Origin of the sequence: Marinobacter zhejiangensis, from assembly GCF_900114775.1 — a bacterium.
Classification (GTDB): Bacteria; Pseudomonadota; Gammaproteobacteria; order Pseudomonadales; family Oleiphilaceae; genus Marinobacter; species Marinobacter zhejiangensis.
Map to the genome: position 1 here is coordinate 1 of NZ_FOUE01000008.1, position 54904 is coordinate 54904.

Sequence of the window (54904 nt, forward strand, 5' to 3'; positions counted from 1 at the left end):
AACATTGACGAGAGAGCAGGTGCTGGCGCTGGCTGAGCACGTTGAAAACGCCGAACTGCAGGCGCACGACATCACCAAGGTCACCAACGACTTTCCGGACATGACCTTTGAGGATGCCTACGATGTCCAGTGGGAAATCCGCCGTCGCAAGGAAGCCCGCGGCAACAAGATTGTCGGCATGAAAATGGGTCTGACCTCCTGGGCCAAGATGGCCCAAATGGGCGTCGAAACCCCCATCTATGGCTTCCTGGCGGATTACTTCAGCGTGCCGGACGGCGGTGTGGTCAACACCAAGGAGCTGATCCACCCCAAGATCGAAGCCGAGATTGCCTTCGTCACCAAGGCGCCCCTAAAAGGTCCAGGCTGCCATATTGGCCAGGTGCTGGCCGCGACGGACTTCGTGATTCCGGCGGTGGAAGTGATCGACTCCCGCTACGAGAACTTCAAGTTTGATCTGGTCAGTGTGGTGGCGGACAACGCTTCATCCACCCGCTTTATCACCGGTGGCCAGATGGCCGACGTGGCCGATGTGGACCTGAAAACCCTGGGTGTGGTGGTCGAGAAAAACGGCGAAGTGGTGGATGTGGGCGCCGGTGCCGCCGTGCTGGGGCACCCGGCCTCTAGTGTCGCCATGTTGGCCAACCTGTTGGCCGAGCGTGGCGAACACATCCCGGCGGGCACCTTCATCATGACCGGCGGTATTACCGCGGCCATCACGGTGGAACCCGGTGACAACATCACCGTTCGTTATCAGGGCCTGGGCACGGTTTCAGCCAAATTTGAGTGAGGAGGTCCCATGCCAGTCGCACAGTTAAATATTCTGGAAGGCAGGAGTGACGAGCAGAAGGAAGCGCTCATCCGGGAAGTATCGGAGGCCATTTGCCGCTCGCTGGACGCGCCATTGGAGAGTGTCCGGGTGATCATCAATGAAATGCCCAAACAACACTTCGGTATTGCGGGGCAGTCGGCGAAAAAGCTGGGGCGTTAACGCCCCGGTACGCCTCACACGTATCGGGAGTTCCGGTGAACAGGTTACCTGTCATGTATGTGCGGGGTCAGGGTGAAGACCTGACCTCGTCCCGAGGACAAACGAGCCTTCGCAGGTTTGTGGAGGGCTGCAGCCCCAAGGGCATTGTGTTTATCACCTTGGACGATGCTACACCGTCGCCCCAACTGCTGCTGTACCAGGGACGGGTGGAGCTGGTTCATCGCATGGAGGCCCTGCTGGCCGAAAAAACGGTGGATATCAGCGCAGTGGTGGCGTCATCGGGCGACCTGCTGGTGTCTGCCAATGGCTTGCTGCCCGGGCTTCATCCCGAAGTGATCGAGCTGAGGTTGCCGGGCGGGCTGGTGCAGGAGAGCTACTGCCAAATCGGAATCGGCCTTAACGAGCTGCGTGAAGAGGGAATTCTCGTTATATGCCTGGACCGGGCAATGCCGGAATCGGGCACGCCCGGGCAATCGCAATGGCAGGACCTGCAGATTCGTCAGCTGCTTGGGCGGTGGGAGGATGAGTATCAATGGATAAAAGCCCTGGCACGAGGTGGCCAATTGGAAAATACTGGCGCAGACAATTGCCCGTCGCTCAGCGACACGACAGTCTGTATGCTCAATACCGCGTTCGGGCTGGGGGGACTCAAGGCGCCCCAACGGATTTTCCAGACCGCCCTTAACGACCGGGGGAGGTCGGTGTTCGGCTACGGCTGGATGCACTGATGTTCTTGGTTTGAATAAGGGACCGGTATGTTGAAGTTACTCATCATTGGTGCGGGTGGCATTGGTGGCTACTACGCGGCCAAACTGTCGGCAGCGGGGCATCAACTGGTGCTGACGGCACGTGGGAAACACCTGGCTGCCATGCAGGCGTCTGGGCTGGAGGTTCATTCCCAGGACCAGCGCTTTCATTGCCAGGTGCCGGCCTATGACCATGGGGAGTTGGTCCGCCGTTACCAGCCGGATGACTTCGACCTGATCATGGTTTGCCTCAAATCCACCGCCACCCTGCCATTACTTGATGAGTTGGGCGACTGGCTCATGCAGGGGACCGTGCCGGTATTGTCGTTGCAGAACGGGGTGGACAATGAGCCGCTGTTTGCCCATGCCCTGGGCGAATCCCGGGTTTTGGGTGGCCTCGCGGTTCGCATTGGTGGGCACATCATCAAGCCCGGTGTGGTTTCTGCGCAAGGCGAAGCGCGGATCGTCATGGGCATCTGGCCAACAGCAGGCGAACAGGCTGATCCCCGGCATCGCCTGCTGGATCAGCTGAAAGCGGCGTTCGAGGACGCCGGTATTCCGGTGAACGTCTCGGAGGCGATCCGTTACGAGCTCTGGCGAAAGCTGGTGATTAACAATGGCGTGAATCCACTGTCGGCATTGACGGGCCTGGACACCGGCACGCTGACCCATGACCCGCAACTCAAGCGGATTGTGTACGGCATGATGGCGGAAACGGTTGAGGCCTCAAAAGCCGATGGGGTAAATCTCAGTCAGCAGGACCTGGACGACATGTTCCAGTTGATCAGCGAGTTCGACCCCATCAAGACCTCCATGCTGGTGGATAAGGAAAAGGGCCGGCCGCTGGAGCTGGACAGCATTGCCGGGGCAGTGATACGTCGTTGCCAGCAGCAGGGGCGGGAGGCTCCGTTCACCGAAACGGTGGTGGCGCTGCTCGCCCACGCCAACTGACGGATCAGGCCGCGACGGCACCTGAGCCGTCAGGCCGTGGTTTTGACGTTACGCCGCCGCCATTGCCAGCCCGCAATCAACGAACCACCCACGATGGCCAGGCTGGCGATCAGTAGGGTCCAGCTGGCCTCGGCCTCGCCAGCCAGCACCAGCAGCACCACCGAAATCAGCGGCGCGCTGTAAGCGAGGGTACCCAGCAGCTGAAGGTTGCCGTGCTTGATGCCGTAGTCCCAGGTAAAGAATGCGACCCCCACCGGCCCCAGGCCAAGACCAATCACCCCAAGCCACTGGGTCAGCGATTGTGGCCAGACAGTTTCTTCCAGTTGCCAGTGACAGGCCAGCGCCAGTAGTGCCGTAACCAGACAGAACCAACCAACGGCATCAGTCGGTACCGAACGGACCAGGCGGCTGAGTACGGAATAGCTGGACCAGATCAGTGCGCATCCGAGGGCAACCAGGTAGCCCGTCAGGTACTGATCCTGGAAGCCGGCGCTGTCCCACCCGATCAGCATCCAGCACCCAAGTACCGAGAGGATGGCACCCACAATGTGCTGGTGCCTCAGGGTTTCACCGGGCAGCAACGACGACAGCAACACGATAAGCAGGGGCCACAGGTACGCGAGCAGGCTGACCTCCACCGCGGGTGCCAGGGTCATCGCCTTGAAATAGCAGAAGTGATAACCAAACAGGCCGCCAACACCAATAAGCCAGGCGAACGGAGACTGTTTCAGGTACCGGACGCCAGTCTCACTCCGCCGCAGCCATCGCAGCGCCATCAACAGGAAGGCGATGGCAAAGGTCATGGCCATCAGCTGGAACTCCGGGATTTTCCCGCCGGTGAAACGGGTCAGCAGGGCCAGGGTTCCCCACAGGAATATGGCAGTGCTTCCAATCAGTGTTGCGTTGGTTCGGGTCATGATGAGTGCCGGTTTTCATCCTTATTTCAAAACCGAAGTGTAGGCCGGGGTGGCGCCTTTCGTCTTTCGCAAGTTGGCAGGAATGTTTGCCGGTCTGGCGGAGTGCCGGGCGGGTCAGTGTCGTTTGCTGAGTTGGCGGAAGTGAGCTGGAGCGTGGCCAACATGTTTGCGGAAGCGATCGCTGAAGGCGGCCACACTTGTGTAGCCGACGTTCTCTGCAACCGCCTGCACACTGAGCGATGTCGACACCAGCAAGTGCCGGGCCTGTTGCATGCGGCACTCAATGAGGTAGTGCTGTGGGGTCATGCCCAACTGCCGTTTGAATAGCTCGGTCAGTTGCCGGGGACTCAGGTGTGATAGTTGCGCTAACCGCGCGAGCGATACCTGCTGCTGGTAATGCTCATCCAGATAGGCCCTGGCCACTGCCACCCGGCGGTCGGTGCGGATGGTCTCGCGATGGCGCTCTTCCATCAGCTGAAGCAGCAGCATCATCATCTGGCGATGGGTGTTGGTGCCTCCTTCAGCGCTTGAGGCCTGGTGCTGAAGGAACCGCACATAATGGGTCAGGCCCGCATCCAGATCAAAAAACGCCGGTAGCCGATCCAGGGTGGGCGCGAGGGCTTCCGGGATGTCTGCCACCAGGAACTGGTTGGGACCGGAGGCCGAAAAATTGTGGTCGGTGCCTGCCGGAATAACCGCAGCAAGGGCATCAGATACCGCCCCGCCGCGCCCGTCGATCGACAGCGCCAGGGTTCCGGCCACCGGGAGCACCAGTTGATGGTGGTCATGGCTATGGGTTTTGGCTTCAACGGCGTAACTGCGCAGTGTCAGGGCCAGGTCTGTCATTGTTGTGGGCTGGCCTCGCGGGCGCCTGGAATCTCGATCCCTGCAAGCGCTTCGTTGAAAATGGCCAGCCAGCGCCGCCCCGCTTCGGTGTTCTCGAAGGCCACATGCAGGGTTTGGGTAGCCAGTGTTTTCGGGTTCATCTGTAGCTGGTCGCTGATGGCCCTGACCCGGGGGTTATGGTCACACAGGTACGCCAGTACCTCCGGATCAATCACCACAAGGTCGACGCGGCCGGCCGCCAGTTTGAGCAGGTTCTGGCTATCGGTGATGGCTTCGGACACCTGGATGGAACCTGCGGCTATTCTTGCATCCAGGTCGGGGGTGTTGGCGTAGTCCTGGACAACGCCAACAGTCACCATACTCAGGTCGTCCAGATTATCCCAGTGAACCGGGGCGCTCCTGCGTTCGGCAAAACCGACGGTACTGATGCCAATGGGCGCCGACATCACGAAGACGTCGGTGTCGAACTTATATTCGGGCAGGTAGCCAATATGGTTTTCGCTGGTTTGGACGGTTGCGATGGTCCGGGACCAGGGGAAAAAGTCGACGAGCAGGGTGTGGCCCGCTGCCTGGAAAGCTGCACGGGCAACCTCAATGGCGGTTCCCTGGTTTGGCAGTTCTTCACCGGAATAGGGTGGCCACTCCAGGCTGGTGAGCATAACCGTTTCGGCACGGCCCTGAGGGCTCGACACAATGGTGAGGGCGAGGATTAACTGCAATAGCTTGCGCATGTTCAACGTAGGAACCGGCCGTAAAAAAGGAGCAAGACCCATTGTAAACATTCCTGAGCATTTCGCACGATGTCGTTGGACTGCGCGTCGTTGTTGGTCTGAAAGGTGATAGTCCTTCACAAACCTGTCATAACCCAGCGGTTTAATGACGCTTCGTGAAAGTGAGTTCGCGCACCATGGGCCCTCGGTTCAGAGATGCCCTGGGCAGCAACATCAGGTTTGCTGCCTCCCCGCCTCAGGAAGAGTACATACGAGAAAGGGTAACGTTGTTGCCCAGCGGTTTTTACGTTTGTGCTGGAGTTAGTATGTTCGCCAATGACACCGACCATACCGGGAGTGATTCCGTTTACACCGTAATGTCGAAGGACTGCCTGGAGGTTCTGGCCCGTGGCCGTTGGAACCGCCACGGATTATTCAGCGTTGCCGAGTACGAAGTGCAGCTGTCCGACGGTGAAACCCTCTACCGGTCCAGCTGCTTTGAAGCCGTGCAGCACTTCATCGTCATGCTGACGGAACCCTGCAAAGTCGCCTTTCCCGGTTGACCTGAAAAAGCCGCCGGAGGGATCGCTCCCTGCCGGCGGAAAAGGCGTGAACAAAGGGGTGAGAAGAAGGTACGCCTGAGGGTCAGGCGAGGGTGGGTTCGGCCTTGGCCTCGGACAACGCCTGGTCTTTCAGAACCCGGCGCAGGATCTTGCCAACGTTCGATTTTGGCAGCTGATCGCAGAAAATTACTTCTTTGGGGACCTTGTAGGGGGTCAGGCTTTTGCGGCAGTGTTCCAGAACTTCGGCCTGGCTCAGCTCCGCATCTTCCGGCACCACATACAGGCGAACCCGCTCGCCAGTCCTGGCATCGTCCATACCAATAACCGCGCACTCACGCACTTTGGCATGCAGGGAAACCACGTCTTCAATTTCATTCGGGAAGACGTTGAAGCCGGAGACGATGATCATTTCTTTTTTCCGGTCGACGATCCGGGTCAAACCGTCGTCCTGAATCATGGCCATATCCCCGGTGCGGAACCAGCCGCCGGGCAGGAACACCTTGGCGCTCTCGTGGGGGCGCTTCCAGTAACCTTTCATCACCTGGGGACCTTTCACACACAACTCGCCAATCTCACCATTGGGGAGCGGTTGGCCGTTGTCATCAATGACCTGGATCTCGGTGTCCGCGACGGTGACGCCAATGGTGCCGACCCGTGGGTCAGAGGGGCGGTTGAGGCACACTGCGGGGGCGGTTTCACTGAGCCCGTAGCCTTCGGAAATGGTTACCCCGGTCACCTGGCGCCACAGCTCGGCCGCGGCGCGGGTGAGTGCCATCCCACCGGACGAGGTCAGTTTCAGGGAGCTGAAGTCCAGGTTCCGGAAAGCGTCATTCGAGCACAGTGCGACAAACAGCGTGTTGATGCCGGCAAAGCCGGTGAAGGGCCAGCGGCTCGCGGCGGTGATCAGGCTGTCCAGGTCACTCGGGTTGGGAATCAGTACGCTGTGGGCACCGCGTTCGAACAGGGCCAGCAGATGGAAGGTGAACGCATAGATGTGATAGAGCGGCAGCGGTGCGATATAGATTTCCTGCCCGGGTACCAGGTAATCGCCCAGCAGCGCAGTGATCTGCAGCTGGTTGGCAACCAGGTTGCTGTGGGTCAGCATCGAGCCTTTGGCAACACCGGTGGTGCCGCCGGTGTATTGCAGTACCGCCAGGCTGGTGGGCGTGGCATCCGCCGGAGTGGGGGTGTGTCCCAGACCAAGCGCCAATGTGGTCTGCAGGGGGATGATCTGTTGCAGTGGCGAGCGTTCAACCATGCGCCCGCTCACCAGGGTCTGCATGTCGTTCAGGCTGGTGTGGATCAGCAGTTCAATGGGGGTTTCCGCCAACAGCTCGTCCGCCAGGTCGAGGCGGCTGTCCAGCAGCACCAGCGCCCGGGCCCCGGAATCGCTGAGCTGATGTTTCATCTCCCGGGGGGTATAGAGCGGATTGGTATTGACGACCACCAGCCCGGCACGGATGGCGCCAAAGGCGGCCACCGGGTACTGCAGGATGTTGGGCAACTGGATGGCGATGCGGTCACCGGGGCGGAGGCCGGCCTCGTTCTGGAGGTAGACCGCAAAAGCCCGGGACAGGTGATCCAGTTCGGAAAAGGTCAGGGTGACATCAAGGCAGGAGAAGGCAATGTTGTCTGGGTATTGCTCGAAAGCGCGGTCGAGGAGATCTGAAATGGTTTGAAAACCGAAAGGGTTCAGGTGATCGCTGATGAGTTCCGGTACCCGGTCGAAATCTGCAGACTGCATCGGTGTTTCCTCCCTGCCTGTGGCAGTGGTTTGGCGGTGGCATAGCCGCAGCGGAGGTCCGCCAAGTGCTGTACTAACCCGCCTCATTGTTGTTAGGTCAAACTCAATTCCTGAACCACACTAACCGAGCCGATGTCAGTCAGCTGTATCATTAGGCGCCAGTTAGTATCAGTTTGCGCCACAATCGGCCGGGGGCTATCATGCGCCCGGTCACTTCACCCAAACGGTAATCGAGCATGCTGCTCCGGCTGTCATCCGCGCTGATCGGCTTTTCTGAGCTGGCCCAACAGTTGGGGGCGAACCCGGCGGAGCTGTGCGCCCGAGCAGGGCTGGACCCCGGCTACCTGCACACCACCAACCAGTTCATCCGTTGTGAAGCGTTTAACCGACTGCTGGAGGTGGCTGCGCAAGCCTCCGGGCGGGAAGACTTTGGCTTGCTGCTGGGGCGCGAGATCAACCTGGCGGTGATGGGCCCCACGGGGTTTATTATCCAGCACGCAGGTAGCGTGATGGAGGCTCTCAACGGACTCCGGCGCTACAACCACCTGCATGACCAGGGCACGCTGGTGCAGCTGACAACGGATCATGGCAAGGCGTATTTTTCCTCGCGGAATCTTGCCGCGTCGGATGAGGCTTTCCAGGTGACCGACCGGGCGGCGGGCCTTGGCATGGCAGTCATGCGGATGTTGGGTGGTCCGGATTGGAGCCCTGACAAGGTGCTCTTCCGCCATCGGGCACCCGCCGATACGGGGTTGTACCAGAAAGTGTTCGGATGCCCGGTGCTGTTCGGCCAGGAAGAAAACGCCTTGGTGTTTGATGCCGACTTCCTGGATGCCCCGATGACCCAGGAATCGAACAGCTACACCAACCAGATTGTTCAGGACTACATCCGCCGCCTGGAAGGCCAGGCTCCCCGTGACCTCATATCCAAGGTCCGGCTGCTGATCCAGCAGCTGTTGGGTACCAACGGCTGTTCACTGGTTAAAATCGCCGACTCGTTACGGGTCAGCAAACGCTCACTGCAGCGCCACCTCAACCAGCAAGGCACGTCGTTCAGTGAACTTGTTGAAAGTGTCCGCATCGACATGGCCCAGCAGTACCTGACGGAAACCAGCATGTCGCTCACCCAGCTGGCTGAATTGCTGGGCTATACGGAAACCAGTAACTTCTCCCGGGCCTTCAAACGCCGGGTTGGTCTTGCACCGTTGGCGTGGAAGAAAGCCGCGTCTGCCGGGGAGGTGTCTGGCCGTTGAGCATAAGAAATTATTTTTAATTCCGGATCGGTATATCTTTTTGATATATTTTGTATATACTTTGTCTATCTTCAGAGGTTAGATGCTCTATGGCTGCAGACGCAGAAAGCGATAAGGCTGTTAAACGTGGAAAAGGAAAGGCCGGGAAGAAAGATGCCCAGCTCCTTATCCGCATCAGCAGCACTGAGCGCGATGAATTTATTGCTTTGTGTGACGAGCTGGACACCAGTGCAGCCCGGGAAATCCGAAAGTTTATCCGAGGCTTCATCCAGGATAACAAGAGCGACTGAAGATACGACAGACGCAAACAGTCAATAGCAGAATCAGGAGCAGAGATAATGGCCAAGAAAGCTACCAAGAAAGTCACCAGCCTGAAAAAAGAAATCAAAGCTCGTAAGGCAAAGATTGCCAAGCAAGAAGGCAAACTGAAAAGCCTGAAGAAAAAGCTGAAAAAAGCTGCCTGATATTAGTCTGAGCGGGTGTGATAAACGCCCCTCGACATCAGGTAGGCGGGCTTTCTGAGGAAAGCCGCCGTCGAAAGCCCCGCATCTTGTGGGGCTTTTTTGTGTGCGGTGTATCCCTCAGCTAACGGCGTGGGCTAGTATCGGTAAAAATAGCGCACTCACCCGTCAATGGAGCTGACCATGAAAGACCTGGATCAACATAAGAAAATTGCGGTCTTGATCGATGCGGATAATGCCCAGCTTTCCAAGCTCCCACTGATACTCGAAGAGTTGTCATCCCATGGCCATGTGGTCACCAAGCGGGCTTACGGTGACTGGTCTGTCGATTCACTGAAAAACTGGAAAACGGTGCTGAATGAGCTGGCGATACAGCCGATCCAGCAGTTTGCGTATACCAAGGGAAAGAATGCGACAGATGCGTCGATGATTATTGATGCGATGGACCTGCTTTATTCCCAGAAATTTGATGCCTTTGCCCTGGTGTCGAGTGACAGTGATTTTACCAAGCTGGCGTCTCGTCTTCGCGAGGACGAAATCTACGTATTTGGCTTTGGCGAGCACAAAACGCCAACGTCTTTCAGAAGTGCCTGCGACGACTTCCTGCTAACGGAAAACCTCTCCGTCGAGCAGGTCGAGGAGCCTGAACCAGAGTCCCTGCCGGTTAGATCGTCAAAGCACTCCAGGAAAGTGCCGGAGATTGTGAGGCTGCTGAGGCGGGCATGGGATCACGTCCAGGATGACCAGGGTTGGGCAAACCTTGGCGCCGCAGGCTCCTTCCTGAAACGCGCAAAATCCGACTTTGACCCCCGCAGTTACGGTGCCAAGAAGTTATCGGACCTGTTTGCTGATCTGGGAGACTATTTTGAGGTTCGAAAGGGGGCCGGAGGGGCCGGTATCCGCGCCTATCGCCCGATCGGGGATAATCGGACATAGGTATTGAGAATTCGACATGGTGCCCGGACGCGGAATCGAGCCACGGACAGGGAATTTTTAATCCGTTGAACTGACACTTCGTTGACACCTTGCCTAAGCTGGAATCAATCCATGCAAAGGAGTGATTCCAGTGTGCGGCCGCTACAACATCATAGACAGCCCCGAAGTCGGAAACCTGATGGACATTCTGGGCCTCACCCTCTACCCCGAAACCCGCTACAACATCGCCCCAGGGTCACAAGGCCAGATTGTCTATCAGGTCGGTGATGAACGTTACCTCGACGATGCCTACTGGTCACTGTTAATGGAGCCAAAGCCAGACGGCACCGGCTACCGGCCATCCCCAGACTACAGCACCTTCAACGCCCGATCGGGCAGCCTGGGAAGTAGCCCGCTGTGGAAACCACGGTTCCATTCGCAGCGGGCCATCATACCTGCCAGTGGTTTCCATGAATGGACAGGAGAGAAAGGGCATAAACAGTGCTACAACATCCGGGCAGAGAGTGGGGCAATCGCATTCGCTGGCTTGTACGAAATCTGGGACTTTGAAGGGGAGCGCGTACCCGCCTTCACCATCGTCACCCTGCCACCACACCCCAGGTTCAGCCGCATCCACCCGAAAAGCATACCGCTCATGCTGCGGCCTGATGATTTCGACATGTGGCTAGATCCCTACCTCACAAACACCGATCCACTACAGCACCTGCTGAAAAGCCAGATCCGGCAGCCGATCATCGTGGAGCCGGTAAGGTCACCGGAGCGGCTGGAACCGGTAGGGGAGGCCGAACATCTGCAGGCTGACGCTTAGCAAAGCGTGAGACTTTAACCTTCTTCTCAAAAGCCCTTGGGAAATGACGACTAACACCCCGCCCCTAAATCCGTAGACTGGCCCCGAATCATCCGGCCAGGACTTACCGCTGGCATGGATGCTTGGCCAACGCGACACTTGCAGAGTGGTGTGACTGGTTAGGGAGAGGTCTGGCACCATTCCTTCTCCCTCCTAAAAATAGATTTGTCCCAGTTTTCTTCGGTTTTCTTGCGCCGCGTTTAGTGGGGCTTTTGTTTTTGGTGAGTATCCATCACGTAATGGTCTGAGCTATTATCCGGGGGAATAAATAACGTACTCACCCGTCAATGGAGCTGACAATGGGGTTTCTGAAAACACTAGCCAAAGTATTCCTGGCGAATGTTCTTATTATTGCTTTAGCGGTAGTTCTGTATGTCGCTTTTGTTGGTCGCGTTGAAGTAAAGTTGGTTCAACAACCAGGCTCTGAAAGGCCTGCAGTCGTGGTTACGTTCGGAGAGATCAACGAGCGTCTCGCACCTGCCATCCAGGTGACCCAGCAGCAAAATGTATCCCTTGTTGCCAGCAGTACTGCTCAGTCCTCGCAAACTCAACCAAGACAACTGTCATCTACACGCTCGTCTGACGGAGCCAGCGCTTCGGCCATCAGAAGCTCTGCCCATATGTGTCAATTCTGGGCGAGGATGTATGCCAATGATCAAGAAACCCAAAGCCGGATTCACCGGGAAAGTGCTTGTTCTCGTTATGAGCTCCTTAGTGGCAATAGTAGAACGGCCATCGTTAGCCGATCTGTGCTAAATGGAGCTGATACTTCGGTGCAGAGGCAGCAATTTCTACAGAGACAGACTCTCGCAGAGAGGCGCCAGAATTTAGCGGAGCAACTGCGGGAACAGCGCGAGTTGCAAGCTCGCTGTGATAGTTATAACGAGCAGCTGGATGATATTCAGGCTGAGCTGAGGTCAGGGTATAGCGTTTCCAGGGGAAACCACCTGCGTTCTTTACGGCGGGAGGTCAGTGAGAAGTATTCAAGAGAATGTATTTTGGGGCGGTGAGGATATGTTTGCCCTAAATTTTTTGGAGGTGATCGATGGCTAGGAAAGGTCGCCAGAGACGACGTGCGTTCATCCCTGCATACGAATCGTACTATATCCCTCCGTTTCAGGATTTCTGTGAATTGCTTAGGGTGCCAACAGGACCTATTGAATTGGTGAATGCTTTGTCTCGGCTCACTGGACTAGAACCAAAAGTTGGGCGTTCGACGGTAGCAAAGCTTACGACAGTGGGGGTTAGTGAGAAATCGTTTGGCTTGCTTTCAAATTACTTCAAAGCTGCGGCGCCAGGAGTTGATTTTTCTCCGGGGTTTGTTCGTAAAGTTCTGATATATAAAGGATTGAGATCCAATTATGCAAGTTGGTGTGGTCCAATTGAGGGGGTTAAGCAGTCTCTGTCGCAAGAGCGCTGCTCTAGGCTTTACCCAATGATTTCTTTTGTGGAGGAGCGGGCTAGGCACCAGCGAGGTATGCGTCTAAAACTTGTTGCTCTGCGCAAGCTGGCTAAACAGGGTATGGAGGGCCAAGCGGTGGAAGGCGTTCGATCGCTTGAGGCTGAGCTTTACCGTAAATATACCTTAGTGCCTTCTAGCGTAATTGACTCCGCAGTTTCTATATTATCTTTATCTATTCCAAGTAGTGAGTTTTCCGTAGAGAAGAAAGAGGTGCTTGCTCGTTACTGCTTATATCAATACTGGGATTTTTACCTTTCTGCTTTAGCTCTTTTTGAGGCGTTATCGAAGTACTCCTACCAAGGCGAAGAGGGCTTGTTAACGACTCCGACAGCCTTTATGCGTGTGCTTGGCAAAATTGTGTCATCGGATTGCCGATCTCCTAGAAATGTATTTGAAGCCCTTCTCGATGATTGGCGAAGCCACTTCTCTAAAGGAAGGCGTCACATGACCTGGGCGGACTTGGCAAAGGGAATCCAGCTTGATCCAGAAACAACGGTTGCTGGTACTACCCTTAAAGAGCGCCAGAAAAAACAGCTAAGGGATTGGCGTCTCGGGAAGAGTTACCCTAGTGAGGAAAAGTTGAAGCAGTTTCTGTTGCATCAACCTTCGGGTCCGACTGACTTGATTGATCTCATGGTCTTTCATGGGGTGATAGCGCGGGCTTTGGATAGACTAATTAATGTATCGATCCAAGGGCAGAAGATTAGTGGGGTCAGCAAAGAACTGAGCTGGGCAATTCTGCGAGAAATATTTGCAAACTATTCTCGGCACTATCACAAAGCCCTGGAGTTCGCGCCCTACCTTGAATGGAAGAAGGCGGGAAGTTGACCGCCTTACAGGCGGTCGTATGAAAGTAACGGCGTTTCCTAGTCTTGACTATCCTGATAGGCAACACGATCTTCCCAATCTTCAGGGCGCTCATCCTCGCCACGACTCTGCCAATAGGCATCGTGCTCAGGGTTCAGTTGGCAAGAGCGGTTGTCGTCGTCATGTTGGGCCATTGGTTAGGTCTCCTGGTTCTTGGTTGCTGCTCGCTGGGCTCGGGCTTTGAAGGGGCGCTGTTTTGTTTTGTTCTCACCTTGCTTGTCTTCATTGCTTTGGATTCGAGAAGCATCTTCCTTGGTCATGCGCTGTTTCTTAGCCATGAGTGGTCTCCCAAAAGGATTTGTTTGCCGGGTTCCCCGGGTGCAAGGCCATCATGATCTAGACGAGCATATGAAAGGAGGGGGGGGGCGAGTCCAATTAATTCAGCATTTGTCTGACTTCTCAGGTTTAGTCTCGTTTCCATGTGAGGCGGGAAGATCGCTTTCCTCGGAATAAGCTAGAGCAATGCTGCCCTCAGCAGCTTTTGATTGTCTTGCTTAGATTAATGACTGGCCTGGCGCGGTAGGGTGAAGAACGCTGTTCAGTAAGCTATCCCTTGAGTACCTGCGAGCTTTAGGGAGTTAGAAGGTTGCTGGTTGAAGAGGGCAACCTCCATCCGACAATGTAGGAAGAGTGCATCAACGAAATTATTCTTTATTAATCGAAGCCGGTTTTTGCTGTCTATACAGTTGGTACGGCTGTTCGGTTATTAAGGCTGCGGTGTCAGTATCATGCTTGATTCTATGTGCCCAAGAAATGCTGTTTGCCATACGTTTCTATGGCTGCCGTTTTCCTTATTATCGCGACGTAAATATCGCAATTTGATTTATATCGAGTCTCGAGTTCTCTCGTGAGAAGTGTGGGAGAGTTTTTAAAAGCAGTAAGGGGGTCTTGTTGTGTGATTGAAGGGGAGTGATAAATGGCCTTGGGAACAGCTGGGGTGGATTTATTTTCTAGTGATTTTCTATGTATGGCTCAATCCGAGCCCGATTATAAAGACCACTGATATTGTAATTAATGCTACGTACGAAAGGGGAAGGGAGAAACGAAAAAAGCCGCTCAAGAAGCGGCTTTTTTGCGGAATTCAAAATGGTGCCCGGACGCGGAATCGAACCACGGACACGGGGATTTTCAATCCCCTGCTCTACCAACTGAGCTATCCGGGCATGTTGCGGTAGTGCTCTGCAACGGGGCGCTATTAAACCGGTTTAGCGGTAGTGAGTCAAGGCTGTGGATGAAAAAAATATGAAACAGTTTTCCACCTGCACAAAGCTTGATCAAAACTGGGTTATTTCTCCGGTGGTACGTAGCCTTCAGCCTTGTCGAAGGGCTGGTTGTCGAGGAAGTTTTCCATCTGGGCCTGCAGGTATTTGCGGGTATTCGGGTCCATCAGGCTCAGGTGCTTCTCGTTGATCAGCATGGTCTGCTGGGCCTGCCATTCCTGCCAGGCTTTCTTGGAGACGGTTTCAAACAGCTCCTGGCCTTTCTGGCCCGGCATGGGCGGGAAGTCGAGGCCTTCGAGTTCTTCATTGTATTTGCGGCAATGGACGGTACGGCTCATGTTGGCTCCTATGTCGGTGCTGCCGGTGGCTCTGGCGTGGATGATACCAGATCACAACAGGGCGGTTTGGCCCGGGTCTGTGAGCAGGGTGCGGATCGGGGCGGGCAGGCCGAGGGCGAGGGCTTCGTCCCGGTATAGCCAGCGGCGGTCGTTATCGTCTGCCACACGGGCCTGGGGCCTGGCCGCGATAAGGGCCGGGCGGATGTGCAGGTGGTAGTGGCTGAAGGTATGGCGGAAACCGGCCTGGATGGTGACGTCTTGGCAGCTGAGGCCCAGGCTGCGTTCGCAGGCTTCCGCCAGTTCATCAGACTCCAGCGCCGGGTCCAGTTCCGGCAGGCTCCACAAGCCTCCCCAGATGCCACTGGCGGGACGTTTCTCCAGCAACACCCGGCCATCGGGGTCTTCGAGGATCACCATCCAGGTGGACTTTTCCGGCTTTTCTTTCTTGGGCTTGCTACCGGGGTAGCGGGTGGCTTCGTCCGCGGCATAGGCCGCGCAGCTGCTGCTTAACGGGCAGGTGTCGCAGCCCGGTCGGCTGCGGGTACACACCATGGCACCGAGATCCATGATCGCCTGGGTGTAGTCGCGCACCCGTTCGGTGGGGGTGTGGCTTTCGGCGTGATCCCACAGCTGGTTCAGCACCCGGGTCTGGCCTGGCCAGCCGTCAACGGCATGGTGGCGGGCCAGAACCCGCTTCACGTTGCCGTCCAGGATCGTAGCCCGTTGCTGGAATGCCTGGGCGAGGATGGCGGCAGCGGTGGAGCGGCCAATACCCGGCAGTGACTCCAGCTGGGCCTGGTCGGCGGGGAAGTCGCCACCAAACTCGGTCACCACCTGCTGGGCCGCTTTCTGCAGGTTGCGGGCGCGGGCGTAATAGCCCAGCCCTGACCAGTGTCCCAGCACGTCGTCCACCGGGGCTTCTGCCAGCGCATGCACCGATGGAAAACGGGCCATAAAGGCTTCGTAGTAGGGGATCACCGTGGCTACTTGGGTCTGCTGGAGCATGATCTCCGAGACCCAGACCCGATAGGCGTTGCGGTCATGGTGCCACGGCAGCGCTTTGCGGCCGTGGCGGTCGTACCAATCCAGCAGGCGCTGGGCGAAGCTGTCACTCATTGGCCGAACAGGCCTCTCAGGGCGTCGCGGACCTGATCGGCGCTTTCGCTATCCAGGTGCCGCTCCAGCTCTTCGGTGACCTTTTCTTCTGCACGCTCACGGGCACGGTCAATCTCTTCCTCGGCCTTGGCGCGGGCGGCATTCGCGGCGATGTCCTTGAGGGTGTCGCGGAAACGGGAACCATCAAAGGAACAAAGGCCGGCGGGGTCTTCGTCAAAGCTGCCCCGGCATTCCAGCGGGATAACCACGTTCTCGACATACTCGGTGACGCGGCAAGCCGGATCGCGATGGATTTCGCCAACAATGCGCAGGCCTGCCTCGTAGTCCAGCTCGCTTGCGCTGAGGTCAACCGTGCCGTCACCTTCCAGTTTCATGCCGGCAAGGGCAGCAACCAGGTCGGTGTTGGTCAGGGTGTTGCCGTCAATCTTGAGCACGGCGTGGAGGTCGTTGAATTCGGTGGTGGTGCCCCAGCCTTCAGCGGCCAGGGATTCCTGGTTGGCCAAGGCGATGCCCTGGCACGCCATGCGCGTCAGGTTCATGCGGGTGAACTGCCCTTCGGCAAGGCTAACCTTGATTTCACCACCGGCATTGTTGCGAAGCGCCGACATCCGGTTGCCCATTGTGGTGATGTTGAGGTCCAGGTTGGCACCGCCGGTGAGCATGTCCACCTCGGCCAGATTCATTAGCAGTGGCTGAACCTGGATACCGGCAACATCAGAAGTCAGTGCCCACTTCGGGTTGTTGGTGCGGGCATCCAACGTTGCTGTTGCATCAAACTCGCCCTGGTACATCTTGCCGCTGAGATCGTCGAGTTTCAGCAATCCGTTGTTGGCGGAGATGGCGGTGTTCAGTTCGGTGATGGTCAGGTTACTGGCGACCAGCTCTTCCAGGCCCAGCTGGATATTCAGCGCGAGGGTGCGCAGGGCATCCAGCGGCAGCAGGTCGGACTCGGCGGTGTTTGCGCCGGCCGGATCAGCAGGGGCGGCCGGTTCAGCGGCATCGGCGGCTGTGGTGTCGCCTTCTTCAGCCGGGGGCAGGTAACGGTCCACGTTCAGGGCAGTGCCCTGAAGGGTGAGCGCCACGGCGCCGTTATCCAGGGTGTAGCTGCCGTTACCGGAGAAGTTGGTGTCGTCCAGCTGAAGGGTGATGTTGTCCAGGGACACCTTGCCGGCGGGGCCGTTAATAGCGGTGGCGAAGGCGATGGCCTGGAGCACGTCCGGGTCGCTGGTTTCGATCGGCTGCTGGCCCAGTGCGGCCAGCAGCTTCTTCAGGGAGAAGGCGTCAATGCGCAGGTTGCCGCTCAGCTGAGGGGCATCGCCGAAGCCCTTGACGTTGAGGTTACTGCTCAGCTTCAGGTCAGCCAGACTGAGTTCGAGGTTTTCCAGGTTGGCACTTTCATTCTCGAGGTCGGCCGCAGCGGAGCCGGACACCTGTGCCAGTACGTTTTTGCCGCCAAACGGCTCACCGCCCATGTCAAAGCGCCCGTTGATGTCCTGAAGCGCAAACTGGTTGAGGGCCTCGTTGGCCATGACGTTGGCACGCAGGGAACCGTCCACGGAGAACTGTGGCTTGGCAGTCGCTACCCGGAAGGCCAGTTCGAACGGGAACGTCTGGCCGAGGGTAATGTCGCTGGCATTGAGGGTAACCCCTTCCAGAACAATGGACTGACCGCTGGACTGGTCATCGTAATGGATCTGGGCGTTGCTGATCTGAACGTGCTCGACATTGAAGTTCAGGGGAGAGGGCGCTTCGCCTTCTTCAGTGGCGACGGTTTCCGGGGCCGTGGCCGGGGCTTCTGTCGCGGGGGCGGCCTCCGATTCCTGGGCTTTCTCGCCTTGCGGTACGATCCGGTCCCAGTTGGCGTTGCCGTCAGCGTCCACTACCAGACGGGCATCGAGGCCATCAAGAACGAAGGTGTCCACCTGCGGCGACATGCGGATCAGCGACAACAGGCCAACCTGGGCTACCAGCTGGTCCAGTTTGACAAAGCGTTCGCCATCCAGAGTGGCTTCGACACTGTTCAGCTCAAGACCAAGGGGAATGAATGACCAGCCGATATCGCCATCAAGCACCAGGTCGAGGTTGGTGGCGTCTTCAACGGCTTTTTCAATCTGAGGCTTGTAGTGATTGGGGTCAATCACCGCAACAGCGATGGCAATTGCAACGGCGATAAGTACGATCACCGCAACCATGGCGATAACCAGGTATCGAACTGCTTTCATGGCATCCGCATCCTTCCGAAAAAAGTCCAATGGAGAGTAATAGAGAGTCAGGCAAATTACTGCAAGGATAGCGCACGTGGGCCAAGATCTATATGACAACGCATGACCAATAAGACAGAATACGGGCTCTCAAACCTATTCTGATAAAAACCACCCGTATTGCGATGGTTAGTCCCTAAAAATAATGTGACAAATACGAGGAGAGGCTTGTGGCCATTACTGTAGCCATTGAGTTAAGCCGGGATTTTGAAATTCCTGGTGCGTACAACGATGTTTTTGAGCTGCTGGCGGATGTACCCCGGTCAGCGAGCCATTTCCCCAAGGTAGACCAGTTGGTGGATCTCGGCGGCAATGCCTTCCGCTGGGAAATGGAAAAAATCGGTATCGACAAGCATGCCATCCAGAGTATCTACGCGTGTACCTACAGCGCCGATGCAGACTCGGGAAGCATCACCTGGGTGCCGGTAAAAGGTGAGGGGAACGGTGTAGTCAGCGGTTCCTGGGCCCTGACGGCCAATGGTGACAATGCCACCACCGCCAAGTTCCGCACTAAGGCGGAGTTGACGCTGCCCCTGCCGGGTCTGCTGAAACTTGCCATCAGCCCGGTGATCAAGCACGAATTCAACAGTCTGGTAGATACTTATATCTCTAATCTCCAGAAAGCGTTCTGATTACAGGACTGACCCGAAACCGGCGGTGCATGCCAGAAACTGCGGAACGTGATCCGGAGTCTGGCAGGCCGCCGGTTTTGTTTGTCTGCTGCTGAACCATTGCCTGCCGCTATCGGCGGGATTGAAACCGTGGTGGGACGGCGGCTTGCATAATAGGTATAATCCGCATTCGATTGATGACAGGCATTGTGCCGACTGATTGCTACTGGAGTCCCCATGGCCGAACGCAAGGCGCGGGTAGAGCGAAATACCCTTGAAACCCAGATCACCGCTGAGATCAATCTCGACGGTACCGGTAAAGCCAATTTTGAAACCGGAGTTCCTTTCCTGGACCACATGATGGATCAGATTGCCCGCCATGGCCTGGTGGACCTGGACATCGTTGCCAAGGGTGACCTGCACATTGATGACCACCACACGGTGGAGGACATCGGCATTACCCTGGGGCAGGCCTTCAAACAGGCCGTGGGCGACAAGAAAGGCATCCGCCGTTACGGCCACGCCTATGTCCCCCTCGACGAGGCGTTGTCACGGGTGGTTATTGATCTGTCCGGTCGCCCGGGCCTGATCATGGACGTACCCTATACCCGCGGTTCGGTGGGTGGTTTTGATGTGGACCTGTTCGAGGAGTTTTTCCACGGCTTCGTCAACCACTCCATGGTGACCCTGCACATCGATAACCTGCGTGGCAAGAATACCCACCACCAGATCGAAACGGTGTTTAAGGCCTTCGGACGTGCGTTGCGCATGGCTATCGAAACCGATGAGCGCATGGCTGGTATCACCCCGTCCACCAAAGGCACCCTGTAAGGCCGGAGACTCGTTTAGATGAAGACCGTTGCCATCATTGATTACGGTATGGGTAACCTCCATTCCGTAAGCAAGGCTGTTGAACACGTCGCGCCGGATACCCGCGTGCTGGTGACCAGCGATGCCGCCCAGGTTCGCGAGGCAGACCACGTTATCCTGCCCGGGGTGGGGGCTATCCGCGACTGCATGGCGGAAATCCACCGCCTGGGTGTGGATGAGCTGGTCCGGGAAGTGTCTGCTGACCGCCCGTTGCTGGGGATCTGTGTCGGTATGCAGGCGCTGATGTCCCACAGCGAGGAGAATGGCGGAGTAGACTGCATCGACCTGTTTCCGGCGAAAGTGCGCTACTTCGGCGACAACCTGAAAGAAAACGGCGAACGTCTTAAAGTGCCGCACATGGGCTGGAATGAGGTCTACCAGGCCACCGACCACCCGGTCTGGCACAACATTCCCGATGGCGAGCGTTTCTATTTCGTCCACAGTTATTATGTGGAAGCGGAACATAACCCTGACCTCGCCGGTCGTACCCATTACGGTGTCGACCTGGCGGCAGCGGTGGCCCGGGGCAACATCTTTGCCGCCCAGTTCCATCCCGAGAAGAGCCACAACGCTGGTTTGCAACTACTGAAAAACTTCGTAGCCTGGACCGGGGCGTAAGCCCGGTCCGGACTCTACCGACAGACTGATACGGATTCCCCTATGCTGATTATCCCTGCCATCGACCTCAAAGACGGTAAATGCGTGCGCCTGCGTCAGGGCCGTATGGATGACTCCACCGTTTTCTCCGATGACCCCGTTGATATGGCCGCCCGTTGGGTGGATGCCGGCGCCCGCCGCCTGCACCTGGTCGACCTGAACGGCGCGTTTGCCGGTGAGCCGGTTAACGGTGAAATCGTCCAGGCGATCGCCAAGCGTTTTCCGGACCTGCCGATCCAGATTGGTGGTGGTATCCGTTCGGCGGAAACCATCGAGGCCTATCTGAAAGCTGGCGTACAGTGGGTCATCATTGGCACCAAGGCAGTGAAAGAGCCTGAGTTCGTGACAGAGATGTGCAAGCGTTTTCCTGGCCACATTATCGTGGGCCTGGATGCCAAGGATGGTCGCGTGGCCACCGACGGCTGGGCGGAAGTGTCTGAGGTGATGGCAACCGATCTGGCCAAGCGTTTTGCCAGCGATGGTGTTGACTCCATTGTCTACACCGACATTGCCCGTGACGGCATGATGCAGGGTGTTAACGTTGAGGCAACGGCTGCCCTGGCAGAAGCCGGTGGTATCCCGGTTATCGCCTCCGGCGGTGTGACCAATATGGACGACCTCAAGCGTCTGGCAACAGTGGCGGACAAGGGTATCCTCGGAGCCATCACTGGTCGCGCCATCTATGAAGGAACGCTGGACGTGGCAGAGGCCCAGGCCTTCTGCGACAGCCTGTAAGCTGGCCTCTCACTATTAGCGGAGTACGCATTATGTCTTTGGCCAAGCGCATCATTCCCTGCCTCGACGTTGATAAGGGGCGGGTCGTCAAGGGCGTCAATTTCGTCGATATCCGGGACGCCGGTGATCCGGTCGAGGTGGCCCGGAAATACAACGAACAGGGCGCCGACGAGATTACCTTCCTCGATATTACGGCCAGCCACGAAAGCCGTGACACGACGTATGAAACCGTAGAGCGCATGGCGGCGGAAGTCTTTATCCCGCTGACCGTGGGTGGTGGCGTACGGACCGTGGATGATATCCGCAAGCTCCTGAACGCGGGTGCCGATAAGGTCTCCATCAACACCGCTGCGGTGTTTAACCCGGAGTTTGTGCGCGAAGCCGCCGAGCGTTTCGGCAGCCAGTGCATTGTGGTGGCGATCGACGCCAAGAAGGTGAGTGGTGACGGCGAGCCGGACCGTTGGGAAATCTTCACCCACGGTGGTCGCAAGCCGACCGGGCTTGATGCCGTTGAGTGGGCAAGGAAGATGACCGAGCTGGGTGCCGGGGAGTTGTTGCTGACCTCAATGGACCGGGACGGTACCAAGATTGGTTTTGACCTGGGCCTGACCCGGGCGGTCAGTGATGCGGTGTCGGTGCCTGTTATTGCCTCCGGCGGTGTTGGCGAGCTTCAGCACCTGGCCGATGGTGTAACCAAAGGCGGTGCGGATGCGGTTCTTGCTGCATCCATTTTCCACTTTGGTCAGCACACCATCCCCGAAGCCAAGGAAGCCATGCGTGAACAGGGCATTGAAGTCCGCCTCTGATTGATCGTGCGGTGAGCACGTCTCGCATGAGACCCGCCCTGATCGAGTATGGTCAGGGCGGTCAGTCTGATGTCACTCCCATCCCCTGTATGTCCCCAGTAATGAGTCCCAAGGGCAATGTTGCCTGATGCTTTCCTGATCGCTTTTGGCCGCTAAAAGCGCGGCGTTGTCGAGCACTTGAAGCCCGGTCTGCCAACATGCCTGCATTTTTGTAATATTAGCATGTAAACTTTGTTTCCCCGCTTGCGCTCGTCAGCTGTCTCCAATATTATTTACCGGTCAGTACATAATTTGTACTAACACCTTTCAGGATGTATTCGGCACGGATCGCCAGCCCTGAATTGCAGCGCCGCTGCAATAAGTCATCCCTTATGCACACCCAGTTTCTGGTAAGTGCGACCTGAGTGGCTATAGGCAACGACGCCAGGGGAACGCCTGATTGGGCCGGGCCTGATCACGGTAGCTCCTTCACTCTCGAACTCTTTCTGCTGAAAAGACATGTCATTCTGGCCCGCTATCTGCTGGCGCCATGGTGATCGAGGAAGCTACATGGAAAGTAACGACCCGCACTCCATCACGGACTTCGTTCAGGCTTGCCATACTGTCTCCAGCCTTCCTGATTTTCGGAGCACAATCTATGACCAGCTGCAGCGTTTGATCCCCCATGCCATGTTCGCGTTTGGCACCGTTTGTCTCTCCAACCTGATCCTGAAACAATCCCTCAACATCAACTTTCCGAACGAATATCTGGGCCCCAACGTTTCCCAAACGTGTCCGGAAATTCGTCAGTGGGTCCGGGAAGAACGGCCACTCTATGTTGCCCAGGGCCAGGGACATTCAAACACTGCCGCAGCCTCGTCGCTGGCCCGTTACAAGATCCGCAACCTGGCGGTGCATGGGGTAACAGAGCTGAACCGGAGGCAGGCCTGCCTGTTTTTGTTCGGGGGGGTGGATGTTTTCCGTGACGAAGTCGAAAACAAACTGCAGCTACTGATTCCTCATCTCTATTTTGCGCTGGCAAAGATTGGCGACTTCGACCGCGCGCCCGGCCGAGGTCTGCTGACCAAGCGCGAGGCCGAGATCCTGGAGTGGATCTGTATCGGGAAGTCGAATTCGGAAATCGGGATGATTCTGGGCATCAGCCCATGGACGGTGAAAGTCCATGTGAGTAAAACCATCGAAAAGCTCAATGCGTCCAATCGTTGTCACGCGATTGCGATTGCCATGCACCAGGGGTTGATCGAGGTGTGAGCGGTTACCGGAGCTGTGGGCCCCGGTAACCTGAGGCGAGGGCTAGAGATCAAGCACCAGCTCTGCGCTTTTTGAGCGGGAGCAGCAGGGCATCATCTGATTGCCAGCGGCCTTTTCCTGTTCACTGAAAAAACAGTCCCTATGGTCAGGCTCACCGCGGATGACATTGGTAATGCAGGTACCACAGACTCCTTCCTCACAGGACATGGGGATATGGACACCATGGCTTGCCAGCACCTCGGTAATGCTCTTGTCTTTGGGGACGACAAACCGATTTCCGGAGCGGGCCAGCATGACTTCAAAGCTACCGCCCGTCTTGTCTGTGGTTTCAGGAGGGCTGAACAGTTCGTAGTGAATGTTTTCCTCTGCAACACCCAGGCTCGCAGCTATGGCGCGCGCTGATTCGATAAAACCATGGGGGCCACAGAGGTAGACCTCGGTCTGGTCGCCGGCTTTCAGGCTTGCAAAGGCCGCCGCAAGGTTCGGGCTGGCCAGTGCAGATTCATCATCAAAATGCACAAAGGCATTGGCCTCATAGGGCGCCTGCGCTATCCAGTCGAGAAAGCCTGCCTGGGATTGTGACCTGGCGAAGTAATGCAGCTCGAACGGGGTTTGGCTCCACGCCAGGGCTTCCGCCATGGACAACAGTGGGGTTATGCCGATTCCGCCGGCGAGCAGCAGGCTCTTCCTGTCAGGGCGCAGGGGGAAATGATTCCGGGGCGTACTGATGGTGAGCTGGGCGCCCTCAATAACCTCATCGTGGAGGGCTCGGGAGCCGCCCCTGGAGTTGGTCGCCCGGAGAATACCAACGACATAGCGATGGGTCTCCCTGGCGTTGTTGCACAAGGAATACGGCCTTACCACGCCGCCTGGCGCCTTGATGTCGATGTGCGAGCCGGGGCTGAACGGCGGCAGCAAGCCGCCGTCTGCAGACCGTAGCTCAAGGCGGACGATATCGTCCGTTTCGACGATGCGCCGGGCAACCTTGACCAGCATGGTCCCGTTCATCCTTCCGCCTCTTCTGGCTGTGGCGCTGGTGTCCTGTCCTGCAGTGTCGCCAAAACCTCGCCGAGCGCGTTTACGAGGGCGTCAGTCTGCTCTTTCCGGCGAACGACATTGCGCAGGTAGAACTCCGTTGACCCCACCTTGTTGCTGCATTCACGAACCACCAGCCCGTAGTGGTCAAGTAGCAGGTCGCGGACATGCTTTCCGGAAACACCGCGGGGAAGCTCGCTGAACAGGAAGTTGCACTTCGATGGGTAGGTGACTAGCCCCGGTATGGTCTGGAGCTGCTCGAACATGTAGTCCCGGTCCTGGGCGACCTTCGCGAAACTGGACTGGTACTCATCCTTGAAGCGCCACATGTTCTTGAGCACGAAGCCGGCAAGCCCGTTGATGTTCCAGTAAGGCACTTTCCGCCGGAGCGCCTCGGCCAGCTCGGTATTGGCGACGGCATAACCCAGGCGAATGCCATGCCAGCCGAGCGACTTGCCCATGCTCTTGACGACGATGATATTGGGGGAGTCCATCGCCAGGCGCTCGGCGCTTTCGAGGTCCGAGAACTCGATAAAGGACTCATCAATCAGAATGTGGTCGACGTCGCTGAGGGCATCCGCAATTGCGCGAATGTCGTCGCCCTCAAACCAGGCACCGGTCGGGTTGTTGGGGTTGCTGATGACCACGGTGGATGCCGCGGTTTCCCTGGCAGCTTGAATGACCTCGTCTGCGCTCAGCTGGAAGGCGTTCTCCTTCTTTCGCTGAAGGTAGTGAACCGGAATGTCGAAGTCCGGGGGGATGTCCGTCCAGCGGCCGAAGGTGGGAACTGAGGTCAGAATCGGTCCACGGCTTTCACGACACAGGATTGTGATGACTTCGGTGATGCCGTTGGCAGCCACGATATTCTCGGCCGGGGAGCCGCACAGGTCGGAAATGCACTCCTGATAGACCTGTGAGTAATCCGGGTAGTACTTGAGAATGTCCTGCATGTTTCGCTCGATCAACTCGACCATTTCCGGGGGCGGAAAGTACGAGTTGGCCGGAACGCAGAAATCCACCAGCTGACCTTCGAAGCGGGTCTTGTCTCGAATCTGGAAGATCGATGGGTTGTGGAACGGCGTTTGAAAAATGTTCAGGTGTTTATTCGAACTCATGGGCGCCTCCGCCAATCACATTGAATGTTCCAAGTATCTGCAGGGAGTCACCAAACCGTTTCGCGATATGGGTCCGCAAGTGGGCTTCGAGTTCGTCCGCTTCGCGGAACAGAACGCCGAGCACGGTGCCGCTATGGGCGCAGTTAACGCCAAGGGCGCCGCTGGTCATTGCGAATTGCAGGAGTGGGTCAAACTGGGGCTTGAACATGATTTGCTGATTCAGCCGGGCACTGCAGGTGGCGGCATACGCCACCGCATCCAGGTCTCCGGTGATCAAGCCGCGCTTCAAGGTGGCCACGGCGTCGCGAAGGTAAGCCTCGTGGGCTTTATAGATACTGCGAGCCCGAAGCCTGTCGAAGGTGATGGTATCTACGTTACCGCCACAGTCGACGATCAGCACCTTGAGCCCGGTAGGGGCTGGCAGGGATTCGAACAGGTGCCCGGTCAGGTGGTTCAGGTGAGCGATACCGGGGAAATTGACGCAGTCCGACGGCTCAATTTCCGTCACAACCGACGCAAAACTCTCCATGCCCAGGGAAACCCCGCAATGGTCATTCACCGCCATAAAGGCGGCCGTGATGTCAGCGGAACTGGAGGCCATGCCTTTGCCTCTCGGAATGTCGCTGAACAGGTTCAGTTCGTGGGCGAGTTCGAGGTCATGCTGCTCGGAAGCAAGCAACAGGGTGTCACGGATCTTGGAAAAATGCCCAGGGCTGGAAATGTGGAGTCCCGGCTCGGGGTGGCCTTTGACGGTGGCGTAGGAATATAAATCAATCGGGCAGTTGATCAGAAAATCCTGTCCATCCAGAGCACCCTGTACCAGTTCCCCGCAGGTGCCCGGGGCTTTCAGGCGTGTGACTCCCGAATGGGTCTTTGTGTTTGAAATACTGCGTCCTGCAACAGCTTGCATACAACCTCCTGTCATAGATGAGGCCCCGGGCCACTAGGGCCGGGGGCACGATCTGTTGTTGGCTATTCGACAAACGCGTTCTGGTGGTAAGCCAGGGCTTCGCTGTCAAACTCCCGGATGAAGTCCGGCAGTTCTTGCTGGTCCCGGCTTTCAGGTTGGATCTGGTGTTTCAGGCTGATGGTGTCGCCGACCTGGCCGATAAACTGGTCAACCTTGTCCTGATCCCCTTCGATACCGTGGAAGAACTCCAGCTCTTCCCGGGTATAGGGGTGCATTTCTGCGCCGTCACACACCAGGTTCCAGTAGTCCTCGTAATCCGAGAAGCGAACGGCGCTGTAGTCGGACATCGTCGTATCCCAGTCTTTGTCGCCATTCAGGTACATCGCCAAGTGTGTCGACAGCAGTTCGGCGTCTCTCAAGGCATGGGTAATGCCCATCGCCGTCCACTGGTCCTTGAAGCTGCAGGCATCGCCTACCAATGCCCAGCCGTTCCCCCAGTTTTCGCGGTGGAAAGCGACCATTCGCCCCATCGCCTTGAAGGGTTCGACCCGTTCCCCCTGTTTCACCAGCTCGGCAACATCCGGGGCAACAAACTCGTAGGTTTTGAAAAAGCTTGTTTCCGGGTCTTTGCTGAAGTCGCCCCACCACTCGGTAGGGCCATACACCAGCACCAGGTGGCGGTCTTCCATGGTGGGGAAGATCGCTGTGCCAAAGCGGCCGCGCTTGTGGATGCAGAGTTCAGGTTTGTCGATACCGGAGAAGTAGCCGTAGTAGGCAAAGGTGGACTTCTCACGTACGGCCGTCTTCTGGGCGTTTACCTGGGTGGCAAACTGAGACATGCGGCCGTCGGCGCCGATGACTACTCGCGCGCGGGCTTCAAATGCAGCCCCGTCCGCTGGAACGGCGCGGATGCCAACAACGGCACCGTCTTCTTCAATCAGCGATTCGACCCGGGTGGCCTGCCGAACCTCGGCACCGGAGGCCTGGGCTTCTTCGAGCAATACCTGGTCAAGGAAAAAGCGGCGGGGGCCAGCGTAGTAGTCAACGACCCCGTGATCATCGCCATGCAGGGCAACAAAACGGTCCCGAATGGCTTGAATGGGGACGCCGCCATGCAGCCGAATGCCTTCGATGTTGATTTCCATCTGCTTGAAGTGCGGGGTTTCTTCCAGAATCCGGTCGGCGACGCCCAGACGGTTCAGGTAAGACATGCCGCGGGGCCAGATGAAGTGGGTCGAATTTGCATCCCGGGGGAAGGTGGCCTTTTCGACAACCAGCACCCTGAACCCTTTCCGGGCCAGCCAGGCAGCCGTTGGGGCGCCGGATACGCTTCCGCCCACGACGATGACATCGTATTGCTCAGTCATGATACCTCCTTGTAAACAGTGATGATTTGCGGTTTAAACGCTTGCTGGGACAGGCCATTCGGCCGTTACCAGGCCTGCTGGTACTGGAAGTCTTCCAGGGAGACTTTGTAGTGCTCCAGCCAGGGGTTGTAACGGATACAGTAGGACTGCGGGTAATAGCCGGACTCCTGGAACGCCTGGGGCTGCTTGATCGGGAAGCAGCTGTTGGGCTGGGTCAGCAGGAATTCGCGGGTGATCATCGGCTCGTAGAAGGTGATGCGGCCATCGTAGGCGCCGAGGATAAAGGTGTGGGTGTAGTCACCCCCATTGAGTTCCGGGCTCAGGCTGTCGACATAGTGGTTACCCATATGGGCGAAGGCCAGCTGGGTATTCATGTAGTCCGGGTGAATGTACTGGTCTGGTACCGGCACGATGGCTTCCTGCTCCTGGGCGCAGTTCATCAGGCCAGGGCAGGGGCCGGGAGTAATCAGGTGTCGTTCGGTTTGGGAGGCGGTGTAGAAGTGGAAGTCGAGGTGCGGTTTGTCATAGACCCCAGCTGGAATGTGACCGTGGGGCTCCCAGTTGATGGTAATGCTGTTGAACGGGGTGGAGTTGTCGCCAAAGTGCATGGTCTTTGAGTGGCCGCCGACGCACTCGCTGTGAATGTCTATGTCGTTGTTACCATCCACGTCAAAGCAGGTTTTTCCATCATGCATCGGCTGGCCTTCACCGCCAGGCATGCCTTCCAGAGTGTCTTTGTGGAAGACAACACCCACAGAAAGCGGAATTCCATTTGCATCAAGCCGTGAGAATGCGCGGTAAGCACCATCGCCAAAGGCCAGCTTGTCTCCCAGCAGGGTTGTGCCCCACTGGCCGTCGCCAATAAAGGACGAAAGTTCGCTGGTGTTCGCGCCAGTTGCGCGGTTTTCCGGGGCAGCGGCGGTAGCCTCCAGCCCCATGCTGAAACACGCCAGAGCCAAAACGGCTTTTTTGATCGTCATATACCCTCCTTGGTCGGGAAAATTGTGGTGAAGAAGGTGCAGAACATCTTTTATCTGTTCGCAAGTCCGTTCTGCGAAGGAGGCTGAATTGTTGCAAGGGGGCTGGAGCGTGCATATAGCTCGATCAGGCTATAGTCACCGGGCAGGCGTTTGCGTTATCGGGCTTGGCGATGAGGGTGTTGAAGCGGGAGGGAACCGCGGCAGAAGGCCGTCAGTTTGACGGCCATACCGACATGGCGGATTGAATGATGTCGTTGAGTTTGGCTTCAGGCGCGCCGCCCTTTGCCTGCACAGCCAAGCCCGCTATCAGGGTGAAAAACAGTTTGGCCAGGCGTTCAGGATCGGCACTCTCTGCCAGTTCGCCTTTTGCTTTGGCCCGCCGCAGGTGTTCAGCGAGTATGACCTCGTTGCCATGCAGGGCCTCTTTAAGGGCGCTTTCAACTTCGCCCGGCACAATGGTGCCGCCGATATCGGCTGTGCCGTTGATGATAAAGCAGCCGCCCGGCAATGACGGGTTGGTTAACATCCGGGCAATGGAGGTCAGGTAGGCTTCCACGGCTTCCTTGCTGTCCCGTTCCGGGCTCAGCTCATCCCCATGGCTTTCCACCAACAAGTTCAGATAGCGCGTCAGGGCCTTCAGATACAGTGACTTCTTGTCACCGAACGCCCCGTAGAGGCTGGGCTTATTCAGATTGGTGGCCTTGGTCAGCTCGCTCAATGACGTGCTCTGGAACCCATGTTTCCAAAATACCTTGAGCGCTGCATCCAGCACGACGTCTTCGTTAAAGCTGCGTGGCCTGCCTCGTTCCACGGACATTTTTGTTCTCGCAACAATTTAATTGACACCGAGTATAGCACGCACTAGATTATTTACCGGTCGGTACAAAAATGTAGTCGACAACCGACAGTCCCGGTTGGAACTGTCTCAACGTACCTGTTTTTAGATTCCAATTTTAGAAACCAATGAGAAAAGGATTTTGAACATGAGCAAACTTGCAGGAAAGACCGCACTGATTACCGGCGGAACCACAGGCATTGGTTACGCAACCGCCAAACTCTTTCTCGAAGAAGGTGCTAATGTCGTCGTTACCGGCCAGAGCGCAGAGCGGGTGAAGAGTGCGGGTGAAAGCCTGGGCAATGGCGCTGTTGCGCTCCAGGCCGATGTCGCTTCCCTGGCGGATATGGCGAGAGTCGCTCAGGAAATCCGTGGGCGGTTCGGCAAGCTTGATATCCTGTTTGCAAATGCGGGTATTGCTTGCCCAATGCCGTTCTCCGATGTGAACGAAGAGAACATCAACAGTCAGATTGACGTCAATTTCAAAGGCGTGATCTATTCAATCCAAAGCGTTCTGCCGCTTCTCAACAACCCCTCCAGCGTTGTAATCACGTCAACAACCATGATCGAAAAAGGTGTTGCCGGTATGAGTGTCTATGCAGCCACCAAAGCTGCCGTGCGCTCACTTGCCCGCACCCTCTCCGCAGAATTCGCGGGTCGTGGTATCCGTGTGAACACCATCAGCCCGGGTCTGATCGAAACCCCGATCTACGGGAAGCTTGGTATGTCCGAAGAGGCTGTTTCTGAGTGGGCCGGCCAACTGCTCAAGCAGGTACCGGCGGCCCGTTTGGGGCAGGCTGACGAAGTGGCGAAAACCGTGCTGTACATGGCCAGTGACGACTCGGCTTACATGCTGGGAGAAAGCGTGCTGCTGGACGGCGGTATGGCCAACATCTAAGCCTGTGCAGCTTTGGCTGAAGCACCGATGAGTCGGGCTTCAGCCGCGATCAAGGCTGTTGCTGCTGTTGCTCGTCCAGGGATCGGGCGAGCAACGGGGTGATGGCCTGCTTTTCCCCCTCCGCAAACATCTGCTGATTTCCATTCCTTAATGCCCAGAGGCCACTGACGGTGGCAATGGCTATGCCTTGCTCATCGAGCGTGGGAAGGTGTTTCTCAAGGTAGTCCACGGTGACCGTATGGGGGTGACCGATGGCAATGGCACTGCCGTTCTCGCGGGCCAGGCGAATCAGTCGCTGGAACTGACGGTGCACAAACTCTTCGGTTTGTTCATGGTCGAGGAAAACATCTCGGGTCAGGGTTGGAATTCGATACGCTTCGGCAACATCGCTGGCAATTGAGTTGGCGATTGTTCGGCTGTCCACAAAATAGAGCGGGTAACGGTAGAGTTCGGACATCACCCACTCCATGGGCTCCAGCATCTGTGTCAGGCGGCTGCCCATGTGGTTATTGACGCCACTGACGTGGGGGATGGACTGCAGTGAACGGCGCAAGGTTGTAATGGTGCTCTGGCGGTCCATGGTGCTGCTGAGCCCGCCAGGCCCCAGGTCAAAATCCCGGGTATTGGCCATGGGGGCATGGAGCATGATTTCCTTGCCCTGCTGGTGGGCCTGCTCTGCGAGCGTCTGGGTGAAGCGCCGGTAGGGCAGAAATGCCAGGGTGAGCGGTTGCTCAAGGGCAATAAGCCGTTCTCCCTCCACCCGGTTGTGGCCCATATCGTCAATAATGATGGCGATGGTGGGCATCTGGCGGGGTGGGGTGTCGGGCTGAGGCTCGGCCGCGATCAGGGCCGGGGCTACCAATAGGCCGGCCAGCAATAGCAGGTGACGCATCAGTGCTGCTCGTCCCCATTCTGTTGCCGTTCAAGGATGCTCATGCCTTTCAGCAGGTTCAGGGCTGAACGCAGCTGGAAGTCCAGGTCAATTGGCGATGCCGCTTGCTCTGCAGAGCGGCGATCGCCGGCTCTGGACTCTTCGGCGTCACCATTTTCAAGGTGACCGCTCAGGTCGGCTTCGGTAAAGAACGGTTGGCCGTCAAACTCGGTGAGCCGGGCCGGGCGTACTTCAATGTCTGGGCGAATGCCCCGGGCCTGAATAGATCGGCCATCGGGGGTGTAATAGCGGGCGGTGGTCATCTTGATGGCGTGGGTTTCATCCAGGGGGATGACGGTCTGGACCGAGCCTTTACCAAATGACTGGGTGCCCATGATCACCGCGCGATGGTGGTCCTGGAGGGCACCGGCAAGGATCTCCGAGGCTGATGCCGAGCCACCGTTAATCAACACCACCACGGGCGTATCATTGGATATGTCACCCGGGGTCGCACTGAAACGCAGCCGTGAGCTGGGAATGCGGCCTTCGGTATAGACCACCAGGCCTCCGTCCAGCAGCGCATCAGCGGCTTCAACTGCGGCCTGAAGAATGCCGCCGGGGTTATTGCGAACGTCGATGATCAGGCCGTCAAGGCTGCCATCGTTCTCGGCCATCAGTGCTTCGATGGCAGAGCTGAATTCAGTGCCGGTTTCGGCCTGGAACTGGGTGATACGAACATAGCCGTAGCCGTTTTCCAGCAGACGGGATTTGACGCTGGTGACCTTGATGACATCGCGTACTACGTCAATCTCAATCGGCGCGCTTTCGCTTTCCCGCATGATGGTCAGGGTGAGCGTGGTACCGGGTTCTCCCCGCATCAGGCCGACGGCTTCCTCAAGGGATAGTCCCTTGACCGGTTGGTCGCCCAGTTTGATGATCAGGTCGCCTGCCTGCACACCGGCTTTGTGGGCGGGAGTGTCGTCAATCGGCGCGATGACTTTGACGAAGCCATCTTCCATGCCAACCTCAATGCCCAGTCCGCCAAATTCACCGGTGGTGCTTTCTTCCAGTTCTTCGTATTCCTGTGGTGCCAGATAGGTGGAATGGGGGTCAAGGTCGGCCAGCATGCCCTTGATGGCGCTTTCCAGTAATTGCCGGTCATCCACTTCTTCAACGTAGGCTTCTTTGATGCGGCTGAATACCTCAGTGAACTTCCTCAGGTCATCCAGCGGCAGCTGAAGTTCGGGGTCAGGTAGCTGAAGCTGGATTTGCTGGCGGTCTCCCTCAAGCAGGATTTCTTCGGAGCTTGGTGTGTCCTGGCCGAGGGCCAGTCCGGGAAGGGTCAGTAAGCAGGCTGTGCCGAGGAGTGTGCGAAAGCCGTTCAAGCGGTATTTACTACGTGCCGTTCCCATTCACCTGTCCTGTTATTCTGAATGAAGGTCGTGCCCTGGATCGCCAGGGAAATCCGATGCTTGCCGACAGTATGGCGCTCTGGCCCGGCTTTGTCAGCCCTGGCTGCGGACCTCGTGAACAGATTGGGGCTTTTAGCGCCGCGCCAGCCAGCGGTTCGGGTTTTGAGGGGTGCCGTTGTGGCGGATCTCGAAATACACGGCGGGCTGGTCGGTGCCCCCGGTCTGCCCGGCAATGGCAATGGTTTGTCCGGCGGCAACCCAGTCACCCGGGGAGGTTAACAGGCTGCTGCTGTGGCCATACAGGCTCATGTAGCCATCGCCGTGATCAACAATGGTGAGCAGGCCGAAGCCTCTAAGCCAGTTGGCGAACACCACGCGGCCGTAATGCACTGCTTTGACATCGGCGTCGCTGTTGGTTGCCAGTAGCAGGCCATTGTGACTGAGCCGGCCCTGCGCCAGGCTTTCGCCGTAATTGCGAAGCACCGTGCCTTGGCTCGGCCAGGGCAGTTTGGAGCGCAGTGAGCGGAACGGTTGGGATTCGTTCGGCGCAGGAATGCTGGCGATGGCGGCTTCGACTTCCCTGAGCAGTTTTTCCAGCCGCACCCGGTCGGCTTCCAGGGTTTCCCGCTGGCTCTGGCGGCTGTTGATGTCCGAACGCAGGGCGACCAACGTGCGTTCCCGCTGCGCCTTGGAGCTTTCCAGATTGCGTTGGCGTTGGGCCACGTCCTGCTCCAGAGAGGACAGTCTCAACTGGGTGGCGCTGGCCTGTTGTTGAGTTTCCTGCAGCGCCCGCAAACTGGCGTGGAAAGCCTCCAGGCGCTCCACCGTGTCCCGGCTCAGGTATTCGTAATAGGTCATGGTCCGGGCAATGTTTTCCGGATCAACCTCATTCAGCAATACCTTGATGGTCGGTGTGTCGCCGGCCATCCAGGCAGCCCGGATCTGCTGCCGCAGGCTCTGGCGCTGGCGGTTAAGGGTTATGCTGAGTTCGGCCTCCTGGGCATTGAGATCGGCCAGGCGGCGGCGCTGGGCGGTAATCTGCTGGCGGAGTTCGCGGCGCTCACGGGTGAGGCGGCTGATTTCCTGTTCGCTGCGAACCAGTGTCTGTTCCAGCTCGGAGCGCTCTTCTTCCGCGTCTTTCAGCCAGTCGTCGATTTCGGCGATCTGCTCTTTAAGCTCGCGGATCTGGCTGGGAGACACGCTGTCCTGAGCCAGCGTATGGGCGGAGGGCAACAACAGGATCGTAAGCAAAAGGTGGGGGATAAGGCTGCGGCCAGAGAGCATCCGCCAGCGGTTGCCAGCGGATGTTCCGGTTTTGAGGGCGTGGGCTATACAGCGCATCCTGGCCGCGTGCCGTAGGTTGATCAGTGCTTACTGAGGGATGATCAGACTGTGGCCGGTCATCTCCTCCGGTTGCTCCAGATCCATCAGCGCCAGCAGGGACGGGGCAACGTCACTGAGTGCGCCGTCGTCGGCCAGCTTAAGCTTGCGCGGACCGACGTAAACCAGGGGCACCGGGCCAATGGTGTGGGCGGTGTGGACCTGGCCGGAGTTGGGGTCAGTCATCTGCTCACAGTTGCCGTGATCGGCAGTAATCAAGGCCTGGCCACCGACTTCGTTGAGGGCCTCGGCCACGCGTTGAACACACTGGTCAAGGCATTCTGCGGCCTTGATTGCGGCGTCCAGTTTGCCGGTATGGCCCACCATATCGCCATTGGCGTAGTTGCAGACAACCAGGTCGTACTTGCCGCTCTTGATGGCGTCCACCAGTTGGTCGGTGACTTCCGGGGCACTCATTTCCGGCTTCAGGTCGTAAGTGGCGACTTTGGGGGAGGGCACCAGGATACGGTCTTCGCCTTCAAACGGGGTTTCCAGGCCGCCATTGAAAAAGAACGTAACGTGGGCGTACTTCTCCGTTTCGGAGATGCGAAGCTGGGTTTTGCCCTGTTTGGCCATGATCTCGCCGAGGCCGTTGGTCAGCTTCTCAGGCGGGTAGGCGCAGGCGGTGTCGATGTCGGCGGCATACTCGGTGAGCATGACAAAGTCAGCCAGCTCCGGGTGCTTGCGGCGTTCGAAACCATCAAAGCCAGCATCCACAAACGCACGGGTTATCTCACGGGCGCGGTCGGCGCGGAAGTTCATGAACAGAACCGCGTCGCCTTCGTTAATGGTGGCTTCGCTGTCACCGGATTCACGGATGCGAGTGGGCTTGACGAACTCGTCGTTTTCACCGCGCTCATAGGCCTGCTCCAGGGCGATCACCGGGTTAGTCGCGGAAAATTCCGAGTCACCCAGGGTCAGCAGGTTGTAGGCGGCTTCAACGCGATCCCAACGGTTGTCGCGATCCATGGCGTAGTAACGACCGACGATGGAGGCAACCCGGCCAACGCCGAGAGACTTCATCTTCGCTGCGGCTTTTTCCAGGGAAGGCTGGGCGCTGCGGGGCGGCATGTCCCGGCCATCCAGGAAGGCGTGAATGTAAACTTCCTTGGCGCCGCGGCTGGCGGCGAGTTCAGCCGCTGCCAGAATATGGTCTTCGTGACTGTGCACACCGCCCGGAGACAACAGACCCAGCAGGTGCACCGCACGTCCGCTGCTGACGGCCTTGTCAATCGCGCTGCAAAGGACCGGGTGCCGGGCAAAGTCACCGTCTTCCAGTTCTTTGTCGATGCGGGTCAGGCTCTGGTAGACAACCCGGCCGGCACCCAGGTTCATGTGACCGACTTCCGAGTTACCCATTTGCCCCTGGGGCAGTCCGACAAACATCCCGGAAGTGTTGATCAGGGTCTTTGGCTGCTGCTGCCAGATCTGGTCCCAGTAGGGCGTATTGGCGTTGCTGATGGCGTTATCGTCAGCTGGGTCGCGGTGCCCCCAGCCGTCAAGAATAATCAGTGCAGTCGGCGTGCGCGTCACAGTCATCACTTGATCCGGTATGGTTATCGAGTTGAAAAAACAGAAGCGCTGATTCTACCCGTTTTGCATCAGTCAGGCTATGCGAGGTGCCTTCTGTCGTTGCTGGCGGGTGTGTATAATTCCGGGCCAAATTTATCTGCAGGGTTTGTTCATGGACAGGTTGTTCGAATTTATAGTCAATCACTACGTTCTGGTATCGGTCTTCGTTGCGCTGCTGGCCGCCCTGTTTGCGCTGGAATCGCGCCGTGGCGGGCAGAAACTGTCGGCTCAGGGGCTGATCGCCTTGCTGAATCGCGATGAAGCCGTGGTTGTGGATATCCGCGAACGTAAAGAATTCAGCGAAGGTCGCATTACCGGTTCCGTGCACATTCCGTTGAGCACCGTCAAAGAGCGGGCCTCCGAACTCAAGAAGCACGAAGGCAAGCAGATTGTCATCGTCGACAAAATGGGACAGCACGCTGCAATGGCGGTTAAGACATTGAACGAACAGGGTTTTGAAAACGTGGTTCGGCTCAATGGCGGCATTACCGACTGGAAGGCGAACAACCTGCCTCTGGTGAAGAAGTAATCACCTGGACTCCTTGGTGGATTGCGGCGGATCGGATTGCCCTTGAATTGGTGGCCAAACTGCCGCACTGTTTCACATCAGTGTGCAGTGCCAGCCGCTACACTGGGCTGGCGTTACAGTAACAACAACGGGCACATTGCCCTTTACCGAGATCGAAAGGATTGAACATGGCTGATAACCAGCAGGCCGCCGCAGGCACCGAGAACGCAAACCAACCCCAGTTCGCTCTCCAGCGGATCTACGTCAAGGACCTCTCTTTCGAGTCTCCGAATGCTCCCGTGGTGTTTCAGGAGCAGTGGAAGCCTCAGGTTAGCCTGGACCTGAATACTGCCCACACCAAAATCAGCGACAACCAGTACGAAGTGGTGTTGTCTCTGACCGTGACCACCAAGGTGGGTGACAAGGTAGCTTACCTGGTTGAGATTCAGCAGGCTGGCGTGTTCATGGTACAGGGATTTGAAGGTCCCCAGTTGGGCCAGATGCTGGGTGCATACTGCCCGACCATCCTGTTCCCTTACGCCCGTGAAGCGATCGACGGTGTGGTTGGTAAAGGCAGCTTCCCGGCCCTGATGCTGGCCCCTGTAAACTTCGACGCCATCTATGCTCAGGCGCTCAAGCGCAAGCAGGACGAAGCACAGGCGGAAGCCGCGGAAGGTCAGACTCACTGACACTTCTCTCCATGGCCGGTCCGCTGGGCCGGCCATCTGCTCGTTCCCTCATTTCTGTCTTTCCCGTTCAAACCCCTGACTGCAGTACCTCCGTCTCTTCGACGTTTCCCGGCTTAATGCGCTGACCACCCGTTCCCCTGGATTATGGTGTTCGCAGCATAAGTGGCGTTGCCTTGCATTGACTTCCATCAAAAGTTAAATAACAATCACTCTCATTCGTATTAATGATAAGGCGATGATTGTGGGTTTTGAACTGTCTGAGGATGGCCGCAAGGTGGCCTCGGCGCTGCTGTATTTCATTGGTGGTGCTGTGGTTGTTGGTGCAGGGATGCCAGTCCATGCCGGTGAGTCGGTGGAAGGGGCGCGATATCTCGATGAGCTCGTGGTGACGGGCACGCGCTCGGCGCGAACCGTCAGTGACACGCCGGTACGGACCGAAGTCGTCACCCAGCGGGAACTGGAGCGGACCCACGCCCGTGATGTGGCTGAGGCGCTGGAGAATGTGCCTGGCCTGTTGCTCCGGGAGATTCATGGCAAAGCGGGGCGGGAGGTCTGGCTCCAGGGCATTGATGCCGATCGGGTGCTGGTACTGATCGATGGCCTGCCCATGACCGCAACAACCGGCTCTGCTGTGGATGTCAGCCAGCTGGCCATTCTGGATATTGAGCGGATAGAGATCGTGAAAGGTGCCGTATCCGCGCAATACGGCAGCGCGGCGATGGGCGGAGTCATCAATGTCATCACCCGGGATGTGGCACCGGGTGTTCGGGGGGAGCTGGCCATCGACGGTGGAAGCTACGGTGAGCAAAATCCCAGCGGCGATGAGTGGAGCCCGGGCCGTTACAACCTGCGTGCGGGAGTCAACCTCGGTGGCGAGTCCCTGCGGTTGAGGGTGTCGGGTTCCAGCCAGCATTCAGACGGCATCGACCCTCAGCCGGACAGCTGGCAGCGGCCAGGGGATGAGTTCGATCGTCACCAGTTCAATAGCCGTTTGGCCTGGGTCCCAGCCGAAGGGCATGAAGTGTATGGGGAGGTGGGATTCTATGAGGAAGAGTCGGAATCCCGATACACCGTGGCAACTCCCGGCCCGTTTCCTAACCAGGGCAAGACCGAAAGTGTAGAGCGCCTCCGCTTTGCTGTGGGGGGCGACCACCGCCCCAGCGCCAGTGCCGGCTGGTTTTGGAGTCTGCTGCACGAGGGGCTGGCCGACGATACCGAAAAGTTCAATGCCAATGCCCGCTTCGATGCCCGCAAGGCGGACCAGCAGCTGCGTCAGGGGTCATTGCATACCGAGCTCAACCTGAATGATGCCCATCAGCTCATGCTGGGGGCGGACTATCGCTACGAAAATCTGGAGCAGAGTGTGGACGGCGAGACCGAGCTGATGGGCAACCAGGCGCGGGTTAGCCGGACCAGCCGCGAACTCTGGGTTCAGGACAGCTGGATGCCATCCGAGCGCTGGGAGTGGGTGCTTGGGTTCCGGGCTCAGGATGATTCGGACTTTGGTGACCATTATGCCCCCAAAATCAGTGGGCGCTATGACTTGGCCGCGACCGGATGGGCACAGCACTACATCCGGGCAAGCTGGGGCACCGGCTACCGGGTTCCGAACCTCAAAGAACGGTACTTCGAGTTCGATCACAGCCAGCTCGGGTATGTGGTCGAAGGCCAGCCCGACCTTGAGCCTGAATCCTCCAGTAACGTCCAGCTGGGTTGGGGAGTGAGTTTCGGGAATGTTGGCTGGCTTGAGGTGAGCGCCTTCCTCAACAACATCGATGACCTGATCCAGACCGAGCTGGATGCCGCCGTCACCGCAGCCCGCCCGGATGGGGTTCAGGTGTTCTCCTACAGCAACATCTCTAAGGCTCGAACCCGTGGTGTTGAGACAACCATGGGCTGGGCGCTGGCGTCAGGCTGGGAAGCCACCGCCGGGTATACCTATACCGAAGCTGAAGACCGGACGACCGGTCAGGACCTTAGCCGCCGGCCTGCGCATCAGGTGCAGCTGGGGCTGGATGGCCCGGGCGGTATTTCCGGTCTGAGCTGGACCGCCAGGTTTCGGGCCCAGAGCTCGGAAACCGTCGATGCCGCCTCCGGTATCACCTCGCCGGGCTATGGCACGGTCGACCTTTCACTGAACCAACGGCTGGGCGAAGACCTGCGAGTGTTCGCCGGTGTCGACAACCTCGCCAACCGTCAGCGGGATTTTGACCGGGCCGGCGAAGATTTTGGTCCGGTCGCCGGGCGCTATGTCTACGCCGGGATCACCTTGGGCTTTGGCCTTTAAACACGAAAACCACAGGAAAAGGAAAAACGAATGAGCAAGGTACGCTGGATTGCAACCCTGGCCCTTGGCAGCGCTGTGCTGAGCGGCTGCGGTGGGGGCAGTGACAACACGATCGCAGGTGACTCTGGGGCTGGGGCCGGTACCGGCACGGATGGTGGTGTGTTCACTGCGGTGATTGATGCCTCAGCCTACGACTCAAGGGTCTACTTCAACCTGAGTACCGGTGAAGTTGTCGCCCTGACGGATGCGCAGGCGGCAGCCTCCAGTGACTGGCACCTGGCACTCAAACGCTACGATATCCAGTTAAATGGCGGAGCCTCCGGACCAGGGACTGTGGTGGCTGCACTCGGCGCCGGGCAGGATGATTTTTATGATGGCAGCGGAGAGCCCATTGCCAACGTTTTTGTAAATGCCACGGCGGAGTCCGAGCTGGAGCACTTGCTGGCGGACTTCAGTGCCCCGGCAAGCTGGAGCAGTGATGTCGTGGTCAGCACCCTGGGCGACGACTGGTATGTGTACGACTACACCAACGGGAATATCTCCGCCAACGATGCCAACGGCTACCTGGTGCGCTCCGCGGAAGGCGACAGCTACGCCCGACTGCAAGTGACGGACTTTACCTTCCCAACCCGTACCGGGGAGGGGGTGACCAGTTTCGAAATGGCGTTCGATGTGCAGGTTGCTGGCTCCAGTCAATTTACTTCGGCGGCCACGTTCAACGGATCGATTCCTCCAGAAGGCGGCGAGCTCTGCTTCGACTTCGACAGCAACGCCACGGTGGACTGTATGGCCTCCAACAGCTGGGACATCGTGCTGGGCTTTTCCGGCCGAAGCCTTTACCTGCGGACCAACAGTGGCCCTTCCGGTTCCGGTGATGGCGGAGCCTTCGGCCCGTTCGATTGGCCTGAATTATCGGCATACACCAGTGCAACCACAGATCCCGGCGGCAGCAACCTGACGTCGCTCTACGCGGCAGACTCCACCGGTGGAGTCTTTGTGGAAAACAGCTGGTACGCCTATGGCGTGGCGGGAGGCCACCAACTGTGGCCTAACTATCGGGTTTATCTGGTTGATGTGGACAGCAACGATGGCAGCTCCCCGGTCTATGCGCTGCAGATGACCGGTTATTACGGCGGCAGTGATGGCAATGGTGCCAGTGGTCAGCCGGTTATCCGCTGGCGGGAAGTTACCCTGATGGAGGGCGAATAAATGGAAGCTACCCTGGATCGTACTCAAACCGCTTTGGTTGATCGTTGGCAAGCCTTGTTGCAGCAACAGCCCGGCCTGCGTATCCGCAATGCGGCAAAGGTGCTCGGTGTCAGCGAGCTGGAATTGCTGCTGTGCCGCGATGGTGCCAGCGTGCGCTCGCTGAAACCCGAGTTTGGTCGCCTGTTAAGTGCACTGGACCCGGTGGGTGAGGTGATGATTCTGAGCCGCAACGAGGAAGTGGTGCACGAAGTGACGGCGGCGTTCAGCGAGTTCAAGGTGGCCGGCTCCGGTACCATGGGCCTGGCGGTCGGCGACATCGACATCCGCGTGTTCTTCAGCCACTGGAAACATGCCTACCTGGTCACGGAAGACAGCCGGGTTGGTCCCCGTGAAAGCCTCCAGTTCTTCGATGGCCACGGACGTGCGTTGCATAAAATCTACCGGACCAAGGCAAGCAACGCAGAAGCCTGGGAGCAATTGATCGAGGCGTTTGTGGCAGAGGCGCCGGTGCTCCCGGAGCTGACTCCGCCACCCGCGCCGGAAGCGAGAGTGGAGGCCGCTACGGTGGACGTCCAGGCCCTGCGCCAGGACTGGGCGACTCTCAAGGATACCCATCACTTCCATGCCATGCTCAAACGCAACCAGGTGGATCGGCTGACGGCGGTCGAGGTGGTCGGACAGCCTTACAGCCAAAAGCTCCAGCGCCACTCTGAACTGGCCGAGTCGCCACTGGATCTACTGTTGGCGCAAGTCAGGGATAGCGGCTGCCCGATCATGGTGTTTGTGGGCAATCCCGGCATTGTGCAGATCTTTACTGGCTCTGTTCGCAACCTGCGTCGGACCGGGGAGTGGATGAACGTCCTCGATCCGGGTTTCAACCTGCATGCAAATACTCAGGGCATTACCGACTGGTGGGTGGTACGGAAACCGACCACGGATGGCATGGTGACTTCGGTGGAGGGGTACAACGCTGACGGTGAAATCGTGATTACGCTGTTTGGAAAACGCAAGCCCGGGCAGCCGGAGTCTGAAGCGTGGCAAGCCGAAGTGCGGGCTCTGGAGGCGGCACTATGCGTTTGATGGTCATCGCACTGGCGGTGTTGGTCAGCCAGGGAGCGTTAGCCGCCAGCCCAGTGGGCTCGGTGAGCCAACAGCGGGTAGTCAGTGCCGACGGCGCCATCACCGAGACGATCTTTGCCCTTGGTGGCGGCGCCAGTGTGGTCGGGGTGGATACCACCAGTACCTACCCGGCGGCGGTGCAGGCACTGCCCAAAGTAGGATACCTGCGGGCGCTGCCGTTCGAAGGGGTGCTGTCGCTTCAGCCGGACCGATTGATCACCACCGAGGACGCAGCTCCGGAGCAGGCGTTGGGCCGACTCGAACGTGCCGGAGTGCGTGTCGAACGTCTGCCAATCCCCAGAACCCCAGAACAGTCCCTGGCCCGCATTGAGCAGGTTGGGGCGTTGATCGGGCGTGATGCGGCCGCAGCTGAGCTAATCACCCGGTTGGATCATGAGCTTGATGCGGTAACCGCTCAAGCCGAGGCTCGTGGCTGGCGGCCGAGGGTGTTGTTTATCCTGTCTGCGGGAAATCATGGGGTGGTGTTTGGTGGGGCGGAAACCGGTGCCGATGCCTTGTTGCAGAGTCTGAATGCCGACAATGCGATGGCTGCGGTGAGCGGATACAAGCCCGCCAGTCGTGAAGCCGTTATCGCATCCACGCCGGATGCCATCGTGATTGCCGAGGCCTGGCCGGGGCAGTTCCAGATTGATGACTGGCCGGAGCTGGCCCGGCTGCCAGCCTGGCAGGCGGGGCATCGCTATGTCGGAGACAGCATGTTCCTGCTCGGTTTTGGCCCCCGCTTGCCCGAGGCCATGGCCGCTGTAAATGGGGTATTGCCAAGCCGGGCTGTACCGCTTGATGGCCACTGATGTCGTTCGCCGGGCGCCGCCGGCCTATGTCTACGCAGGGCTGGGCGCCCTGTTGGTAGCGGTATCGCTGCTGTCTTTGGGGAGTGGTGCCTATCCGTTGTCGGTGGAACACATCGTTCGCCTTCTGAGCGGGCAGGCTGGTGCCGACGGTGCCGCTCATATGGTGCTGTTCGAGGTGCGCCTGCCACGCCTGCTGCTGGGATTCCTCACGGGGGCCGTGCTTGCGGTGTCAGGGGTTGTGCTGCAAGGGCTGTTTCGCAACCCGCTGGCGGACCCGGTGCTGATCGGTGTGTCTGGTGGTGCAGCGATGGCAGCGGTGGCGGTTATTGTCCTTGGTGGTAGCTGGTTGGCTGGCTGGAGTCTGTTGGCGGGCCGCTGGGCATTGCCGCTGGCCGCTTTCCTGGGTGCCGCCAGCACGACTTTCCTGGCCTGGCGTATCGCCAGTCGCGGTGGGCAAGTCTCGGTGGCGACGCTGTTGCTGGCGGGGATTGCAATAAACGCCATTGCTGGCGCCCTGACCGGGCTGATGGTGTTTCACGCCGATGACAGTGAGTTGCGATCGCTGACCTTCTGGAACATGGGCAGTCTCGGTCAAGCCAGTTGGGATGACCTGAAAATCGCTGGCCCCTGGATGGTGCTGGCGCTGGTACTGGCCCCTTTTCTGGCCCGACCGTTGGATGCCTTTGCCATGGGCGAGTCGGTGGCGGGGCACCTGGGATTTTCGGTAGATTGGGTCAAGCGTGCCGCCGTCGTGCTGGCAGCGCTGGGAGCGGGGGCTGCGGTTGCCGTAACAGGGCTGATTGGCTTTGTCGGCCTGGTGGTGCCCCATCTGTTGCGGCAGATGATTGGTGCCGGTCACCGGCTACTGTTGCCTGCGTCTGCCCTCGGAGGAGGTGCGTTGCTGGTAGGAGCTGATTGCCTGGCCAGGGTGATTGTGGCGCCGGCGGAGCTGCCCATTGGTCTGATGATGGCCCTGCTGGGGGGGCCTTTCTTTCTCGTTCTGCTGATACGAATGCGGGGGTACTGATGGCGTTTGATTCCGGCGCGGTTCTGGATGTGAGCGATGTGAGCTTTCGGGTGGGGCGCCAGGCGGTTTTGACGCAAGTGTCGCTGCGGGTCGAACGTGGCGAGTTTGTGGCGTTGCTGGGCCCGAACGGTGCTGGCAAATCCTCCCTGTTAAGAGTGGTGTCTGGTGAGTGCCGCCCTGAGTCCGGGCAGGTCCGTATTGCGGGCCGGGCGCTGGCGAGTTGGCGTCGGCGAGATCTGGCACGACACCGGGCCGTTATGCCGCAGAAGGTGGACGTCAGCTTCCCGTTCACCGCCCGCGAAGTGGTGGCTTTGGGGTGTCCGGCGGACCGAGTGACTGGTCGCCAAGCCTTGATCGACTCGCTATTGAGCCGTCTGGGTGTAGCGGACCTTGCCGACCGTCTGATAGGGAGCCTGTCTGGCGGTGAACAACAGCGGGTTCAGCTGGCGCGGGTGCTGGCCCAGGTCTGTGACAGTGACGGGCCACGGCTGCTGTTATTGGATGAATGCACGTCGGCTCTGGACCCGGCCCAGCAGCAGTTGGTGTTCTCGCTACTGCGGGAGCTGGCGAGTGTGGAAGGCTACGCGATTGTTGCGGTGGTGCATGACCTGAACCTGGCCGCCGCCCATGCCGATCGCCTGGTGATGATGTGCAAGGGGCGGGTAGTGGCGGATGGCCCTCCACTAATGGTACTGGCGCCTGACCTGTTGCGGCAGGTTTATGGTCTTAATTCCCGGGTAGAGCGGCTTCCGGAAGGGTATCCGGTTGTGGTGCCACTTGTTGGGGGGCACTATTCTCAGGAAATGGCCGAGCCAGTATCTTCGCAACGATGTCCTCGAATTCCCCAGACTGCTTTATCGCGCTAAGTTGCTCTGACAGGCAGGGCTGATCCTGCTCATGCGATGAATGGATATAGTGATACAGGGGGGCGGTGATCAGGTGTTCCCCAATCAGCAATTTCGGGTTCTTGTGGACAGCCGAGATGGCGTCCCAATGGAGTGCCAGTGCGACATCAATACGGTTTAGTTCCAGCAGCTGGACCAGCTTGGCCGTGCTGGTGGTTGGCACCTGGATAACTTCCGGGGGGAGTATGGAGTCCACCATCCGGTAGCCATTGATATAGCCAACCCGGTTACCACTCAGGATGCGATGGTCACTCGGTAATTCCGGGTTGAGATAGAGTGGAACCAGGTGCAGTTCTTCAAGCGGCGGCTCCAGAGGGATCAGCGGGGCACCGGATGTAACTGCCATTGGGATTCGCGCAAGTTCACCATCCGATTGCCCATTCTCGGCCATGTAGACGGCCCGGGCTGCGGGTGCGTTCAGGTATTCCACCTGCAGTCCGCAGCGGGCATAGACTTCTCTCACCACTGCCTGACCGGCGATGACAGAGGGTTCCTCGCTGGTGGACGGTGAGGTAATTAGGCGCACGTTGTCAGGCCTTGGCTCAGAGGACTGACCCAAGGCCTGAACAGGGGCATACAGTAGAGTGAACGCCAAGCTGACGCACCTTGCCCAGTGGGGGGCTCCCCAGCGATCACTGGGCACCAGGGAATCCCAGCTGACGCCAGGCCTCGTAAACAACCAGGGCGGCGGTGTTGGATAGGTTCAGGCTGCGACTGTCAGGCTGCATGGGCACCCTGAGAAGACGGGCTTCCGGCAACTGTGCCCGGACATGGTCGGGAAGCCCCCGGGTTTCCGGGCCAAACATCAGGTAGTCGCCTTCCTGGTAATGGACCTGATGGTAGTGGTTATGACCCTTTGTGCTCAGACCGAACAACCGTTGAGGCTGTTCAGCAGCGAGAAACGACGGAAAGTCCGGGTGGACCTTTACGGTTGCGTATTCACTGTAGTCCAGACCAGCGCGGCGCATCTGTTTGTCCTCCAGGCTAAAACCGAGAGGTTCAATCAGATGCAGCCGACAGCCGGTGTTGGCGCAAAGCCGGATGATATTGCCGGTGTTCGGCGGTATCTCCGGCTCGTAGAGCACCACGTTCAGGATGGGCATGTGCTGGTGTTACCGCTCAACCGCCAGTGCCACACCCATACCGCCACCGATGCAAAGAGTCGCCAGACCTTTGTGAACATCACGACGAATCATTTCGTGGATCAGGCTGACCAGGATACGGCAGCCTGAGGCGCCGATGGGGTGGCCAAGAGCGATGGCTCCGCCATTGACGTTCACCTTGTCGGTGTCCCAGCCAAGGTCACAGTTGACCGACATGGCCTGGGCAGCGAAGGCTTCATTGGCTTCAATCAGGTCGAGGTCGTCGACACTCCAGCCTGCACGCTCAAGGCAGCGCTTGCTGGCCGGGATCGGGCCGGTGCCCATGATGGCGGGGTCGACGCCGGCGTTGGCCTGGGCGCGGATGGTGACCAGTGGAGTCAGGCCCAGTTGTTGCGCTTTGGCGGCACTGCACACCAATACGGCTGCGGCACCATCATTCAGGGAGGAGGCATTGCCAGCGGTGACGGTACCGTCTTTCTTGAACGCCGGGCGCAGCTTGCCAAGACCATCCGCGGTTACGCCGTCGCGAGGGTTCTCGTCACGATCGACAACAACCGGGTCGCCTTTGCGCTGGGGAATGGAGACCGGCACGATCTGGCCGTCAAAATAACCGGCTTGCTGGGCCGCCACGGCTTTCTGCTGGGAGGCCGCTGCAAAGGCGTCCTGGTCTTCACGGCTGAGGCTGTACTTCTCAACGATGTTCTCAGCGGTGATGCCCATGTGGTAGTCGTTGAAAGCATCCCACAAGCCATCGTTCACCATGGTGTCGATCATGGTCCAGTTGCCCATACGCTGGCCGTTTCGGCTGTTGGGAACAACGTGAGCCGACTGGCTCATGCTTTCCTGGCCACCGGCAATGATCATCTCGGCATCGCCATTGCGGATTGCCTGAACGGCCATGTGCACGGCTTTCAGACCGGAGCCACACACCTTGTTGATGGTGAGGGCCGGTACCGAGGCTGGCAGCCCGGAGTTGATGGTGGCCTGCCGGGCCGGGTTCTGCCCGCAACCGGCAGTCAGCACCTGCCCGAGGATAACTTCGTCAATCTGGTCGCCCGCTACGCCAGTCTCATCCAGCAGCGCCTTGATAACCTCACTCCCCAGCTGGTCTGCTCGCAGGCTGGACAGGGAACCTCCAAAAGTGCCGATGGCGGTTCGTTTGGCGGCAACAATCACTACGTCTTGCATGGTAAGTCTCCAATTAGGGTGAGAGGACTCGGCGTGGGTGCGCAGGTGCAGTCTGAACTGGCAATGTGCTGGCGCATTGTAGCGGAAAGCCGGCGGCTGGCCAAAATAACGCCACCGGCACTCCTGGCGGTGTGTGTGAGGTGGCCGATCAGGGCGCTACATGTTCAGGCTGCGGCCACCGTCTACGGCGAGGATTTGCCCGGTGATGAAGGGGGCATCGCAGATCAGGAACGTCACCGCACCGGCAATGTCATCCGGGGTGCCGGTGCGTGCCAGGGGGGTCTTCGCCAGAATCCCCTGCTGATAGTCAGGACTGATCGGTGCATCTCCTTCCGGCCAGAGAATGGCGCCGGGAGAGACACCATTGACCCGAACGTGTGGGGCCAGCTCCCGGGCCCAGGATTTGGTCAGTGCGGCGAGGCCGGCCTTGCTGGCACAGTACAGTGGGTGGTCGGCCAGCGGGCGCTCGCTGTAGATGTCGATGAGATTGACGATGTTACCGCGACTCGCCTGCAGGGTTGGGAGGCAGGCCTGAACCAGAAAGAACGGCGCCCGCAGGTTGGTGTCCATCAGGGCTGACCAATCGTCGGGAGTGGCCTTGGGAGTGGCGGTCGGGAAAAAGGCCGAGGCGTTGTTGACGACCGCATCAAGCCGGTTCCAGGCACTGGTGGCATCCGCAGCAAGCCGGGTTACCTCATCCGCCACGCTAAGGTCTGCCTGTAGCACCCGGGCAGAGTCCGCGCGGGCCTGGTTGAGCTTTGCCGCCAGGTCTGCGGCTTGCTGGGGGCGTGACCGATGGTGGATCAACACCTTCCAGCCACGCTGGTGCAGGCGCGAGGCTGTGGCCGCACCAAGACGGTGGGCGGAACCGGTAATCAGGGCAACGGGGCATAGGGTGTTCATGGCAGGTTCCTGTCTGGGGCAAGCAGGGTCTGGATGCGTTGCAGGCGTTCATTGCGAATCGCTGCGCCGAGGGCTTTACCGGCGTGGCCTTGCGCCATGAGTTCCCGGCTATCGACCACGGCGGTTTTGGCCTGTGCCTGTCGCAGTTGATCAAGACGTGTGGCCGGTGCGGGATCGTGTCCAGGGCGGCAGCCGAGCACGTGCAGCAGCCGGGTAAAACGTTCGGGCTTGCGCCAGGCATCGGCCTGCTCGAGAAACTGCAGCATGGCTTCTGCGGCTTCATCGTCTCCGTCATCGCAACTCTCATCACCACTCTCATCACCACCCAGTTCGGCCAAAGCGGGCGCTAACCGGCTTGCCAGTACCGCCAGGTCGCGGCAGTCGTTGGGGGCCTTCATGGCGCGGGCACGGGCATCGATCTGCGGTTCCGGCAAGGGCAAAAGCAGGGCGGCAAAACGCGCGTCGGTGGCGCCATTGCCAGCATGGATGCAGGCCAGGGCGGAGAGCGCATCTTCAAGGATGGCGGCGTCCGCCAATTCAGGAATAAGCACCGCCAGGGCACCGGTCTCGTAAAGGACCTGGAAGAACGTCGCGGGGGACTGTTCATGGAGCGCGCGCTGGAGTTCCTGCCAAACGCGCTCCGGCACCAGGTGATCAACCTCGCCGTCGGCGACCATGCCTTGCATGAGCGTCATGGTGTCGTCAGCCACCTTGAAGCCCAGTGGTGCAAAGCGTGCAGCGAAGCGCGCGGTACGGAGAATGCGCAGAGGATCTTCGGCAAAGGCCGGTGAGACATGGCGCAGCAGCTTGGCATTCAGGTCGGCCTGGCCGTCAAAGGGGTCAACCAGCTGACCGGCTTCATCCCGGGCGATGGCGTTGACGGTGAGATCCCGGCGGCGGAGATCGTCCTCCAGGGTGACATCCGGGGCGCTGTAGACGGAAAAACCATGGTAGCCGTGGCCCTGTTTGCGTTCGGTACGGGCGAGGGCGTACTCCTCGTTGCTGTCGGGGTGGAGAAACACCGGGAAGTCGGCACCGACCTGGCGGAAACCGCGGCCGAGCATGTCTTCCGGGGTTGCACCCACAACGACCCAGTCCCGGTCCTTGATGGGCAAGCCCAGCAAGTCGTCACGCACCGCACCACCAACGAGATAGCATTTCATAGCCAAATAGAGCCCCTGCCTTGGGTTTGAGACTTTAGCGAAAGTGACGCTGATTATCCGGGGGGGATGATGAAAGGGCAAACCGGGGCGGAAAAAAGCCCGCGGCGTTGGCACGGCGCGGGCTGGTGTGAGCGGGCGTTTAGAAGGCCGCGCCGAACTCGATGGCGGCGCCAAGGTCCGCTTCACTGTAAAGCGCAGCGATATCAAGGCGGGCACCAAACGGGTTCAGACCAATACCGGCGGTAAACTGGGTGTCTTCTTCGATGCCGTTATTGTCGTCGTTGCTGGCCAGGTTATGGCGAATACCACCGCGAATCTGGGCATAGCGCCAGGCGTCGAACTCGGCACCTACGGCCAGCCACTGGGTGTCATCGGCATAACCGAAGCCTTTCTGCTCGGTCAGGTCGAGTTCTGCGGTAATCACGTGGAATTCGTCGCTGTGGGCCAGGCCAACGGTCACTCTTGGATCAACTTCCAGGGTGTGCTGGGTTTCCTGCTTGCTCAGGTCGCTGCTGACCGCGGAGTCGAGTTCCATCGGGATCAGGTTCTTGATGGCTACGCCAGCGTTCCATTCGCCGTTCTCGCCAAAGCTCATGGCTGCGCCGAGATCCAGGTTGAACCCGCTCTTGTCGGTCTCGAACTCGCTGTTGTCATAGTCACTGTCGTCAAACCCGGACACGCTTTCAGTGTACTGGTAGGTCATCAGCTGCATGTATTTCGGCGTCACACCGATCTGCAGTGACTGCCCGTTGTTCAGCTGGTAAGCGTGGGCGAGGCTGATGCCAACTTCCGCAACGGAGGCGGCAAGTACCCGGGCGCGGGACTGGAGGTTGTTGAGATCGGCGGTGGGGTCCAGCGCTGCTACTTTGGCCAGTTCCGCATCATCCGCAGAGTCATATTCGCCGCGGACGGTTGCCTGGATATTGCCAGCAGTATGTACGCCAACCGAAATGGCATCCATCGGGAAGGCCAGCGCCAGACCAAGGCCGGCATCGACCCGTACGGTGTCGTTATTCAGGTCCTGAAGCTGCTGCCGAAGTTCATTGGCGGTAGCACTGGCAGCCGGGGCGTTCAGGCTGTCCAGGGCGGCCTGGGCACGATCAATGGTGTCCTGGATGTCATCAATCTGATCAATGGTCTCTTCTTCATCCGCGAAGCGGGCATTGACCGACGGAATGATCAAGCCGAAATCATCGGCCCATTCGTGTTGATCTGAGGCCAGCATGGCCGGGTTGGCAAAGCCTGCAGAGGCCGGATGGGCCACCGCGACGCCGGTGCCGCCCATGGCAAATGAACGGGCCGACTGGAAATTCTGGGGTCCCGCCAGGGCAGAGGTAGTGGCAACGGACAGCCCGATAGCCAGGGTGAGGCGAGAGAGACGCAAACCATTCATAACAGCAGATGCTCCTGCAGCAGGTGAGTAAAGACTTGTCAGGGTTTCAGGTGGCTTGGCGGGTTGGCCTGCTCCTGTTCCCGTTTGTTATAGACGGACAGAGTAGTGGGTACGGTTCCGTTCATCATGGACAAAGCGGTAACCAAATGTTCCGGAACTGTAAAATGCGGTGGAATCTTGCCGCTTTTGCTACTGATGTTTACCGCTCAATTGTGAAAATGTAATGTCAATCAAATGGTTGTGTTAATTGGCCCAATTCTTCCATAGGATGCGGTGAATGACAGTTTCTGGAGAGCAGGCATGATGGTGCGAGGGGTTACACTGTTGCTGGTGGCCGTGTTGGCGGGGTGTTCGTCGTGGCAGCAGGACCGGCAAGCGTCGGCGGAGATGGACGACAGTCGGTTTGAGCCGATCGTGGTGCGGGTCAGTGGGTTCGGAACCTATGCCGAAGCTGCAGACCGGCTGGACACCCGCAAGCGACTGCTGGCGCGCAGGGCGTCGCAGTTGGATGCCTACCGTAATCTGGCGGAACGGGTTTACGGAACGGTGATTTTTGGCAGTTCGACCGTCAATGATTTTGTTCTCAACGGTGACAATTTCCGCACCTACGTCGACAGCTATATCCGTGGCGCCAAAATGGTGGCGGTCAATGAGCACAGTGACGGGGTGGTAGAGACCGTGATGGAACTGAAGCTGGAACCACGGTTCCGCGCCTGCGTCGCTCTGGTGGAGGAGCGTGAGGTTCAGAGCCGTTGCCCGGTTCCCATGCCCACCGGCAATGACAGTGCCGGGGATGTCCATAGCCGCAGTGTAGATTCACTGTACTACCTGGACTGACCCCCGATGAGCACGCCCCTGAAAATGTACCTGCTGCTCCCTCTGCTGGCTCTGGCGGTTGCCCTGCTGACTCCGATGGCCGCCAATGCGGTTGTTCTGGAAGGTGTGGGCCATGCGGTGATCAACAATGGCGATCTTGAGCTGGCCCGTGCGTCTGCCCGGGAATCCGCATTGCGGGATGTGGCGCTGCAGTACGAAGCCAGGATTGCCAGCTCGGATACCCTGAACAACGGTATTGTTACTGATTCCAGGCTGACGGTGTCCAGCAACGCCAGGGCCAGGGATGTGCGGGTGATCAGCGAGCAGCGCACCGGCAACCTGCTGCGGGTCATCCTGCAGGCCGATATGTCCGAGAGCGCGACCTGTGAGGCCGGTGTGGCGGCTGGGCTGAAAAAACGGGTGGCGATCACCGGCTTCCCGCTTCAGTTCCCCGATCAGGCGGTGCTGGGACGACTGGATGACGCTGGGGAAGCCTTGCCACAGCAATTGCGGGCGCGCTTGCAGGAGGGGGGCCGGTTACAGGTGTTGGGGGCATCCTCCATTCATCCGTTCCATGATGTTGCCAATGCACCGACGTCCCAGGCCTTCGATAATAGCCTGAGCAATGTGGTTGCGCTGGCCCGCGATCTGGATGCGCAGTTTGTCGTGACCGGGGTTGTGCGCAGTATGGCGGTTGAAGACCCGTCTGCCTGGGGTTCTTCGGTGCTGGCCAAGGCCCAGCGGGGCCTCGGCATGGCCAATCGTGAGCGTCGTCTGGTAGTCGATATGATGGTGTTTGATGGGTTCAGTGGCTCACCGGTGTTTCAACAACGGTTTGCCACCAGCGGCACCTGGGATGCCAGCCTGGGTGAATCCGACAGCTTTGGCTCAGCGGGGTTTTGGAGTACTGGGTACGGCCAGGCGGTCAATGCCAGCCTGGATGAGATGACCCAGGCGGTCAGCGATGCCATCCGCTGCCAGCCATTCATTACCCGGGTGACTCGGGTCGAAGGGCGGAGGGTGACCCTGGCGTCAGGTGCAACCGCCGGGCTGCGCCCAGGCGACCGCCTGGATCTCTATCGCAGTTCCCGTTACTTCGATACACCAGGCGCGGCGCCGGAGCTGCGGGACAGCCACGCCAATGTCACGCTGAACAGCGTGCACCCGGACTTCAGTAACGGTGAGATGCCGGTGACTGGCGCGCTGGTCAACATCCAGCGGGGCGACATGGCCATTATCTGGTAGCTATTACGCCGCCTGCTCGGCTGCGATGTCGCGAATCTTGCTGATCATCGCCCGCAGCCCGTTACCCCGAGTTGGGGAAATGTGGCGGAACAGGTCAAGCCGTTCAAACAGCTCGTCAATATCCGTGGTCAGCAAGTCCCGGGGTGTCTTTCCATTCAGGGCGACCAGGATAATGGCGGCCAGTCCCCGGACAATCATCGCATCGGAGTCAATCATCAGGTACAGCTTGCCGTCGCTGTCATCCTGATGGTGAATCAACCACACCTGGCTCTGACAGCCGTGGACATAGTTTTCCTCAACACGCTCGTCATCGGGAAACGGCGGCAGCTGCTTGCCGAGGTCAATGATGTAGGCGTAACGCTCTTCCCAGTCATCCAGGAATTCGAAGGCGTCAAAGACATCGTCCAGGGTCACGTCTTTGCCCAGGGGGTTGTCGCGAAACTGCTGTTCAGTGGCGGTCATATCAAATCAACGGATTCCGTGTGCGTTTAGAACAAGCCCAGCTCAAGCTTGGCTTCGTCGCTGAGCATATCGTTGTTCCAGGGCGGATCAAAGGTCAATTCCACCGTTACCTTATCCACGTTCGGCACGTGCTCGACTTTGCGCTTTACATCATCGGTGATGACCGGGCCCATGCCGCAGCCTGCGGCGGTGAGGGTCATCTTGATGAAGACGTGGTTGCCTTCCGGGGTGCCATTCATGATCTGGCACTCGTAGATCAGCCCCAGCTCCACCACGTTGACCGGGATCTCCGGGTCGTAGCAGTTGCGCAGGGCTTCCCAGATCTGGTTTTCGTTGATCGTGCCGTCTTCGGGGGTTTCAAAGCTGCTTTCCAGCGGCTGTTTGCCGAGTGCGTCGGCGTCGTGGCCTTCAATGCGGGCCAGGTTGCCGTTGACGGCCACGGTAAAGCTGCCGCCCAGCGATTGGGTGATGGTCACAAAGGTGTCCGCCGGAATCATGATTTCCGTGCCGGCGGGTACGAGGCGGGCTTCCACCTCACGTTTGGTCAGAACCACTTCCCGTTCTTGCATGCCCTGAATGACCTCGTGTTGCTGGACGGTTGCCGGTCAGGCAACGGTGAAACTTTCGCCGCACCCGCACTCTGCCGTGGCGTTGGGGTTGCGGAACTGGAATAGGGAGTTGACGCCCTGGGTGATGAAATCGATCTCGGTGCCATTCACCATGGGCAAGTGCTGGCGCTGAACATAAACGTCCACGCCATCGACGGTGAAGATTTCATCGTCATCCAGCGGGGTTTCCACCCACTGGGTTTCGTACTTGAAGCCGGAACAGCCGCTTTTCTTGATGGCGAGGCGAATGCCTTTGGCCGCGCTGTTCTTTGCCAGCTGCTTGCGTACGTGAGTCACGGCGCTGGGCGTCATGGTGACGCCAACAGTCGGTGTGAAAGTCTCGGCAGTCATGGAGCCAACCTCATCAGACAAACAGTCGCTGGATTTTTCGTAGGGCAGCAAACAACTGCTCCACTTCTTCTTCGGTATTGTAAAACGCGAACGAGGCCCTGGCAGTACCGGGAACCCCATAGAAGTCCATCAGCGGCATGGCACAGTGATGACCGGTGCGGATGGCAATGCCTTGTTGGTCAAGCAGAGTGCCGATATCACTGGGGTGCAGGCCGTCGATCTTGAACGACATCACTGGCACCTTGTTGGCAGCCGTACCAATGACCGCCATACCGGGAACCGAATCCACCAGCCCGTTGGCCAGGGCAAGGAGGCGGTTCTCGGCCGCTTCCAGAGCCTTGCGGTCCAGGCTGTTGAGGTAGCCAATGGCCGCGCCCAAGCCGACCGCCTCGGCAATGGCTGGTGTTCCCGCCTCGAATTTGTAGGGCAGGGTGTTCCAGGTGGTTTTCTCGAACGTGACCCGCTCGATCATTTCTCCGCCGTACTGGTACGGAGGCAGGGTGTCGAGCACGGCCTCGCGGCCATAGAGCACGCCAATGCCAGTAGGGCCAAACATTTTATGGGCGGAGAACGCGTAGAAATCACACCCCAGGGCTTGTACGTCCGGCTGGTAGTGAGGCACCGCCTGGGCGCCGTCAACAACCGTGATCGCGCCTTTGGCCTTGGCTTGGGCGATCAGCTCGGCAACCGGGTTGACGGTACCGAGGACGTTGGAAACGTGGGTGATGGACAACACTTTGGTTTGTTCGCTGAGCAGGCTTTGGAAGCTGTCCAGATCGAGTTCCCCTGACTGTGTAACTGGGATGACCTTGAGGCTGGCACCGGTGCGCTCAGCCAGCATCTGCCACGGCACGATGTTGGCGTGGTGCTCCATGTGGCTGATCAGGATCTCATCGCCCTTGGACAGCCGCCCTGTCAGACCATTGGCCACCAGGTTGATGGCTTCGGTGGTACCGCGGGTCCAGACGATCTCTCGGGTGCTGGCGGCGTTGAGGAAGCCGCGAACCGCTTCCCGGGCGCCTTCAAAGGCGCTGGTCGCACGGTCGCCGAGGGTATGGGCACCCCGGTGGACATTGGAGTGCTGTTCACGGTAGTACCGGTCCATGGCATCGAGCACGGCCTGGGGTTTCTGGGCCGAGGCGCCGTTATCCAGATACACCAGGGGCTTGCCGTTCACCTGTTGGGCAAGGATCGGGAAGTCCCGGCGGATTGCCTCAATGTCCAGGGGGGCATGGGCCGCTGCATTTGCCATGGAGAGATCGGTCATAGCCGTTCAGGCCTCCTCGAAAGTCTGTTCAATAAACTGGTTCAGCCGCACCTGAGTCGTCTCCCTAACGGATTCGACCGGAATCTGCTGCACCAGTTCGTTAATGAACGCCATGGTCAGCAAGGTATTGGCTTCACGACGGTCAACGCCACGGGAGACCAGGTAGAAAATCGACTGCTTGTCGAGCTGGCCAATGGTGGCGCCGTGAGCACACTTGACGTCATCGGCGTAAATTTCCAGCTCCGGTTTGGTGTCGATTTCCGCGCCAGTGGACAGCAACAGGTTCTTGTTGCTCATGTTGGCGTTGGATTTCTGGGC

General features: G+C 58.6%; 58 protein-coding genes and 1 tRNA gene (1 of these 59 cut by a window edge). 29 read left to right on the forward strand and 30 right to left on the reverse strand.

Annotated elements, in window-relative coordinates; genetic code table 11:
* The 4 genes from dmpH to BMZ67_RS17920 all read left to right on the forward strand — a co-directional run.
* Positions 1-787: 2-oxo-3-hexenedioate decarboxylase (gene dmpH, locus BMZ67_RS17905; RefSeq protein WP_245750031.1), on the forward strand; the 787-nt coding region annotated here is incomplete at its 5' end.
* A 9-nt stretch (positions 788-796) separates the two neighbouring features.
* On the forward strand, positions 797-988 hold the full coding sequence (locus tag BMZ67_RS17910; RefSeq protein ID WP_092026604.1) for a 2-hydroxymuconate tautomerase: 192 nt from the start codon (positions 797-799) through the stop codon (positions 986-988).
* Positions 989-1023: 35 nt separating this feature from the next.
* On the forward strand, positions 1024-1716 hold the full coding sequence (locus tag BMZ67_RS17915) for a hypothetical protein (protein WP_139214407.1): 693 nt from the start codon (positions 1024-1026) through the stop codon (positions 1714-1716).
* A 27-nt stretch (positions 1717-1743) separates the two neighbouring features.
* A complete protein-coding gene (locus BMZ67_RS17920) occupies positions 1744-2685 on the forward strand; it encodes a ketopantoate reductase family protein (protein WP_092026610.1) in 942 nt (313 codons plus the stop codon).
* Between the two features lie 29 nt (positions 2686-2714).
* Here the strand turns inward: BMZ67_RS17920 and yddG are convergent, their stop codons facing one another.
* The 3 genes from yddG to BMZ67_RS17935 all read right to left on the reverse strand — a co-directional run bounded on the left by yddG (position 2715) and on the right by BMZ67_RS17935 (position 5179).
* Entirely contained in the window at positions 2715-3602 is an 888-nt protein-coding gene (gene yddG, locus BMZ67_RS17925) for an aromatic amino acid exporter YddG (protein WP_092026613.1), read from the reverse strand.
* Between the two features lie 114 nt (positions 3603-3716).
* A complete protein-coding gene (locus BMZ67_RS17930; protein WP_092026615.1) occupies positions 3717-4448 on the reverse strand; it encodes an AraC family transcriptional regulator in 732 nt (243 codons plus the stop codon).
* Positions 4445-5179, reverse strand: a complete 735-nt coding sequence (locus tag BMZ67_RS17935) for a substrate-binding periplasmic protein (protein WP_092026882.1) — start codon at positions 5177-5179, stop codon at positions 4445-4447. The genes BMZ67_RS17930 and BMZ67_RS17935 overlap by 4 nt, the downstream gene beginning before the upstream one ends.
* Positions 5180-5484: 305 nt before the next feature.
* Here BMZ67_RS17935 and BMZ67_RS17940 point away from each other — a divergent pair, with 305 nt between their 5' ends.
* The gene (locus tag BMZ67_RS17940) at positions 5485-5721 is read left to right on the forward strand and encodes a hypothetical protein (protein ID WP_092026618.1); all 237 of its coding nucleotides are present in this window, start codon (positions 5485-5487) and stop codon (positions 5719-5721) included.
* Between the two features lie 82 nt (positions 5722-5803).
* Here BMZ67_RS17940 and BMZ67_RS17945 read toward each other — a convergent pair whose 3' ends face one another.
* Positions 5804-7465 (reverse strand): AMP-binding protein, encoded by a 1662-nt coding sequence (locus BMZ67_RS17945; protein WP_092026623.1) that lies wholly within the window; start codon positions 7463-7465, stop codon positions 5804-5806.
* A gap of 236 nt (positions 7466-7701) precedes the next feature.
* Between BMZ67_RS17945 and BMZ67_RS17950 the strand changes: the two genes are divergently transcribed.
* From BMZ67_RS17950 to BMZ67_RS17975, 7 genes are all read left to right on the forward strand, one after another.
* Positions 7702-8718 carry an AraC family transcriptional regulator gene (locus BMZ67_RS17950; RefSeq protein WP_092026626.1) on the forward strand — a complete coding sequence of 339 codons (1017 nt, stop codon included), beginning with the start codon at positions 7702-7704 and terminating at the stop codon, positions 8716-8718.
* An 89-nt stretch (positions 8719-8807) separates the two neighbouring features.
* Positions 8808-9008, forward strand: coding sequence for a hypothetical protein (locus tag BMZ67_RS17955; RefSeq protein ID WP_092026628.1), 201 nt, complete (start codon positions 8808-8810; stop codon positions 9006-9008).
* 48 nt (positions 9009-9056) lie between these two features.
* Entirely contained in the window at positions 9057-9182 is a 126-nt protein-coding gene (locus BMZ67_RS18790; protein WP_281246625.1) for a hypothetical protein, read from the forward strand.
* A gap of 180 nt (positions 9183-9362) precedes the next feature.
* On the forward strand, positions 9363-10115 hold the full coding sequence (locus tag BMZ67_RS17960) for an NYN domain-containing protein (protein ID WP_092026631.1): 753 nt from the start codon (positions 9363-9365) through the stop codon (positions 10113-10115).
* Positions 10116-10245: 130 nt separating this feature from the next.
* On the forward strand, positions 10246-10923 hold the full coding sequence (locus BMZ67_RS17965) for an SOS response-associated peptidase (protein WP_092026634.1): 678 nt from the start codon (positions 10246-10248) through the stop codon (positions 10921-10923).
* A 338-nt stretch (positions 10924-11261) separates the two neighbouring features.
* On the forward strand, positions 11262-11972 hold the full coding sequence (locus BMZ67_RS17970) for a hypothetical protein (RefSeq protein WP_092026637.1): 711 nt from the start codon (positions 11262-11264) through the stop codon (positions 11970-11972).
* Between the two features lie 35 nt (positions 11973-12007).
* Entirely contained in the window at positions 12008-13252 is a 1245-nt protein-coding gene (locus tag BMZ67_RS17975; RefSeq protein ID WP_139214408.1) for a hypothetical protein, read from the forward strand.
* A gap of 38 nt (positions 13253-13290) precedes the next feature.
* Here the strand turns inward: BMZ67_RS17975 and BMZ67_RS18795 are convergent, their stop codons facing one another.
* From BMZ67_RS18795 to BMZ67_RS17995, 6 genes are all read right to left on the reverse strand, one after another.
* A complete protein-coding gene (locus BMZ67_RS18795) occupies positions 13291-13425 on the reverse strand; it encodes a hypothetical protein (RefSeq protein WP_281246626.1) in 135 nt (44 codons plus the stop codon).
* Between the two features lie 3 nt (positions 13426-13428).
* Positions 13429-13569 carry a hypothetical protein gene (locus tag BMZ67_RS18640; protein WP_175481965.1) on the reverse strand — a complete coding sequence of 47 codons (141 nt, stop codon included), beginning with the start codon at positions 13567-13569 and terminating at the stop codon, positions 13429-13431.
* 809 nt (positions 13570-14378) lie between these two features.
* Positions 14379-14454, reverse strand: a tRNA-Phe gene (locus BMZ67_RS17980).
* A gap of 122 nt (positions 14455-14576) precedes the next feature.
* A complete protein-coding gene (locus BMZ67_RS17985; protein WP_092026643.1) occupies positions 14577-14849 on the reverse strand; it encodes an oxidative damage protection protein in 273 nt (90 codons plus the stop codon).
* Positions 14850-14900: 51 nt separating this feature from the next.
* Entirely contained in the window at positions 14901-15965 is a 1065-nt protein-coding gene (mutY, locus tag BMZ67_RS17990) for an A/G-specific adenine glycosylase (protein WP_092026646.1), read from the reverse strand.
* Entirely contained in the window at positions 15962-18187 is a 2226-nt protein-coding gene (locus BMZ67_RS17995; RefSeq protein WP_092026648.1) for an AsmA family protein, read from the reverse strand. Before BMZ67_RS17995 ends, mutY begins: the two co-directional genes overlap by 4 nt.
* A gap of 209 nt (positions 18188-18396) precedes the next feature.
* Here BMZ67_RS17995 and BMZ67_RS18000 point away from each other — a divergent pair, with 209 nt between their 5' ends.
* The 6 genes from BMZ67_RS18000 to BMZ67_RS18025 all read left to right on the forward strand — a co-directional run bounded on the left by BMZ67_RS18000 (position 18397) and on the right by BMZ67_RS18025 (position 23156).
* Positions 18397-18858 (forward strand): SRPBCC family protein, encoded by a 462-nt coding sequence (locus tag BMZ67_RS18000; RefSeq protein WP_092026651.1) that lies wholly within the window; start codon positions 18397-18399, stop codon positions 18856-18858.
* Positions 18859-19074: 216 nt separating this feature from the next.
* Positions 19075-19668, forward strand: coding sequence for an imidazoleglycerol-phosphate dehydratase HisB (gene hisB, locus BMZ67_RS18005; RefSeq protein ID WP_092026653.1), 594 nt, complete (start codon positions 19075-19077; stop codon positions 19666-19668).
* Positions 19669-19686: 18 nt separating this feature from the next.
* Complete coding sequence (gene hisH, locus BMZ67_RS18010) at positions 19687-20325, forward strand: imidazole glycerol phosphate synthase subunit HisH (protein WP_092026656.1); 639 nt, start codon at positions 19687-19689, stop codon at positions 20323-20325.
* Between the two features lie 42 nt (positions 20326-20367).
* Positions 20368-21099: a 1-(5-phosphoribosyl)-5-[(5-phosphoribosylamino)methylideneamino]imidazole-4-carboxamide isomerase gene (gene hisA / locus BMZ67_RS18015; protein ID WP_092026658.1), complete on the forward strand. Its 732-nt coding sequence runs from the start codon at positions 20368-20370 to the stop codon at positions 21097-21099.
* A 32-nt stretch (positions 21100-21131) separates the two neighbouring features.
* On the forward strand, positions 21132-21905 hold the full coding sequence (hisF, locus tag BMZ67_RS18020) for an imidazole glycerol phosphate synthase subunit HisF (RefSeq protein WP_092026661.1): 774 nt from the start codon (positions 21132-21134) through the stop codon (positions 21903-21905).
* Between the two features lie 549 nt (positions 21906-22454).
* Entirely contained in the window at positions 22455-23156 is a 702-nt protein-coding gene (locus BMZ67_RS18025; RefSeq protein ID WP_175481966.1) for a helix-turn-helix transcriptional regulator, read from the forward strand.
* A gap of 42 nt (positions 23157-23198) precedes the next feature.
* Here BMZ67_RS18025 and BMZ67_RS18030 read toward each other — a convergent pair whose 3' ends face one another.
* The 6 genes from BMZ67_RS18030 to BMZ67_RS18055 all read right to left on the reverse strand — a co-directional run bounded on the left by BMZ67_RS18030 (position 23199) and on the right by BMZ67_RS18055 (position 29380).
* A complete protein-coding gene (locus BMZ67_RS18030) occupies positions 23199-24164 on the reverse strand; it encodes a PDR/VanB family oxidoreductase (protein WP_092026666.1) in 966 nt (321 codons plus the stop codon).
* Positions 24161-25306: a pyridoxal phosphate-dependent aminotransferase gene (locus BMZ67_RS18035; protein ID WP_092026668.1), complete on the reverse strand. Its 1146-nt coding sequence runs from the start codon at positions 25304-25306 to the stop codon at positions 24161-24163. The genes BMZ67_RS18030 and BMZ67_RS18035 overlap by 4 nt, the downstream gene beginning before the upstream one ends.
* Positions 25293-26216: a GHMP family kinase ATP-binding protein gene (locus BMZ67_RS18040; RefSeq protein ID WP_175481967.1), complete on the reverse strand. Its 924-nt coding sequence runs from the start codon at positions 26214-26216 to the stop codon at positions 25293-25295. Before BMZ67_RS18040 ends, BMZ67_RS18035 begins: the two co-directional genes overlap by 14 nt.
* A gap of 62 nt (positions 26217-26278) precedes the next feature.
* Positions 26279-27583, reverse strand: a complete 1305-nt coding sequence (locus tag BMZ67_RS18045; RefSeq protein WP_092026672.1) for an FAD-dependent oxidoreductase — start codon at positions 27581-27583, stop codon at positions 26279-26281.
* Positions 27584-27648: 65 nt separating this feature from the next.
* On the reverse strand, positions 27649-28563 hold the full coding sequence (locus BMZ67_RS18050) for a hypothetical protein (RefSeq protein ID WP_092026674.1): 915 nt from the start codon (positions 28561-28563) through the stop codon (positions 27649-27651).
* A gap of 211 nt (positions 28564-28774) precedes the next feature.
* Positions 28775-29380 (reverse strand): TetR/AcrR family transcriptional regulator, encoded by a 606-nt coding sequence (locus BMZ67_RS18055; protein WP_092026677.1) that lies wholly within the window; start codon positions 29378-29380, stop codon positions 28775-28777.
* 166 nt (positions 29381-29546) lie between these two features.
* Between BMZ67_RS18055 and BMZ67_RS18060 the strand changes: the two genes are divergently transcribed.
* Entirely contained in the window at positions 29547-30296 is a 750-nt protein-coding gene (locus BMZ67_RS18060) for an SDR family oxidoreductase (RefSeq protein WP_092026679.1), read from the forward strand.
* Positions 30297-30345: 49 nt separating this feature from the next.
* Here BMZ67_RS18060 and BMZ67_RS18065 read toward each other — a convergent pair whose 3' ends face one another.
* From BMZ67_RS18065 to gpmM, 4 genes are all read right to left on the reverse strand, one after another.
* Positions 30346-31188 carry a divergent polysaccharide deacetylase family protein gene (locus BMZ67_RS18065; RefSeq protein WP_092026682.1) on the reverse strand — a complete coding sequence of 281 codons (843 nt, stop codon included), beginning with the start codon at positions 31186-31188 and terminating at the stop codon, positions 30346-30348.
* Positions 31188-32579 (reverse strand): S41 family peptidase, encoded by a 1392-nt coding sequence (locus tag BMZ67_RS18070; protein ID WP_092026684.1) that lies wholly within the window; start codon positions 32577-32579, stop codon positions 31188-31190. Before BMZ67_RS18070 ends, BMZ67_RS18065 begins: the two co-directional genes overlap by 1 nt.
* 132 nt (positions 32580-32711) lie before the next feature.
* Entirely contained in the window at positions 32712-33863 is a 1152-nt protein-coding gene (locus tag BMZ67_RS18075; RefSeq protein ID WP_092026687.1) for a murein hydrolase activator EnvC family protein, read from the reverse strand.
* Positions 33864-33950: 87 nt separating this feature from the next.
* Positions 33951-35498 (reverse strand): 2,3-bisphosphoglycerate-independent phosphoglycerate mutase, encoded by a 1548-nt coding sequence (gene gpmM / locus BMZ67_RS18080; protein ID WP_092026689.1) that lies wholly within the window; start codon positions 35496-35498, stop codon positions 33951-33953.
* A gap of 145 nt (positions 35499-35643) precedes the next feature.
* Here gpmM and BMZ67_RS18085 point away from each other — a divergent pair, with 145 nt between their 5' ends.
* The 8 genes from BMZ67_RS18085 (at position 35644) to BMZ67_RS18120 (ending at position 44048) form a co-directional block, all read left to right on the forward strand.
* Positions 35644-36060: a rhodanese-like domain-containing protein gene (locus BMZ67_RS18085; protein WP_092026692.1), complete on the forward strand. Its 417-nt coding sequence runs from the start codon at positions 35644-35646 to the stop codon at positions 36058-36060.
* A gap of 167 nt (positions 36061-36227) precedes the next feature.
* Positions 36228-36728 (forward strand): protein-export chaperone SecB, encoded by a 501-nt coding sequence (gene secB, locus BMZ67_RS18090; protein WP_092026694.1) that lies wholly within the window; start codon positions 36228-36230, stop codon positions 36726-36728.
* Between the two features lie 235 nt (positions 36729-36963).
* Entirely contained in the window at positions 36964-39015 is a 2052-nt protein-coding gene (locus BMZ67_RS18095; RefSeq protein WP_245750032.1) for a TonB-dependent receptor plug domain-containing protein, read from the forward strand.
* A 30-nt stretch (positions 39016-39045) separates the two neighbouring features.
* Positions 39046-40224 carry an HmuY family protein gene (locus tag BMZ67_RS18100; RefSeq protein ID WP_092026697.1) on the forward strand — a complete coding sequence of 393 codons (1179 nt, stop codon included), beginning with the start codon at positions 39046-39048 and terminating at the stop codon, positions 40222-40224.
* Positions 40225-41304: a hemin-degrading factor gene (locus BMZ67_RS18105; RefSeq protein ID WP_092026700.1), complete on the forward strand. Its 1080-nt coding sequence runs from the start codon at positions 40225-40227 to the stop codon at positions 41302-41304.
* Positions 41295-42155 (forward strand): heme/hemin ABC transporter substrate-binding protein, encoded by an 861-nt coding sequence (locus tag BMZ67_RS18110; protein ID WP_092026702.1) that lies wholly within the window; start codon positions 41295-41297, stop codon positions 42153-42155. The genes BMZ67_RS18105 and BMZ67_RS18110 overlap by 10 nt, the downstream gene beginning before the upstream one ends.
* A complete protein-coding gene (locus BMZ67_RS18115; RefSeq protein ID WP_092026705.1) occupies positions 42145-43182 on the forward strand; it encodes a FecCD family ABC transporter permease in 1038 nt (345 codons plus the stop codon). Before BMZ67_RS18110 ends, BMZ67_RS18115 begins: the two co-directional genes overlap by 11 nt.
* Positions 43182-44048 carry a heme ABC transporter ATP-binding protein gene (locus tag BMZ67_RS18120; RefSeq protein ID WP_092026707.1) on the forward strand — a complete coding sequence of 289 codons (867 nt, stop codon included), beginning with the start codon at positions 43182-43184 and terminating at the stop codon, positions 44046-44048. Before BMZ67_RS18115 ends, BMZ67_RS18120 begins: the two co-directional genes overlap by 1 nt.
* Before the next feature lie 671 nt (positions 44049-44719).
* Here the strand turns inward: BMZ67_RS18120 and trmL are convergent.
* The 5 genes from trmL to BMZ67_RS18145 all read right to left on the reverse strand — a co-directional run bounded on the left by trmL (position 44720) and on the right by BMZ67_RS18145 (position 49837).
* Positions 44720-45184: a tRNA (uridine(34)/cytosine(34)/5-carboxymethylaminomethyluridine(34)-2'-O)-methyltransferase TrmL gene (gene trmL / locus BMZ67_RS18125; protein ID WP_092026886.1), complete on the reverse strand. Its 465-nt coding sequence runs from the start codon at positions 45182-45184 to the stop codon at positions 44720-44722.
* Between the two features lie 15 nt (positions 45185-45199).
* A complete protein-coding gene (locus tag BMZ67_RS18130) occupies positions 45200-46378 on the reverse strand; it encodes an acetyl-CoA C-acetyltransferase (protein ID WP_092026710.1) in 1179 nt (392 codons plus the stop codon).
* 156 nt (positions 46379-46534) lie between these two features.
* Positions 46535-47281 carry a pteridine reductase gene (locus tag BMZ67_RS18135; protein ID WP_092026713.1) on the reverse strand — a complete coding sequence of 249 codons (747 nt, stop codon included), beginning with the start codon at positions 47279-47281 and terminating at the stop codon, positions 46535-46537.
* Complete coding sequence (locus tag BMZ67_RS18140) at positions 47278-48444, reverse strand: tRNA nucleotidyltransferase/poly(A) polymerase-related protein (protein WP_092026716.1); 1167 nt, start codon at positions 48442-48444, stop codon at positions 47278-47280. Before BMZ67_RS18140 ends, BMZ67_RS18135 begins: the two co-directional genes overlap by 4 nt.
* A 139-nt stretch (positions 48445-48583) precedes the next feature.
* Positions 48584-49837 (reverse strand): conjugal transfer protein TraF, encoded by a 1254-nt coding sequence (locus BMZ67_RS18145; protein ID WP_092026719.1) that lies wholly within the window; start codon positions 49835-49837, stop codon positions 48584-48586.
* 300 nt (positions 49838-50137) lie between these two features.
* Between BMZ67_RS18145 and BMZ67_RS18150 the strand changes: the two genes are divergently transcribed.
* Both BMZ67_RS18150 and BMZ67_RS18155 read left to right on the forward strand, forming a co-directional pair.
* Positions 50138-50674, forward strand: coding sequence for an LPP20 family lipoprotein (locus tag BMZ67_RS18150; protein WP_092026721.1), 537 nt, complete (start codon positions 50138-50140; stop codon positions 50672-50674).
* Between the two features lie 6 nt (positions 50675-50680).
* On the forward strand, positions 50681-51898 hold the full coding sequence (locus BMZ67_RS18155) for a flagellar assembly protein T N-terminal domain-containing protein (protein ID WP_245750033.1): 1218 nt from the start codon (positions 50681-50683) through the stop codon (positions 51896-51898).
* A 3-nt stretch (positions 51899-51901) separates the two neighbouring features.
* Here the strand turns inward: BMZ67_RS18155 and BMZ67_RS18160 are convergent, their stop codons facing one another.
* The 5 genes in view from BMZ67_RS18160 to sufD are tightly spaced (at most 36 nt apart) and all read right to left on the reverse strand, a layout consistent with a single transcriptional unit that may run on beyond the window.
* Positions 51902-52360: a SufE family protein gene (locus BMZ67_RS18160; RefSeq protein ID WP_092026723.1), complete on the reverse strand. Its 459-nt coding sequence runs from the start codon at positions 52358-52360 to the stop codon at positions 51902-51904.
* 26 nt (positions 52361-52386) lie between these two features.
* Complete coding sequence (gene sufT, locus BMZ67_RS18165; protein WP_092026725.1) at positions 52387-52929, reverse strand: putative Fe-S cluster assembly protein SufT; 543 nt, start codon at positions 52927-52929, stop codon at positions 52387-52389.
* A 36-nt stretch (positions 52930-52965) separates the two neighbouring features.
* On the reverse strand, positions 52966-53319 hold the full coding sequence (locus BMZ67_RS18170; protein WP_092026891.1) for a HesB/IscA family protein: 354 nt from the start codon (positions 53317-53319) through the stop codon (positions 52966-52968).
* A 13-nt stretch (positions 53320-53332) separates the two neighbouring features.
* Positions 53333-54586, reverse strand: a complete 1254-nt coding sequence (locus BMZ67_RS18175) for an aminotransferase class V-fold PLP-dependent enzyme (RefSeq protein ID WP_092026728.1) — start codon at positions 54584-54586, stop codon at positions 53333-53335.
* A 6-nt stretch (positions 54587-54592) separates the two neighbouring features.
* Positions 54593-54904, reverse strand: partial view of a Fe-S cluster assembly protein SufD gene (gene sufD, locus BMZ67_RS18180; protein WP_092026731.1) — the 3' portion only. The gene runs 975 nt beyond the window's last position; only the last 312 of its 1287 coding nucleotides appear in the window; its start codon lies off the right edge, out of view; its stop codon occupies positions 54593-54595.

What these genes read in the sequence shown, in the direction of transcription:
- BMZ67_RS17910 (WP_092026604.1), top strand. Translation starts at nt 797, where the DNA reads ATGCCAGTCGCACAGTTAAATATTCTGGAAGGCAGGAGTGACGAGCAG.
- BMZ67_RS17920 (WP_092026610.1), top strand. Translation starts at nt 1,744, where the DNA reads ATGTTGAAGTTACTCATCATTGGTGCGGGTGGCATTGGTGGCTACTAC.
- yddG (WP_092026613.1), bottom strand. Translation starts at nt 3,602, where the DNA reads ATGACCCGAACCAACGCAACACTGATTGGAAGCACTGCCATATTCCTG.
- BMZ67_RS17930 (WP_092026615.1), bottom strand. Translation starts at nt 4,448, where the DNA reads ATGACAGACCTGGCCCTGACACTGCGCAGTTACGCCGTTGAAGCCAAA.
- BMZ67_RS17935 (WP_092026882.1), bottom strand. Translation starts at nt 5,179, where the DNA reads ATGCGCAAGCTATTGCAGTTAATCCTCGCCCTCACCATTGTGTCGAGC.
- BMZ67_RS17940 (WP_092026618.1), top strand. Translation starts at nt 5,485, where the DNA reads ATGTTCGCCAATGACACCGACCATACCGGGAGTGATTCCGTTTACACC.
- BMZ67_RS17945 (WP_092026623.1), bottom strand. Translation starts at nt 7,465, where the DNA reads ATGCAGTCTGCAGATTTCGACCGGGTACCGGAACTCATCAGCGATCAC.
- BMZ67_RS17950 (WP_092026626.1), top strand. Translation starts at nt 7,702, where the DNA reads ATGCTGCTCCGGCTGTCATCCGCGCTGATCGGCTTTTCTGAGCTGGCC.
- BMZ67_RS17955 (WP_092026628.1), top strand. Translation starts at nt 8,808, where the DNA reads ATGGCTGCAGACGCAGAAAGCGATAAGGCTGTTAAACGTGGAAAAGGA.
- BMZ67_RS18790 (WP_281246625.1), top strand. Translation starts at nt 9,057, where the DNA reads ATGGCCAAGAAAGCTACCAAGAAAGTCACCAGCCTGAAAAAAGAAATC.
- BMZ67_RS17960 (WP_092026631.1), top strand. Translation starts at nt 9,363, where the DNA reads ATGAAAGACCTGGATCAACATAAGAAAATTGCGGTCTTGATCGATGCG.
- BMZ67_RS17970 (WP_092026637.1), top strand. Translation starts at nt 11,262, where the DNA reads ATGGGGTTTCTGAAAACACTAGCCAAAGTATTCCTGGCGAATGTTCTT.
- BMZ67_RS17975 (WP_139214408.1), top strand. Translation starts at nt 12,008, where the DNA reads ATGGCTAGGAAAGGTCGCCAGAGACGACGTGCGTTCATCCCTGCATAC.
- BMZ67_RS18795 (WP_281246626.1), bottom strand. Translation starts at nt 13,425, where the DNA reads ATGGCCCAACATGACGACGACAACCGCTCTTGCCAACTGAACCCTGAG.
- BMZ67_RS18640 (WP_175481965.1), bottom strand. Translation starts at nt 13,569, where the DNA reads ATGGCTAAGAAACAGCGCATGACCAAGGAAGATGCTTCTCGAATCCAA.
- BMZ67_RS17985 (WP_092026643.1), bottom strand. Translation starts at nt 14,849, where the DNA reads ATGAGCCGTACCGTCCATTGCCGCAAATACAATGAAGAACTCGAAGGC.
- mutY (WP_092026646.1), bottom strand. Translation starts at nt 15,965, where the DNA reads ATGAGTGACAGCTTCGCCCAGCGCCTGCTGGATTGGTACGACCGCCAC.
- BMZ67_RS17995 (WP_092026648.1), bottom strand. Translation starts at nt 18,187, where the DNA reads ATGAAAGCAGTTCGATACCTGGTTATCGCCATGGTTGCGGTGATCGTA.
- hisB (WP_092026653.1), top strand. Translation starts at nt 19,075, where the DNA reads ATGGCCGAACGCAAGGCGCGGGTAGAGCGAAATACCCTTGAAACCCAG.
- hisH (WP_092026656.1), top strand. Translation starts at nt 19,687, where the DNA reads ATGAAGACCGTTGCCATCATTGATTACGGTATGGGTAACCTCCATTCC.
- hisA (WP_092026658.1), top strand. Translation starts at nt 20,368, where the DNA reads ATGCTGATTATCCCTGCCATCGACCTCAAAGACGGTAAATGCGTGCGC.
- hisF (WP_092026661.1), top strand. Translation starts at nt 21,132, where the DNA reads ATGTCTTTGGCCAAGCGCATCATTCCCTGCCTCGACGTTGATAAGGGG.
- BMZ67_RS18025 (WP_175481966.1), top strand. Translation starts at nt 22,455, where the DNA reads ATGGAAAGTAACGACCCGCACTCCATCACGGACTTCGTTCAGGCTTGC.
- BMZ67_RS18030 (WP_092026666.1), bottom strand. Translation starts at nt 24,164, where the DNA reads ATGAACGGGACCATGCTGGTCAAGGTTGCCCGGCGCATCGTCGAAACG.
- BMZ67_RS18035 (WP_092026668.1), bottom strand. Translation starts at nt 25,306, where the DNA reads ATGAGTTCGAATAAACACCTGAACATTTTTCAAACGCCGTTCCACAAC.
- BMZ67_RS18040 (WP_175481967.1), bottom strand. Translation starts at nt 26,216, where the DNA reads ATGCAAGCTGTTGCAGGACGCAGTATTTCAAACACAAAGACCCATTCG.
- BMZ67_RS18045 (WP_092026672.1), bottom strand. Translation starts at nt 27,583, where the DNA reads ATGACTGAGCAATACGATGTCATCGTCGTGGGCGGAAGCGTATCCGGC.
- BMZ67_RS18050 (WP_092026674.1), bottom strand. Translation starts at nt 28,563, where the DNA reads ATGACGATCAAAAAAGCCGTTTTGGCTCTGGCGTGTTTCAGCATGGGG.
- BMZ67_RS18055 (WP_092026677.1), bottom strand. Translation starts at nt 29,380, where the DNA reads ATGTCCGTGGAACGAGGCAGGCCACGCAGCTTTAACGAAGACGTCGTG.
- BMZ67_RS18060 (WP_092026679.1), top strand. Translation starts at nt 29,547, where the DNA reads ATGAGCAAACTTGCAGGAAAGACCGCACTGATTACCGGCGGAACCACA.
- BMZ67_RS18065 (WP_092026682.1), bottom strand. Translation starts at nt 31,188, where the DNA reads ATGCGTCACCTGCTATTGCTGGCCGGCCTATTGGTAGCCCCGGCCCTG.
- BMZ67_RS18070 (WP_092026684.1), bottom strand. Translation starts at nt 32,579, where the DNA reads ATGGGAACGGCACGTAGTAAATACCGCTTGAACGGCTTTCGCACACTC.
- BMZ67_RS18075 (WP_092026687.1), bottom strand. Translation starts at nt 33,863, where the DNA reads ATGCTCTCTGGCCGCAGCCTTATCCCCCACCTTTTGCTTACGATCCTG.
- gpmM (WP_092026689.1), bottom strand. Translation starts at nt 35,498, where the DNA reads ATGACTGTGACGCGCACGCCGACTGCACTGATTATTCTTGACGGCTGG.
- BMZ67_RS18085 (WP_092026692.1), top strand. Translation starts at nt 35,644, where the DNA reads ATGGACAGGTTGTTCGAATTTATAGTCAATCACTACGTTCTGGTATCG.
- secB (WP_092026694.1), top strand. Translation starts at nt 36,228, where the DNA reads ATGGCTGATAACCAGCAGGCCGCCGCAGGCACCGAGAACGCAAACCAA.
- BMZ67_RS18095 (WP_245750032.1), top strand. Translation starts at nt 36,964, where the DNA reads ATGATTGTGGGTTTTGAACTGTCTGAGGATGGCCGCAAGGTGGCCTCG.
- BMZ67_RS18100 (WP_092026697.1), top strand. Translation starts at nt 39,046, where the DNA reads ATGAGCAAGGTACGCTGGATTGCAACCCTGGCCCTTGGCAGCGCTGTG.
- BMZ67_RS18105 (WP_092026700.1), top strand. Translation starts at nt 40,225, where the DNA reads ATGGAAGCTACCCTGGATCGTACTCAAACCGCTTTGGTTGATCGTTGG.
- BMZ67_RS18110 (WP_092026702.1), top strand. Translation starts at nt 41,295, where the DNA reads ATGCGTTTGATGGTCATCGCACTGGCGGTGTTGGTCAGCCAGGGAGCG.
- BMZ67_RS18115 (WP_092026705.1), top strand. Translation starts at nt 42,145, where the DNA reads ATGGCCACTGATGTCGTTCGCCGGGCGCCGCCGGCCTATGTCTACGCA.
- BMZ67_RS18120 (WP_092026707.1), top strand. Translation starts at nt 43,182, where the DNA reads ATGGCGTTTGATTCCGGCGCGGTTCTGGATGTGAGCGATGTGAGCTTT.
- BMZ67_RS18130 (WP_092026710.1), bottom strand. Translation starts at nt 46,378, where the DNA reads ATGCAAGACGTAGTGATTGTTGCCGCCAAACGAACCGCCATCGGCACT.
- BMZ67_RS18135 (WP_092026713.1), bottom strand. Translation starts at nt 47,281, where the DNA reads ATGAACACCCTATGCCCCGTTGCCCTGATTACCGGTTCCGCCCACCGT.
- BMZ67_RS18140 (WP_092026716.1), bottom strand. Translation starts at nt 48,444, where the DNA reads ATGAAATGCTATCTCGTTGGTGGTGCGGTGCGTGACGACTTGCTGGGC.
- BMZ67_RS18145 (WP_092026719.1), bottom strand. Translation starts at nt 49,837, where the DNA reads ATGAATGGTTTGCGTCTCTCTCGCCTCACCCTGGCTATCGGGCTGTCC.
- BMZ67_RS18150 (WP_092026721.1), top strand. Translation starts at nt 50,138, where the DNA reads ATGATGGTGCGAGGGGTTACACTGTTGCTGGTGGCCGTGTTGGCGGGG.
- BMZ67_RS18155 (WP_245750033.1), top strand. Translation starts at nt 50,681, where the DNA reads ATGAGCACGCCCCTGAAAATGTACCTGCTGCTCCCTCTGCTGGCTCTG.
- BMZ67_RS18160 (WP_092026723.1), bottom strand. Translation starts at nt 52,360, where the DNA reads ATGACCGCCACTGAACAGCAGTTTCGCGACAACCCCCTGGGCAAAGAC.
- sufT (WP_092026725.1), bottom strand. Translation starts at nt 52,929, where the DNA reads ATGCAAGAACGGGAAGTGGTTCTGACCAAACGTGAGGTGGAAGCCCGC.
- BMZ67_RS18170 (WP_092026891.1), bottom strand. Translation starts at nt 53,319, where the DNA reads ATGACTGCCGAGACTTTCACACCGACTGTTGGCGTCACCATGACGCCC.
- BMZ67_RS18175 (WP_092026728.1), bottom strand. Translation starts at nt 54,586, where the DNA reads ATGACCGATCTCTCCATGGCAAATGCAGCGGCCCATGCCCCCCTGGAC.